This window comes from Enterococcus sp. AZ177, assembly GCF_050544585.1.
Classification (GTDB): domain Bacteria; phylum Bacillota; class Bacilli; order Lactobacillales; family Enterococcaceae; genus Enterococcus_L; species Enterococcus_L plantarum.
This window is the reverse complement of record NZ_CP172944.1, coordinates 2992939-3050609: the sequence shown is the minus strand read 5'-3', so window position 1 is coordinate 3050609 and position 57671 is coordinate 2992939. Positions and strand designations below refer to the sequence as shown.

Annotated in this window: 56 protein-coding genes and 1 pseudogene (2 of these 57 only partly in view); 43 read left to right on the top strand and 14 right to left on the bottom strand. The window is 35.6% G+C overall.

The genetic code is table 11. The annotated features are described in order from the left end of the window. Together IGJ34_RS14950 and IGJ34_RS14945 are read right to left on the bottom strand one after the other, a co-directional pair. On the bottom strand, nucleotides 1–75 hold the 5' portion of the coding sequence (locus tag IGJ34_RS14950; protein ID WP_430597779.1) for a hypothetical protein. The gene continues 1140 nt to the left of window position 1, outside the view; the window shows 75 of its 1215 coding nt (coding positions 1–75); the start codon lies at nucleotides 73–75; its stop codon lies beyond the left edge, outside the window. Beyond that, nucleotides 75–470, bottom strand: a complete 396-nt coding sequence (locus tag IGJ34_RS14945; RefSeq protein WP_430597778.1) for a hypothetical protein — start codon at nucleotides 468–470, stop codon at nucleotides 75–77. The genes IGJ34_RS14950 and IGJ34_RS14945 overlap by 1 nt, the downstream gene beginning before the upstream one ends. A 402-nt stretch (nucleotides 471–872) precedes the next feature. On the opposite strand from IGJ34_RS14945, the gene IGJ34_RS14940 reads away from it, so the two are divergent. Next, complete coding sequence (locus tag IGJ34_RS14940; RefSeq protein ID WP_430597777.1) at nucleotides 873–1262, top strand: reverse transcriptase domain-containing protein; 390 nt, start codon at nucleotides 873–875, stop codon at nucleotides 1260–1262. Nucleotides 1263–1306: 44 nt separating this feature from the next. Continuing rightward, a complete protein-coding gene (locus IGJ34_RS14935) occupies nucleotides 1307–2203 on the top strand; it encodes a reverse transcriptase domain-containing protein (RefSeq protein WP_430597776.1) in 897 nt (298 codons plus the stop codon). A gap of 697 nt (nucleotides 2204–2900) precedes the next feature. On the opposite strand, the gene IGJ34_RS14930 is transcribed toward IGJ34_RS14935, so the two are convergent. Continuing rightward, nucleotides 2901–3122, bottom strand: coding sequence for a helix-turn-helix domain-containing protein (locus IGJ34_RS14930; RefSeq protein WP_430597775.1), 222 nt, complete (start codon nucleotides 3120–3122; stop codon nucleotides 2901–2903). 89 nt (nucleotides 3123–3211) lie between these two features. Further along, nucleotides 3212–3430: a helix-turn-helix domain-containing protein gene (locus IGJ34_RS14925; protein WP_430597774.1), complete on the bottom strand. Its 219-nt coding sequence runs from the start codon at nucleotides 3428–3430 to the stop codon at nucleotides 3212–3214. 88 nt (nucleotides 3431–3518) lie between these two features. On the opposite strand from IGJ34_RS14925, the gene IGJ34_RS14920 reads away from it, so the two are divergent. Both IGJ34_RS14920 and IGJ34_RS14915 read left to right on the top strand, forming a co-directional pair. Continuing rightward, nucleotides 3519–3833 (top strand): hypothetical protein, encoded by a 315-nt coding sequence (locus IGJ34_RS14920; RefSeq protein ID WP_430597773.1) that lies wholly within the window; start codon nucleotides 3519–3521, stop codon nucleotides 3831–3833. Between the two features lie 179 nt (nucleotides 3834–4012). Then, nucleotides 4013–5110, top strand: a complete 1098-nt coding sequence (locus IGJ34_RS14915) for a hypothetical protein (RefSeq protein WP_430597772.1) — start codon at nucleotides 4013–4015, stop codon at nucleotides 5108–5110. Between the two features lie 145 nt (nucleotides 5111–5255). On the opposite strand, the gene IGJ34_RS14910 is transcribed toward IGJ34_RS14915, so the two are convergent. Further along, complete coding sequence (locus IGJ34_RS14910; protein WP_430597771.1) at nucleotides 5256–6239, bottom strand: tRNA dihydrouridine synthase; 984 nt, start codon at nucleotides 6237–6239, stop codon at nucleotides 5256–5258. Nucleotides 6240–6462: 223 nt separating this feature from the next. Here IGJ34_RS14910 and IGJ34_RS14905 point away from each other — a divergent pair, with 223 nt between their 5' ends. From IGJ34_RS14905 to IGJ34_RS14895, 3 genes are read left to right on the top strand one after another with little or no spacing between them, the layout of a single operon-like run. Beyond that, nucleotides 6463–6888 (top strand): MarR family winged helix-turn-helix transcriptional regulator, encoded by a 426-nt coding sequence (locus tag IGJ34_RS14905; RefSeq protein ID WP_111246815.1) that lies wholly within the window; start codon nucleotides 6463–6465, stop codon nucleotides 6886–6888. Nucleotides 6889–6922: 34 nt separating this feature from the next. After that, nucleotides 6923–8002 carry an LLM class flavin-dependent oxidoreductase gene (locus IGJ34_RS14900; protein ID WP_111246816.1) on the top strand — a complete coding sequence of 360 codons (1080 nt, stop codon included), beginning with the start codon at nucleotides 6923–6925 and terminating at the stop codon, nucleotides 8000–8002. Between the two features lie 11 nt (nucleotides 8003–8013). Further along, nucleotides 8014–8580 carry an NADPH-dependent FMN reductase gene (locus tag IGJ34_RS14895; protein ID WP_111246817.1) on the top strand — a complete coding sequence of 189 codons (567 nt, stop codon included), beginning with the start codon at nucleotides 8014–8016 and terminating at the stop codon, nucleotides 8578–8580. A gap of 237 nt (nucleotides 8581–8817) precedes the next feature. Here IGJ34_RS14895 and IGJ34_RS14890 read toward each other — a convergent pair whose 3' ends face one another. From IGJ34_RS14890 to IGJ34_RS14870, 5 genes are all read right to left on the bottom strand, one after another. Next, nucleotides 8818–9099 (bottom strand): LPXTG cell wall anchor domain-containing protein, encoded by a 282-nt coding sequence (locus IGJ34_RS14890; protein ID WP_069653447.1) that lies wholly within the window; start codon nucleotides 9097–9099, stop codon nucleotides 8818–8820. After that, nucleotides 9074–10072, bottom strand: coding sequence for a DUF916 and DUF3324 domain-containing protein (locus IGJ34_RS14885; RefSeq protein ID WP_111246818.1), 999 nt, complete (start codon nucleotides 10070–10072; stop codon nucleotides 9074–9076). The genes IGJ34_RS14890 and IGJ34_RS14885 overlap by 26 nt, the downstream gene beginning before the upstream one ends. An 84-nt stretch (nucleotides 10073–10156) precedes the next feature. Next, a complete protein-coding gene (locus IGJ34_RS14880) occupies nucleotides 10157–11617 on the bottom strand; it encodes a DUF4822 domain-containing protein (RefSeq protein WP_111246819.1) in 1461 nt (486 codons plus the stop codon). A gap of 203 nt (nucleotides 11618–11820) precedes the next feature. After that, nucleotides 11821–13593, bottom strand: coding sequence for an oleate hydratase (locus IGJ34_RS14875; protein WP_206837728.1), 1773 nt, complete (start codon nucleotides 13591–13593; stop codon nucleotides 11821–11823). A gap of 190 nt (nucleotides 13594–13783) precedes the next feature. Beyond that, the gene (locus IGJ34_RS14870; RefSeq protein ID WP_430597770.1) at nucleotides 13784–14590 is read right to left on the bottom strand and encodes a hypothetical protein; all 807 of its coding nucleotides are present in this window, start codon (nucleotides 14588–14590) and stop codon (nucleotides 13784–13786) included. A gap of 953 nt (nucleotides 14591–15543) precedes the next feature. Here IGJ34_RS14870 and IGJ34_RS14865 point away from each other — a divergent pair. From IGJ34_RS14865 to IGJ34_RS14760, 22 genes and pseudogenes are all read left to right on the top strand, one after another. Next, the gene (locus tag IGJ34_RS14865; protein ID WP_430597769.1) at nucleotides 15544–16644 is read left to right on the top strand and encodes a tyrosine-type recombinase/integrase; all 1101 of its coding nucleotides are present in this window, start codon (nucleotides 15544–15546) and stop codon (nucleotides 16642–16644) included. Nucleotides 16645–16965: 321 nt separating this feature from the next. After that, on the top strand, nucleotides 16966–17685 hold the full coding sequence (locus IGJ34_RS14860; protein WP_111246821.1) for a response regulator transcription factor: 720 nt from the start codon (nucleotides 16966–16968) through the stop codon (nucleotides 17683–17685). A gap of 99 nt (nucleotides 17686–17784) precedes the next feature. After that, complete coding sequence (locus IGJ34_RS14855) at nucleotides 17785–21591, top strand: WxL domain-containing protein (RefSeq protein WP_430597768.1); 3807 nt, start codon at nucleotides 17785–17787, stop codon at nucleotides 21589–21591. Between the two features lie 18 nt (nucleotides 21592–21609). Then, nucleotides 21610–21963: an LPXTG cell wall anchor domain-containing protein gene (locus tag IGJ34_RS14850; RefSeq protein WP_111246823.1), complete on the top strand. Its 354-nt coding sequence runs from the start codon at nucleotides 21610–21612 to the stop codon at nucleotides 21961–21963. A 4-nt stretch (nucleotides 21964–21967) separates the two neighbouring features. Next, on the top strand, nucleotides 21968–22768 hold the full coding sequence (locus IGJ34_RS14845; RefSeq protein ID WP_206837715.1) for a WxL domain-containing protein: 801 nt from the start codon (nucleotides 21968–21970) through the stop codon (nucleotides 22766–22768). Between the two features lie 29 nt (nucleotides 22769–22797). Next, the gene (locus tag IGJ34_RS14840) at nucleotides 22798–23556 is read left to right on the top strand and encodes a WxL domain-containing protein (protein WP_069653438.1); all 759 of its coding nucleotides are present in this window, start codon (nucleotides 22798–22800) and stop codon (nucleotides 23554–23556) included. A gap of 209 nt (nucleotides 23557–23765) precedes the next feature. Further along, a complete protein-coding gene (locus IGJ34_RS14835) occupies nucleotides 23766–24869 on the top strand; it encodes a DUF916 and DUF3324 domain-containing protein (protein ID WP_069653437.1) in 1104 nt (367 codons plus the stop codon). A gap of 25 nt (nucleotides 24870–24894) precedes the next feature. Beyond that, the gene (locus IGJ34_RS14830) at nucleotides 24895–25560 is read left to right on the top strand and encodes a hypothetical protein (RefSeq protein WP_069653436.1); all 666 of its coding nucleotides are present in this window, start codon (nucleotides 24895–24897) and stop codon (nucleotides 25558–25560) included. Nucleotides 25561–25591: 31 nt separating this feature from the next. Further along, nucleotides 25592–26290, top strand: coding sequence for a signal peptidase I (gene lepB / locus IGJ34_RS14825; RefSeq protein ID WP_083241726.1), 699 nt, complete (start codon nucleotides 25592–25594; stop codon nucleotides 26288–26290). A gap of 18 nt (nucleotides 26291–26308) precedes the next feature. Beyond that, on the top strand, nucleotides 26309–27028 hold the full coding sequence (gene lepB / locus IGJ34_RS14820; RefSeq protein WP_430597767.1) for a signal peptidase I: 720 nt from the start codon (nucleotides 26309–26311) through the stop codon (nucleotides 27026–27028). Nucleotides 27029–27047: 19 nt separating this feature from the next. Continuing rightward, nucleotides 27048–29672 (top strand): YfhO family protein, encoded by a 2625-nt coding sequence (locus IGJ34_RS14815; protein WP_430597766.1) that lies wholly within the window; start codon nucleotides 27048–27050, stop codon nucleotides 29670–29672. 218 nt (nucleotides 29673–29890) lie between these two features. Next, on the top strand, nucleotides 29891–30313 hold the full coding sequence (locus IGJ34_RS14810; RefSeq protein ID WP_069653433.1) for an Rrf2 family transcriptional regulator: 423 nt from the start codon (nucleotides 29891–29893) through the stop codon (nucleotides 30311–30313). Between the two features lie 67 nt (nucleotides 30314–30380). Continuing rightward, nucleotides 30381–31004, top strand: coding sequence for an NAD(P)-dependent oxidoreductase (locus IGJ34_RS14805; RefSeq protein ID WP_430597765.1), 624 nt, complete (start codon nucleotides 30381–30383; stop codon nucleotides 31002–31004). Nucleotides 31005–31402: 398 nt separating this feature from the next. Beyond that, complete coding sequence (locus IGJ34_RS14800) at nucleotides 31403–31690, top strand: TIGR04197 family type VII secretion effector (RefSeq protein WP_430597764.1); 288 nt, start codon at nucleotides 31403–31405, stop codon at nucleotides 31688–31690. Further along, entirely contained in the window at nucleotides 31690–32076 is a 387-nt protein-coding gene (locus IGJ34_RS14795; RefSeq protein ID WP_206837703.1) for a DUF3958 family protein, read from the top strand. The genes IGJ34_RS14800 and IGJ34_RS14795 overlap by 1 nt, the downstream gene beginning before the upstream one ends. Further along, nucleotides 32066–33490, top strand: coding sequence for a hypothetical protein (locus tag IGJ34_RS14790; RefSeq protein WP_206837700.1), 1425 nt, complete (start codon nucleotides 32066–32068; stop codon nucleotides 33488–33490). The genes IGJ34_RS14795 and IGJ34_RS14790 overlap by 11 nt, the downstream gene beginning before the upstream one ends. 25 nt (nucleotides 33491–33515) lie before the next feature. Next, nucleotides 33516–33941, top strand: a complete 426-nt coding sequence (locus IGJ34_RS14785; RefSeq protein ID WP_206837697.1) for a hypothetical protein — start codon at nucleotides 33516–33518, stop codon at nucleotides 33939–33941. Between the two features lie 435 nt (nucleotides 33942–34376). Beyond that, nucleotides 34377–34928: an alkaline shock response membrane anchor protein AmaP gene (amaP, locus tag IGJ34_RS14780; RefSeq protein WP_069653431.1), complete on the top strand. Its 552-nt coding sequence runs from the start codon at nucleotides 34377–34379 to the stop codon at nucleotides 34926–34928. A 10-nt stretch (nucleotides 34929–34938) separates the two neighbouring features. Beyond that, nucleotides 34939–35136 (top strand): DUF2273 domain-containing protein, encoded by a 198-nt coding sequence (locus tag IGJ34_RS14775; RefSeq protein ID WP_111246830.1) that lies wholly within the window; start codon nucleotides 34939–34941, stop codon nucleotides 35134–35136. A 39-nt stretch (nucleotides 35137–35175) separates the two neighbouring features. Further along, complete coding sequence (locus IGJ34_RS14770; RefSeq protein WP_069653429.1) at nucleotides 35176–35712, top strand: Asp23/Gls24 family envelope stress response protein; 537 nt, start codon at nucleotides 35176–35178, stop codon at nucleotides 35710–35712. Nucleotides 35713–35715: 3 nt separating this feature from the next. Further along, nucleotides 35716–35916 (top strand): annotated as a pseudogene (locus tag IGJ34_RS14765) (hypothetical protein). Nucleotides 35917–35976: 60 nt separating this feature from the next. Beyond that, the gene (locus IGJ34_RS14760) at nucleotides 35977–36618 is read left to right on the top strand and encodes a DUF421 domain-containing protein (RefSeq protein ID WP_430597763.1); all 642 of its coding nucleotides are present in this window, start codon (nucleotides 35977–35979) and stop codon (nucleotides 36616–36618) included. 386 nt (nucleotides 36619–37004) lie between these two features. Here IGJ34_RS14760 and IGJ34_RS14755 read toward each other — a convergent pair whose 3' ends face one another. Together IGJ34_RS14755 and IGJ34_RS14750 are read right to left on the bottom strand one after the other, a co-directional pair. Continuing rightward, entirely contained in the window at nucleotides 37005–37706 is a 702-nt protein-coding gene (locus IGJ34_RS14755) for a YoaK family protein (protein WP_430597762.1), read from the bottom strand. Nucleotides 37707–37955: 249 nt separating this feature from the next. Further along, entirely contained in the window at nucleotides 37956–38468 is a 513-nt protein-coding gene (locus IGJ34_RS14750) for a DUF6933 domain-containing protein (protein WP_069653426.1), read from the bottom strand. A gap of 355 nt (nucleotides 38469–38823) precedes the next feature. Here IGJ34_RS14750 and IGJ34_RS14745 point away from each other — a divergent pair, with 355 nt between their 5' ends. Both IGJ34_RS14745 and IGJ34_RS14740 read left to right on the top strand, forming a co-directional pair. Continuing rightward, nucleotides 38824–39534 carry a hypothetical protein gene (locus IGJ34_RS14745; protein WP_430597761.1) on the top strand — a complete coding sequence of 237 codons (711 nt, stop codon included), beginning with the start codon at nucleotides 38824–38826 and terminating at the stop codon, nucleotides 39532–39534. Between the two features lie 532 nt (nucleotides 39535–40066). Further along, complete coding sequence (locus IGJ34_RS14740) at nucleotides 40067–40855, top strand: TraX family protein (protein WP_206838502.1); 789 nt, start codon at nucleotides 40067–40069, stop codon at nucleotides 40853–40855. 58 nt (nucleotides 40856–40913) lie between these two features. On the opposite strand, the gene IGJ34_RS14735 is transcribed toward IGJ34_RS14740, so the two are convergent. Continuing rightward, nucleotides 40914–42083, bottom strand: coding sequence for a hypothetical protein (locus tag IGJ34_RS14735; RefSeq protein ID WP_430597760.1), 1170 nt, complete (start codon nucleotides 42081–42083; stop codon nucleotides 40914–40916). A gap of 179 nt (nucleotides 42084–42262) precedes the next feature. On the opposite strand from IGJ34_RS14735, the gene IGJ34_RS14730 reads away from it, so the two are divergent. From IGJ34_RS14730 to IGJ34_RS14715, 4 genes are all read left to right on the top strand, one after another. Further along, nucleotides 42263–43510 (top strand): competence/damage-inducible protein A, encoded by a 1248-nt coding sequence (locus IGJ34_RS14730; RefSeq protein ID WP_430597759.1) that lies wholly within the window; start codon nucleotides 42263–42265, stop codon nucleotides 43508–43510. Between the two features lie 107 nt (nucleotides 43511–43617). Further along, nucleotides 43618–44664 carry a recombinase RecA gene (recA, locus tag IGJ34_RS14725; protein WP_069653419.1) on the top strand — a complete coding sequence of 349 codons (1047 nt, stop codon included), beginning with the start codon at nucleotides 43618–43620 and terminating at the stop codon, nucleotides 44662–44664. A gap of 279 nt (nucleotides 44665–44943) precedes the next feature. Beyond that, nucleotides 44944–46500: a ribonuclease Y gene (rny, locus tag IGJ34_RS14720; protein ID WP_069653418.1), complete on the top strand. Its 1557-nt coding sequence runs from the start codon at nucleotides 44944–44946 to the stop codon at nucleotides 46498–46500. A gap of 168 nt (nucleotides 46501–46668) precedes the next feature. Next, complete coding sequence (locus tag IGJ34_RS14715) at nucleotides 46669–48321, top strand: peptide ABC transporter substrate-binding protein (RefSeq protein ID WP_206848926.1); 1653 nt, start codon at nucleotides 46669–46671, stop codon at nucleotides 48319–48321. Between the two features lie 538 nt (nucleotides 48322–48859). Here IGJ34_RS14715 and IGJ34_RS14710 read toward each other — a convergent pair. Beyond that, nucleotides 48860–49063 carry a helix-turn-helix transcriptional regulator gene (locus IGJ34_RS14710; RefSeq protein ID WP_276205046.1) on the bottom strand — a complete coding sequence of 68 codons (204 nt, stop codon included), beginning with the start codon at nucleotides 49061–49063 and terminating at the stop codon, nucleotides 48860–48862. A 556-nt stretch (nucleotides 49064–49619) separates the two neighbouring features. Between IGJ34_RS14710 and IGJ34_RS14705 the strand changes: the two genes are divergently transcribed. The 8 genes from IGJ34_RS14705 to IGJ34_RS14670 all read left to right on the top strand — a co-directional run. Continuing rightward, nucleotides 49620–50417, top strand: coding sequence for a TIGR00282 family metallophosphoesterase (locus IGJ34_RS14705; RefSeq protein ID WP_069653415.1), 798 nt, complete (start codon nucleotides 49620–49622; stop codon nucleotides 50415–50417). A 272-nt stretch (nucleotides 50418–50689) separates the two neighbouring features. Continuing rightward, the gene (locus IGJ34_RS14700) at nucleotides 50690–51058 is read left to right on the top strand and encodes a YlbF family regulator (RefSeq protein WP_111246843.1); all 369 of its coding nucleotides are present in this window, start codon (nucleotides 50690–50692) and stop codon (nucleotides 51056–51058) included. Nucleotides 51059–51060: 2 nt separating this feature from the next. Next, nucleotides 51061–53628 carry a DNA mismatch repair protein MutS gene (gene mutS / locus IGJ34_RS14695; protein ID WP_206848930.1) on the top strand — a complete coding sequence of 856 codons (2568 nt, stop codon included), beginning with the start codon at nucleotides 51061–51063 and terminating at the stop codon, nucleotides 53626–53628. A 33-nt stretch (nucleotides 53629–53661) separates the two neighbouring features. After that, nucleotides 53662–55746, top strand: a complete 2085-nt coding sequence (gene mutL, locus IGJ34_RS14690) for a DNA mismatch repair endonuclease MutL (RefSeq protein ID WP_430597758.1) — start codon at nucleotides 53662–53664, stop codon at nucleotides 55744–55746. A gap of 27 nt (nucleotides 55747–55773) precedes the next feature. Continuing rightward, on the top strand, nucleotides 55774–56331 hold the full coding sequence (locus IGJ34_RS14685) for a Maf family protein (RefSeq protein WP_430597757.1): 558 nt from the start codon (nucleotides 55774–55776) through the stop codon (nucleotides 56329–56331). A gap of 27 nt (nucleotides 56332–56358) precedes the next feature. After that, nucleotides 56359–56853: an acyl-CoA thioesterase gene (locus tag IGJ34_RS14680; protein ID WP_069653410.1), complete on the top strand. Its 495-nt coding sequence runs from the start codon at nucleotides 56359–56361 to the stop codon at nucleotides 56851–56853. Between the two features lie 98 nt (nucleotides 56854–56951). Then, on the top strand, nucleotides 56952–57389 hold the full coding sequence (gene msrB / locus IGJ34_RS14675) for a peptide-methionine (R)-S-oxide reductase MsrB (protein ID WP_069653409.1): 438 nt from the start codon (nucleotides 56952–56954) through the stop codon (nucleotides 57387–57389). A 155-nt stretch (nucleotides 57390–57544) separates the two neighbouring features. Then, a protein-coding gene (locus IGJ34_RS14670) for a peptide ABC transporter substrate-binding protein (protein WP_111246846.1) crosses the window boundary here: on the top strand, nucleotides 57545–57671 show its 5' end (the start). The gene runs 1541 nt beyond the window's last position; the window shows 127 of its 1668 coding nt (coding positions 1–127); the start codon lies at nucleotides 57545–57547; the stop codon falls past the right edge of the window.

Here is a 57671-nt window from a genome sequence, read left to right as displayed (position 1 = left end):
ATCACTGTCCTTATAGTTAGGATCAACTTGATAAACTCTATTGTTTAAATCCTTTAATTCTTCTTCTGTCGCCATTATAAGCTCCTTTCTGTATTATTAGAAAAAATAACTTTGACTTCATTTTTTGTTGTACCTTCTAAAAGGTTCGGATCTACACCATAAGAGCCTAATTTTTCAGATCTATCATTCATAGTCATACTGACATCTAGTAATGAGGTCACCCCGTAACTAGTAGTTACTGTAACATCTACTGTTGCATAGCCAGTTAATTTATTTTCACCATAGTTTTCTGAAAATTTAATTTCTGTTATATCTGCAAATGTATTTTTAATTTGTTTTGTAGTTACCGTTTCCATTTTTATAACTTGCTGTTCTTTTCTTTCCTTATCGTTTTGATTAAAAGTAAACAAACCAACGCCTCCAATTAGTATAAGTATAACTAAAATAATAAACCATTTTTCCTTTTTCAAAGCCTCACGCTCCTTTAATCATCAAGATGTTAGTGCAAGAAAAAACATATGAAAAAATGTTACTCTAAACTAATTATCCCAACTAAATTAAAAAGAGTCAATGGTTTAATTGTGAGAAATAGTTAAAAATAGATTTATAAGAAATCATCGCCATTATTTTAAGGTTGTATATAGAATTTACCTTTTTTAACTATATTAAGCATCTATTGATGTTGGTTGACAATTTCGTTCATGGTATAATAAATATTGCGTGTGGCTAGATTTTGTACTTGTGATTCGCAAGTTTTGATCAAATTGCTGGTAGCATAGCTACTTGGTAACTGTCTTCAGCATACTAATAATTTTCTACGCTGATATTCGCCTAATGAGTTGCCACACGCAATTTTTAAGGGAGAGATTACTATGAGTACTTTTTCAGATATTAAAAATCGAAATGATTTTTTTAGACTATTAAATATCCCAAAGAAAAATATGACTTATTTACTATATAACAAAGAAAAAAAAGGTACTGAAAATTCTTATAAAACGTTTGAGATTGAAAAAAAAAGTGGTGGTGTGAGAATAATACATGCCCCCAATGACGAACTAAAATTTGTACAAAAGAGGCTAGCAAATTTGTTGTGGGTGACTCAAAAAAAAGTATGGAAAGAAAATAATATAAAAGCAAATATTTCTCATGCTTTTGAAGAAAAAAAGAGCATTGTAACAAATGCGAAAATTCATAGAAATAAGAAATTTGTTTTGAATGTAGATCTGGAAGACTTTTTTTCTAGTTTTCATTTGGAAGAGTAAAGGGTTTTTTTGAAAAAGATAATAATTTTAAAGTTCCTAAAGAAGTGGCATTAATTATTGCTCATCTCACCTGCTATCAAGGCTCTTTACCACAAGGTTCTCCTAGTTCTCCGATAATTACAAATTTGATATGTAAAATAATGGATTTTAGAATTTTGAAACTTGCTAAAAAATATAAATTAGATTACTCAAGATACGCTGATGACTTGACATTTTCAACAAATAACACTTTGTTTTTAAGTCAAGAAAAAATATTTTTAAAGAAACTGACCAAAGAAATAGAGCGTGCAGGATTTAAATTAAACGCTAAGAAAACAAGATTACAATTTAATAGTTCTCGTCAAGAAGTCACTGGTCTAGTCGTAAATAAAAAAATTAGTGTACCTAGAGAATATTATAAAAATACTAGAGCAATGGCTCATAATCTTTATAAAAATGGAGAATTTATAATAAATGGTGTTTCAGGCAATATAAATCAATTAGAAGGGCGATTTGCATTTATAAACCAGTTGGACAAGTTTAATAATAAGTTAGAATACAATACCTCTCTTAATTTAAATAATATTGAATATCAAAAGTATCTATTATCAATAAAACGAAAAGAAAAAAATCATCATGTAATGTTACAAATGTTAAATGCAAGAGAAAAAGAGTACCAAAAATTTCTTTATTACAAATACTTTTATGGTAATAAAATCCCTACAATTGTTACTGAAGGAAAAACTGACGTAAGATATATAAAAGCAGCGTTGAAAAATTTATATAAAGACTATCCAAATCTTATAGAAAAAAAGAATAATGAATTTGTGTTTAAAGTGTTTTTCTTTAAAAAAAGCAAACGAATAAAAAATAAAGATATTTCTAGATATAAATATTTCTTTAATTTGCCAATAGATGGTGCAGATTCAATGAAAAAATATGTACAATTTTTTTTCGGATAAGGAAGATAAAGTTTATCCTAATTATTTGAAATATTTTAATTCTTTTGGAACTAAACCGCTTAATCCCACTATCTTTATTTTTGATAATGAAATATCAAGTAAGAGAGATAAATCAGTGAAAAAATTTATATATTACGTATATAAAGGAAATAGTCAATTGAGACAAAAAAATGAAATTATTAGAAGATAATCTGTCCTTAGAGATTGCTGAAAATTTATTCTTAAAAATTTTGAAGAAATAAATTTTGAGAATTTTCGACCGATTCTAGATAATCTAGATAAATTAGTTATGGGATATAAGGCTAAGGTGTGGGTTGAAAAAGAAACTAAATCATTAAACAAATAGTAAAGACTCAAAGATTTTTTTTTATAAGTAATTCACACAGAAATGTTTCTAAAGAAACGGTCATTTTTCCAATGTTATCAATATTTTAGAGACTGACAGATACATATGAAGCATTACTGAGAGATAAAAAATACAAAGGTATTCGCGTAACAGTTTTAGGAGACAAAACAATTATTACACAGCCATAAATTGAAGAAATAAAAGTTCAATTTGAAAATTTAGTTGTTAATCCTTATGTATCTAGTGGTTTTATCTCTCTATCATTTAAAGCCGAAAATATGAAAGTTTTAAAGCGATAGAAAAATGAATTAAAAAAGTAGAATGGTGTCTAAATGGATATCTTTCTACTTTTTATTTTCTTTTATCATAAGGTATTTTTATATCTGTAAGGTTTAAAAGATAGTCTACACTTGTTGAATAGTATTGTGCTAGTTTTATTAATGACTGACTGGGAATATCTATATTTCCAGTTTCATAACGAGAATAAGTTGTCTGGCTAACATTTAAAAACTTTGCTAGTTGTTCTTGACTTAAATCCTTATCCTCACGTAAATTACGAATACGATAATACATGAAATCACCTCATAATTATTTTACGATATGCGTTTTTTGCATATTGACTTTTATGCGTAAAACGCATAAAATGTAAATGAAGATAAATATTATTTTTTAGGATAAGCATTTTTTTGATTAGTCTGTCCTACCAAGTAATCGATACTTGTTGAATAGTACTGAGCTAGTTTTATCAGCGATTGGCTAGGAATATCTATTTTGCCAGATTCATAGCGAGAATAAGTTGTTTGGCTGACGTTTAAAAACTTTGCTAGTTGTTCTTGACTTAGATCTTTATCTTCACGTAAATTACGAATACGGTAGTACATAAAATCACCTCAAGGTTATTTTATAGTATGCAATTTACGCATAGAGTGTTTCATGCGTAAAACGCATAAAAAGGAAGGGGAGTCAAAAATGGAAGGGAAAGAAGTAAAGAGTGAAAGCTGTTTGTTGACGGAAAACAAACAGCCAATAAAATCAATTACTAAACAAGATATTGATGATTTAAAGAATTACTTGGAACAATTAGATTCTTGGAAAGAACCATTGAAACTAGTTAATGAATTTTTTGAGAATCAGACAATTCCTTTAAATAAAAAGAAAATAATTAGGGAGTTTCATGCACAGGCTAGAGTGTTTAATATATTTTATATGAATTTTGTATTAAGTATGGATGCCTTAGAGGAAAAAGTTACAAATTTAGAAAGAAAAGAAAAAATAAAAGCGTAAAAAAATCAGTACAGCAATACTGATTTTTTAGGAAAATTTGCTTTCACAAAAGAGCTGATTTTCTAATATATGGCTTATCTCAGGTAAATAATGAGGTAAGCTTTTTGTTGATTAGTTGTTTTTTTTTATTAAAATATGATAAAGTTGTGTATAGGGTGTTGCTAAAGGGGAGTTTTGGTGTGAGTACAAGAGAACAAGCAATTTTATACTGGCTTTTAATTTTAATTTTCCTAATTATCGTATTTGGAAGAAAGAATAATCTGTTGGATTCTTTAAGCGATATAATTAAATACACGATAAAATTTTTGCTAAATCCTATTGCTCTAGTAATGATTGTAATAAATTTAATTTACTTAGTTATAATATATTATTTTGCATATAAAGATAGCTTACAAATTTCTTTATGGTATATAAAAGACTATTTAATTGTTTTGTTTTTTTCAGTGTTTCCAATTGTTGAGTATTTAAAGAAATTGAAATTTAGTGAATTAATTCATGAGAAAAAAGCAGAATTATTTAGTTTAGCTGTAATTCCGATTTTTATAAATTCGACATATACTTTACCTGTGATTTGGGAAATGATATTAGTATTTATTATCACGATCCTTTCTATTTTTATAGCAATTGCAAATCAAAAAGAAGATATGAAAATTGTTGCTAAGTTTTTTAACTTTTTTTTGATAAGTATAGGATTGTTTATGCTAGTCACTGCGTTAAATCAATTTTTGAAAAATATTAATGATGTTTTTTCATTGGATTTTTGGCTGTCATTTGGAATAGAACCTTTGGTTTGGGCATTAAATATTCCTGTAATCTATTTAGCGAGAGAAATGGTTTTTATTGAAAAGAAAGTAATATTTAGTCAATATGAAAACAAAATATATTCTTATGTTAAATACTGCATGAAACTATTAGAGAGAAAACTAAAATTTAGGAAGTATGAACACCTTAATCATGATATATCAAAATATATTCAAGAAGCAAAAGAGCTGTCAACTGTTGGAGGGAATAGGATATATATTAAGTTGAATAAAAAAGATCTATCAAATGAAGTCTTAATAGCCATTGTTAGTGATGCGATTTTAGGAAAAAATAAGTTTACTAAAATAAATAATCAAAGGGAGAAATATCCTAATGTAGTAGAAATAATAAATGAAAATAATGATTTATGCGTATTTTGGCAAGATTCTTTTATATCTTCTGGCTATAGAGATACTAGAATAGATGAAATGAAGACTATTGAACTGATAGAAGGAATAAAGTTAGTTCAAAAATAAAAATCTATTGGTTGCAAAATGGTTGCACCAAATAAAAAAGAACCGTGAAATCCTTTATTATCAAAGGATTCACGGTTTTCTTAACTATTCCCACTCAATAGTAAAAAGAAAAAGCGCTCTATTTCTAGATGCGCTTAAAACAGTATCATTCTGACAAAGATTCATTTGGCTTTGTATTATAAAATTCCCCTAAAATCTCCCGAACCTCATCCGTTGATTTTGTCCCCATCAACTTCACCCGTAAATCACTCGCTCCAGGAAATCCCTTAACGTAAATCTTAAAGAAACGATGCAAACCAACGATCGAGCGGGGAACGATTTTAGAATATTGATCTTGCAAATCAAGCTGCATCTCCAATAACCCAAGCAGCTCTTGAGAGGAATGTTTTTTAGGTTCTTTCTCAAACGCATAAGGATTTTTAAAAATTCCGCGACCAATCATGATGCCATCTACACCGTATTGCTCTGCAAGTTTCAGACCTGTTTGACGATCAGGAATATCACCATTGATCGTAATCAGTGTTTGCGGTGCAATGCGATCTCGGATTTCCATGATTTGAGGTATAAGATCCCAATGGGCGTCGACTTTACTCATTTCATTTCGTGTTCTTAAATGAACAGACAAGTTGGCAATATCTTGTTTTAATAAGTGAGTGATCCAGTCTTCCAACTCAGCGATTTCCGCATAGCCGATACGTGTTTTAACACTAACGGGTAAACCACCAGCTTTGGCTGCTTCAATCAGTTCAGCCGCTACTTCTGGTCGTAAAATAAGGCCGCTCCCTTTGCCACGCCCCGCTACATTAGGGACAGGACAACCCATATTGATATCGACACCTTTGAAACCCATTTCGGCTAATCCAAGGCTCATCTCTCTAAAGAACTCAGGCTTATCGCCCCAAATATGAGCGACCATCGGCTGTTCATCTTCGGTAAAAACGAGACGTCCACGCACGCTATCCTTACCATCTGGGTGGCAATAACTATCCGAATTCGTAAATTCAGTAAAAAAGACATCCGGTGCGCCTGCTTCTTTGACAACATGGCGAAAGACAACATCGGTCACATCTTCCATCGGTGCTAAAATAAAAAAAGGCTTTGGTAGATCTGCCCAAAAATTATTCATCATTCTATACTCTCCACTCTATTGCTTTCGGTTAGATTCTGAAAAACATACTCATTATACTAATAATACTGGAAAGAATCAAAGAGAAGATTTGTATGTCAGCTAAGGTTAGTGTTAATCGTAATACAAGTTAGAGATAAAAAGTAAAAACAGTTTGCTTATTTTTAGTAAGTGTATTATACTAGCGTTATCAGTTTAGTTCTAAACTAAAAGGAGGTTCAGAAAAATGGAAAAACTATCACTTACAGAAAAAGTAAAATTAAGTTGTTGGATGTCCATCTTGCAGTTTGTTCAAAAAAGCAATCTCCAGTCCAATGAGTTTTTAAAACAATATGACCTAAATGCTTCAAAGTTTGATATGCTTCATCAGATTCAGGAAAACCAACCAATCACGCAAAAGGAACTAGGGGAGAAATTACTTATCTCCAAGGGCGGTGTTTCGCAAATGATCAAACAGTTTGAAACGGATGGCTGGATCACACGCCAACAAGAATGGAAGGAAAAATACATTTCCCTGACTGGTAAAGGACAACAGCAACTAGACAATTGCTTTATTGCCCAAAGTAAGCTGCAAGCATCCGCATTTGATAATTTAACGAAGCAAGAAGTCCTTCAACTAGCAAAAATCAGCAAAAAATTGATGAAATCATAATAATAGTTAGAGCATGAAAAAGGAGTGTAGGAAAATGAATAAAAAAATGAACGAAAAATTCGGAATCGATTCTTCAAAAGGCATGGAAATCGGGTTATATTCACTAGGAGATCACGTTAAAAATCCAATGACAGGAAAGCTGATCAGCGAGCAACAACGAATCAATGATATTATCGAAGCAGCAAAGTTTGCTGACGAAGCAGGCATCGACGTGTTTGGTGTTGGTGAAAGCCATCAAAGTCATTTTATCGGGCAAGCAAACCAAGTGATTCTATCAGCAATCGCAGCGCAAACAAAAGACATTAAGATTTCTAGTTCAGTGACAGTTTTAAGTACCAACGATCCAGTCCGAGTGTATGAAGAATATGCCACATTAGATTTAATTTCAAATGGTCGCGCTGAAATAGTGGCGGGTCGAGGTTCACGTGTTGGTGTTTACGAACTTCTTGGATTTGATTTAAAAGATTATGAAGAACTGTTTGAAGAAAAAATGCACTTGTTAAAATTATTGAATGAAGCGACACCAAATAAACGAATGAACTGGGAAGGCGCATTTCGTGCACCGTTACATAATGCAGAAATTTTACCTCAACCGCTTCGTGGACATTTACCTGTTTGGCGTGCAGTGGGTGGTCCAGCAGATAGTGCGATCAAGGCTGGATTAGACGGTATTCCAATGATGTTGACGACATTAGCAGGACCTGCACCGATTTTCAAACGAGCAGTGGATGCGTATCGTTTGTCATTGAAAGAAGCAGGCTATGATGAAACAGAATTTCCTCTTGCGACAACAAGTTTATTTTATGTTGCAGAGACTGGTAGCCAAGCGCGTAAAGAAATGTATCCATTTTTAAATGCCGGTTGGTCAGCGATTCGTGGTGGAACATATCCCAAACAACATTTTGCTCAATCACAAGATACTAGAGATACGCTAATGGTCGGCGGCGTCAATGAAATCATCGAGAAGATGCTTTATCAATACGAGTTATACGGACATCAACGTTTTATGGCACAAATCGATTTTGGCGGTGTACCGCTGGATCTAGTGAAGAAAAATATTGAATTGATTGCGACCAAAGTGATGCCAGAAGTTAAAAAGTATACTAAAGAATAGGATGAATAGTGATGAAAATAGTTGCAATAATCGGCTCCGCTTTTGGTAGTAAATCAAGAGTGGCTGTCAATTATACGATCAATAACATAAAAGAAGTGCGTAAAGATGTGGAAATAGACGTGATTGATTTTTCTGAAATCCAATTTCCATTCGCTGATGGACGGGAATATCTTCAGCATGAAGGCGAAGTTGGGGCAGCATTAAAAAAAATCATCGAGGCAGATGGCTTGATTATTGGCACGCCGATTTTCCAAGCATCGATGCCTGGAACGTTGAAGAATTTGTTTGATATGTTGCCAGTCAATGCTTTCCGCAATAAAGTAGCAGGAATGATCGTCACTGCGGGGTCAGAGAAACACTTTTTGATTCCGGAGCAACAAATCCGCCCAGTACTAAGCTATATGAAAGCTAATTTAGTGCCGAATTATGTGTTTATTATAGATCAAGATATCATTCGCCAAGAAATTAAAAATCCTGATATTGAATTTCGATTGGATCGATTCGTGGATGACTTTTTCTTATTACTGGATACGTATCAAACAATGATTCAGCAAAAAGAAGCGGAATATGATTTTTAGCAATCGCTGGTTGAGTGTGTGGGTGTGGACAAAAGTAAAAATCACTTTTGTTTCACACCCTAAATGCGAATAAAAAGTGGATATAAAGTTATATAAAGAAGAATTGGAGCTTCCCATGAGTATTCATCAAGAATTTCAAAGAAAATTGTGTTAAATAAACACAATATGATTGCTACGTCAATTCTATATGACATTGAATTTCACAGGATGCTAAATAAGGAGTAATCTGATTTATATTTAGCTGTATTTATTGTGTACAAAATAAAACGAGATCAAAACAACAAATCCTATGAGTAGGAATCCACCGATCCAACTTAAAAAAAGTCCTAGCTCTTCATTTGTTTTTGGAAGAATACCCTGGACAACTTGTTCTAGAGTTGAAGTATCTCTATGAACTTCGACAGTCACTTCGCTTACAATGGTTTCGCTATTTGCAGTGTTAGGATAATAAAATAAACTGATTATCGAGGTTAGAAAGATGGTTATCAAAGCTTTACTTTTTTCTTTTGTAAAACACATACCCAAATCCTCCTAAAATGAGTAAGGCAACAATGCTAGCAAGTATGAGCCAAGCTCTATTGTCTTCATTCAATACGTCCAAACCTTCATTAATCGTACGTGAATCGGATTGTGAAATTGTAAAGTCACTTTCCCAAACTTCATTGATCCCCTCAGATTTTCCAGTGGTTTTTAATACATAATTACCTGCTTTTAGCTTGGAATTTGTAAGGGATAATTCGGGGGAAAACAGACTATTTGGCGCTATTTCGATACCAGTCATACTGTTTTTAAAAAGAATCTTCGTAGGTTGCCCCTTTTTATAAATTTCAAATGAAAGAGTTAGATCCCGGATGATAGTTGGTATGGGGTTTTGGAAAGACACGTCTATAAATCGTTCAGGTTTGTTATTTACTAAATTTATACCTTTATAGTTCATTTGACTGTTCTTAGTTTCTTTATTTACTCGAATTTTAATGGGGATGTTATAGGCAAAAGTATTATTTATGCCTTCGTTAGGCTGTTCTGTGGTCTTTTCGCTCACATTGACTGCGCCTAAGATTGTCCCGTCAAAGTTCTTCAATTCAGCTTTTAAAACGACGCTTACTAGTTGTGTGCTATTTGCTTCAACGGTTATTTCTTGTTGTTCCACTTTAGCAATTTGTGAGAGTTTATATTGTTGGGCTGGATCGTATTTATGATCTACAGCATAGCTGATTGCACCATCTTTTGTGGTCATTCCATCCAAAATGGTTACGTTCATCTCTTTTTCCTCAGCTGATTCGTTTACAATCAATAATTCAAGGGTTTGATCAATTGCGGAGGATGTGGCGATATTAAAATAATCCTCCGTATTTTCTATCTGATTTTCTGGAATCAATGGCTTTAGGTAGTAAGCAGTTTCCTGTGCTGAAGCTGTATTAGGAAACATAAGTAGGATAAATAGACTGGCTAATAAAAATAGTAGGGAATGGGATAGGCTTTTGGCGTTCATTTTCTAGACTCCTTTATAAAAAAATTTGATAAGAGACCAAGGTTCTAACTCAAGGAGTTATGCCTTAGTCTCTAAGTGTTTAGTTTATACTTTTGGTGTCAATGTCCAAGTAATGTTAGCGCCATATACGCCTGATTGTAATAAACTACTTTGTCCAATTATTAATTGAGGATTTAGTGTCAGTGTTTTTCTTTCATTATTGCCTTCTTGATAACCGATTGTAAAGGCTTGATGTTCCTCACTATCATTCATTGTCACCTTAGCATTTGGTGTTAATGTGCTATCTTGTGTTGAAGGTTCTAAACTAACGCCTAGTTTATTTAATAGAAAGCCTTTATTTCCAAAAGGGCCATCTGTTAACTTTGTTTTGACTGTCCATTCATCTTTTTCGCCAGCCCCTTTTCGTGTATCAAGGACACTGACTGTAGCTTTTCCAGCTTCTTTTTCGTTCAAAGTAGATGGATTATCTTTTGTGTTTAGCTTTTCAAAAATAATACTTGCTTCGGTCGCCGCATTTTCACTAAATTTAACGGTACCCGCTGTGGTAAGGTTTTCTACTTCGACAATCGCATTACTTTTCGCAGAACCTTCTGCATCTTCTTCTGTTTTAACCGGAGGCATCACGATCAACTCGTTAGCTGGGTTAAAAGTAAAGTCTAAAGGTAGTGCTCCTGTGTATGGTTCATGCTCAACCGTAATCGTAATATCTTGACCAGTTGCATCTTTTCCATTTCTAGCATAGGTGAATCGTCCGCTGTTTAATTCTGTTAATTCTAATGTTGCGGCATAGTTACTGCCTACAGAAATATGTGTTCTTTCTTTATTATCAAGAATAACATCGTAATAACCGAAATCACCTCTTGATTTACCTTCTGTATCAAAGAATTCGTATCTTCCTGATTTGTTATCGTAACGGGCTAAGCCTAGATACCCTCTATTGTATTCAGAGACATCATTGCCATTCTCATCAAGTGCTTTTGTTCCTTGCCAAAAAGTGGAACTAAGAATATCTATCCCTGGTTGATCTTTGATGATTGTACCTGTTTCTTTAGAGCGGACAGGTGGTTGGGATGTAAAGGTTAATTCCCCACTATAAGGAACATGTTCTACAAAAACGAAGCCATTTGAGCCATCCTTTTGCACACCTTCTCTACGATAAGTAAACATATCTTTGTCTAATCTGACCATATCAACAACTGCTCGATAACCAAGTTCTGAGAGTAAGATTCTTTTTTTACCGTCTGGTGTAACGAAGAATACCCCTTTATCCCCTCTAGAAACATTGGTTTGCTTGTCAAAAAACTCATAGCGATTCGTAGTTGCGTCATATTTTGCTCGTCCGATAAAATTACTATTTTGACTGGTTACGTCATTTCCTTGTGCATCGTAAACGAATGTTCCTTCCCAATTAGTTGAACCGAGAACTTGGTTTGGTTCAAACTCTGATGCAAAGACCTTTGAGCCGTTCGTTACAGCAAGCAATGTAAACAATACTGTAAATAAAACATAAACATAGCTGTCCTTAAATTTTACGTGATTAGCCATTTGTAAAACCTCCATTTTTTATTGTGTAATTGGTATTTCTACTAATTAATCTTACTTCAAGTGAGTAAACGGAGAGTAAATAAACTATAAACAAACTATAAATTTTTTCATAAATCAAAAATAGACTACTCGTATTCTAAAAGTACTAGAAACAAGTAGTCTAACCATTTGTATTCAACTATTTTGTAACAAGAGCTGATGATCTAAATCAAATCAGCATCTTTCAAAATATCCCCAATATACGTATCTTTCGTTTTATCAACAAACTTTTCAACAATTTTGCGTTCTACAAAAGGTAATTCCATTTCAGTTAATTTTTTCTTATCAGATAAATAGTAAACAGAATTTGCCAAAGTCCGTAAATCGTAAGCTGATGCAAAAACTTCTGGGACGCCACGTTCAACGTCTAATAATTGATAGACAGCTTCCATCGCAGTTCTAACAGAGTATTCAGTAGTGAAGACGGTATCTCGCTCTGTTTCTGCGAAGTTTCCGATAAACGCTAAGTTTTTAGAACCGTTAGGAATGACTAACGGCCGGTCTCCTGGTTCACGTAGCATAAAGTAAGAGGTGATAAATGGCATATAAACTGGAATTGCCGTACATGAATGTTGCGCAAATTTGATGATATCTTCCTCCGGAACGCCTAAATGATACATCAACTCTTGTGCAATTTCTTCACCAGAACATTGTTCGATTGGTTTTTTAATATAATTTCCTGGAGTATTTGATAGTAAACCATATACCCAAGTGATCGATTGTTGTTCAGTTTGTTCTTTAAAGTGAGGTTGGCGATGCATCGCAAAACTCATTAACCAGTTGGAGTCTTTGATCGTAATGATCCCACCAGTCACGATTTTTCCTGTTCGCAATTTACGGTGTGTCAGTCTAGAAATGTAAGGCTCGATATCAAAGTTTTCCCATGTTACAGTAGCAGAAACGAACCAGCTTTCTGCTGGTAAATTCTCACAAAAGACATCGGGATTTCCAAATTCTGGAGATTGTTTCGCTAAATTTTTCCAAAGGTTCCAACTACCGCCTAAATCATGTGTAATCGGTGCGGGTGTATGGTGGTCGCCCTCTGTTGAACTTTCAGTGATTGAACCATTTGTTACGAAAACCAAGTCATTTTCGGTTAAGTGAATTTCTTCTGTTTTGCCAGCTCTGGTTAGTAAGATACTTTTTGCAACTTTTGTTTCTTCGGTGATATCCACTTTGATATCATTGATTTTTGTTTCATATTGGAAATCTACACCATTTTCGTCTAAAAAGGCTAATAATGGTTTGACTAACGATTCAAATTGATTGTAGCGTGTAAATTTTAAAGCAGTGAAATCTGGTAATCCTTTAATATGATGAATAAAACGCATCACGTAGCGTCTCATTTCAATAGCAGAGTGCCATTTTTCAAAAGCGAACATCGTACACCAATATAACCAGAAATTGGAATCAAAAAATTCTTCGGTAAAGACATCTTCGATTCGTTTCCCAATTAGGTTATCTTCTGAGGTCATAAATAAATCAACGAGTTCTTTTTGCGCTTTTTTAGAGAGAGTAAATTCACCATCATCTGAGGCACGTTCGCCTCGATTGTAAATGATACGACAGTTTGAAGAGTTAGGGTCGTCATGATCCAGCCAGTAAAATTCGTCTAATACTGAAGCATCCTCTACTTCTAAAGAAGGAACGGAACGGAAAAGATCCCACAAACATTCAAAATGATTCTCCATTTCACGTCCACCTCGTGTAACAAAACCATCATGGGGAATAAATTTTCCGTCCAACGATCCGCCTGATAAGGATAGTTCCTCAAAAATATGGATATGTTCACCTTTCATGTGTCCGTCACGAATCAAAAAGACTGCTGCTGCTAAACCAGCTAAGCCCGCGCCAACGATATAGGCATTTTTACCATCCACACCGTCAGGTTTTCTGCTTCTTGCAAATGCTTCATAGTTCCCACTTACGTACTTCATAAAGATCCCTCCTGGTTTTTGATTTGTTACACTGTTATTGTAGCAAGGAACTTTTTTACCCACAAAGGATAGCTGTACGAAATAAGACAGTTGCGTAATTTTGTCTGAAAAATGCTAAAAAAACTCTTTTGATGTATAAATCACCAAAAGAGTTTTTGTGCTATATCAATCTTAAAAGATAGAACTATACTTACTCAACAGCTGTCCACTCGTTCAATGTTTTCCCAGAAGCATCAACCAGTTCAAGCCAACTATTTGTTCCACCAAAATATAAAAACAACCCTACTTCATTGACACTTTTTAAAATGATATCTTCTGTCGTCACATTGTTTTTAACTTTGTCTTTATGGTCTTCTCGAATTCTTTGCCCCATTTTTGCAGAAAAGCCTAGCGACCCGTCTTTGTTAAGTGGTGGATTTGCCATCATAGTAGCCCCAGATTTTAGAAGCATTTCATTTCTCTTGTGCCAAAGAACGGTTGCTTTACTCTCTCTTGTATCAACAAAAAAGTCGATTTGACTAACCTCTTTGGTCCATTTGTGACGTGCTTTAGTAGGTTTGGCGTTGGCTTTTTTAGGTTTTTCATTGTGTTTTAAAAGATAGCCGAATCTTTTTAAGATGAATAAAACTTCGTCTTTATAAGTAGAGACTGTCTTTTGATAACTTGTAGGGATCTTTGTTTCTAGTTGTGAAGGGATAGTCAACTGGATGCCATTATCTTTGGCTTCTAGAATGAACTGCTGCGCTAAATAATCCAATTCGATATCCCACGACGGAGCGATAGTGATTATTGTGTTATAATCTACCTCGTTTTGGAAAGTGCCAGCTTCTGATTTTCCTATTGAAGTGATTGTATCATCTTTAAATAAAATATAGATAGCTGGTTGATCGAGTACAATTTTATCGCTGTTTTCAATAATCGTAATAATTCCTTGGTTGTTGCTCAGTTCAATGCTTGTTTTGGTTTCTGTGATAAGCACATTTAATTGAATTTCCATAGTTATCTCCTTCAGGGAATAATTCGATTCGTCATGTATCATAATGCTTGTATATCCGCACTTAGAGTCTATCATGAAACTTTAGATAAGTCCTTCAATTAAAATCAATTTTCGTTTCGAATAGTTATTTTGAAATAGGAAAGAGACTGAGAAATAACTCTACGAGTCATATCTTAGTCTCGAGGAATCTGATTAAATGGTTGGAGCAGAAGCAACCATTTATTCGGAAAAAAGCTGATATTTACAAAAGTTTGAGGGTAAATTTCGTGAATTCTTTCTTATTTCTCGGGGTTAAATACTTCTGTCCAATCTTATTGGTTTGTTATATGAGTAGCGTTAAAATCTTAATGTTTAAAAAACTATAAAATAAAAAAATCGAGTGATCCATTATTTATCATATTTTATATAATGTGATTATCTGTTATTTTTATGTGAAATAAAATGTGTTGTTTTATAATTAGAAATAATGTAGAGTAGGCTAAAGTTGGGATTTTATAAAAATACAAAGGTTATATAAAGTGTAATAGAGAGAGTTTAAATAATATATATATGTTTTATAAGATGAAAATAAGTAATAAGAAGTTATTTCTCTAAAAATAAATAACTATAGAAAAGTTTTGTTGCTGTCATGAGTTATCAGAAAGTGGAAAAGGGTCCATTTTAATCAAAAAAACATTTCTTATTTTACGCTAAAACAAGAAATGTTTTTGATATTTATTTGAAATTATTTGTATAACAAATTCATTGTATTGGTTTTTTGAAAGAAAATCAATGGGGGGTGACGAAAAAATATACTATTATTTTTTCAATTTTTTAAGGAATAATATAAAAAAATGAGAATAATAGGATGGTTATTTTTTATTTATGTGATATAAGCGAAATGATGAGTTGAATGATCGGTTGTTTTTTTCCGCCGTCAATTCCGCCGTCAGGAAAGAAAGGATTTGATTTTTTTGAGTAAAGGCGAAAATATATATAAAAGAAAAGATGGTCGTTGGGAGGGGAGATATCCGAAAGGTAGAAAAGCAGACGGCTCTATTTACTACGGGTACATTTATGCGCGTTCATACCGAGCAGTCAAGGACCAGATGCTAGACAAAAAAATTCAGTTAAGATTATTTTACACAAAGAATACTAGAGAATTTCAAGGGACATTTGGAGAGTGGACGCAATTTTGGTTATCGGACATCATGGCTCCAACTATCAAAGAAAGTACTTATGCAAGTTACAGCAATAAGCTACAATTACATATTTTACCAATTTTAGCAAAACGTCCATTAAAGAAAATAACAGCAATAGATATCGATCGTTTAGTAAAGAGTTTATCTAAAAATTTGGCGGCAAGTTCTGTACATATTGTTTTTCGTATTGTAAAAAGCTGCTTTGAGGCCGCTAAGGAACGAGGATATCTTATTTTGAACCCTTGTGAACGAACAGTACTGCCTAAAATAGGGAAACAAAAAGTTCGAGCTCTAACACGACAACAGCAAAAAGAGGTAGAAACGGAGAGTTTGAAATCGACAAAAGGATTGCCTATTTTGTTAGCATTAGAAACGGGTATGCGAATTGGTGAAATCTGTGCGCTGAAATGGGAAGATATAGATTTTGAAGCGTCTATCTTAAGAGTTCACCGAACCAAACAACGGATTGCTTTGCCTAGCGGTTCAGGACACCTGACAAAAATCGTAGAAACGGCGCCAAAAACAACGAATGCAGATCGAATAATCCCGCTCTCTAAAAAAATCAAAAGAATCTTATTAAAATGGAAGAACCAGTCAGCTTCTACTTATGTTGTCGCCAATGGTTCAAATTCTATCGAGCCTAGAACTGTTAGTTATCGCTTTGAGCGCATAAAACAGAAGCTAGGTTTATTAAATGTACCTTTTCACGCACTTCGTCATACCTTTGCGACTCGGTGTGTAGAGTTGGGTGCGAATATCGCAGCAATTAGTTCATTACTGGGTCATTCGTCTATAAAGCTAACATTGGATACGTATACAAGTTCTTTTCTTGAAGAACAACGTACGACTATTGATAGATTAGCTTCTATATAATGTACATTCAATTTCTGTCTGCTTCATAAACAAATAGTAATGCCATTATTTATTTTATTAAAAAGTTAGTCCTTTTTCTGTAGGCTGGCTTTTTTTTGTTTTTTCGCGCCGTCATTTTTACCGTCATAAAGTTCTATAATTCCCATAAATAAAGGCCGAATTCATTTATTTCTTGTTTTAGCGTAAAACAAGAATCTTTTCCTAAGTTTTTAATATCTAGATAAACAGTATAGAAACTATTCTAGATTACTGCAAACATAATGACTAACTTTTGAAAGAATGGACAAAAAAATACATAGAATCAAAGAGGGGCGACAGTGAATGTATAATGTAGGAATTATTTCGGCAGATAATAAAGTAGAAGACTGTACCTATGTAGATGCATTGGAAGAATCAGAATGTACGGTTCATTATCTACAGGACAAACAAAAATGGTTAGTCAGTGTAGAACAGTTAGATGCTCTCATAATTGAAGAGACGGAAATGGATAATCAGATAGGGAAGATTTGCGAATCCATTATAACAATACGGGAACAAAGTTCTGCTTTGATTTGGGTAATGTCGAAAAATGCGGACAAATCTACCAGGATTGTCTATATGAAGTTAGGTGCGGACGGTATTATCAACAAGACGATCGATTCGGATGAACTTTCCTTATTTATTCAGAATAACCTAAATAGATATGTTAAAAGCGCAGCGGAGAACAGTTTTTCTCCTGATCGTTCATTTAAGGGGAAAAATGTAGGGAAAAAGAAAAAAATTGAATTGATTCCATCTAATTTTAGCGTTCTATTATCTGGAAAAATTGAAGTGAGCTTAACACAGTTAGAATTTCGAACGATTGAATTGTTAAGCAATCATCCGAGCCAGGCATTGACTTATGAAGAAATTTATCAATACGTCTGGAATGGGTCGGCCAGAGATAAGAGATACCGAGTTGCTAACATTATTTACCATTTAAGACAAAAAATAGCGAATGGTGATTCTTCTACTCAATATATCAAAACAATTCGTTCGAAAGGGTACATGCTGCTAACATGATTAAACTAGTTTTCAATTTTTTATTATTGAAGAGGATTATATTCAATAATAGAGAATTTGAAATAAATTGCTTTAAATTTACGGGGAAGGAGGAAAAAAATGAAAAGAAAATGGATCATAACAACTGCTTGTATGGTGAGCATTTTAGCTGGGTATCTTTACTTTGAAAAAGCTGAAATAAAAGCGGAAGAAAGCATTTCTACTTACGCAGATGGACCAACTACTCGCGCTAGTGGGTCATTGATCACTTATCCCAACGTCAATTTGGTGGACAGTGCCAATCCAGGAGCTGCTACGCCAATACCAGGAGAATATGCAACATTATTTCGTATTACACCTAGATTGACCTATACAGTTTCAGGAGCGACAAGCGAAGGAGCGAACTACGCGCGCTTTGATAAACGGGATATTACAGGAAATAACTTTGTGCAATTGAATAAAGTAGCGATTTATAAAGGTGGATTTGTAGATTTGCGCGCCACGATCGAATCGTATACATCTTCTACAGCGAATCCAACTGCGTATATCTACTACCCAACTTCCACAAGTAGTAATGCGCAAAAAGAAAACTTTCTAAGAATCGATACACGTGGTACTAATGCGCAAATGAGGATAAGATATGATTTCTTCAAAAGTGGCACTACAACAAAAATTCCCATGAAAGCAATGTGGAATGTGAAACGATTGAATTATCTTAAGGGATTAACGATTGATTCTGACAGTACCTTTTTACAAGGATTATACACGTATTCAAATAGTGAGATTATTTACAGTGATGTGGGTGCCGGAACGACTAGGTTTGTTGGGACTTCTGGTGGAGAAAAAGCAACGCAGGAGTTTACGTATCTATTTAATTCAGATGGTTCTATGCAACAAACAATTGATTTACCGTCAGGAGCAGTGGGTTATTTGAAATATGAAACGTCAGCTATGACGAGGATTATTCTTCCACCGCCTCAAATTCTGGGAGAAACCAACGAAGATCAAAATACAATTGATTACACTGTTGTTCAAGATATGCCAGAACAATCAGATGCCTCTTTTTATCCTAAGCAATATACGATGTATATGAATGCTGATGAGATTTTTGATTTGTCTCAGGCGACCGTGAAAGTTACAGATATGAACGGAGCTAATACTACTTCGAAATTTACGATTACAAAAGACATTCCTAATAATCGTTTTGTCGTAACTGTTCCAGCGAGTACGCTAAGTAGCGCATCATTTGTTAATAATTCATATGAATTTCAGATTACGTCTAAACTCACTGCAGGTGTTGATAAGGAAAAATATTATCAAAGTGATGGGTACTTACACATTCCAATGACTGTTTACAATGTTACTGGAGATGGACAAAGTGAGATCAATGAAGGAATAGCTAAGACAAAATTAGGCGGTTCCCCAACAGCTGATCCAGTACCGCAAGAAGTAATGGTCGGATCAAGTACACAAGATTTGGATCCAGCGGATTTGGTATCGAATTTAAAAGGTGTTTTTGCTTCAGAAACAGTTAGCGTAATTGGCTTTGATTCCGAAAAGACATTTTCAACAGTTGGCAACGAGACAGTCATTGTCGTCATTAAAGGAGACAAAAGTGGTTTGACTGAGAAGATTAGTGTACCGATTACAGTAAAGCAATTTAGTAATCCTGAATTTATGACGAAGGTTGTTTCAGAGGTGAAACAGTCAGATGGTTCGTGGAAAAAAAGTGAACAAGCAAAACCGTTGGATGAAGTTCGCTTTACTATAACATCAGAATTAACGAATGATTTAAGTCGATGGCAGCAAGCAAAACTGTATGCGGAATTAGATGCGTTATATAAAAATGTAACGCCCGTTTCAGCAGAGACGATTGATTCAACCGGTAATTCTAAGAATTTAGGGTTACCAGTAGTATCACAAAAAACACCATTTGCTGTTGTTCAAACGGCAGATGATGATTTATTGATAGGAAGCAAAGGCAGTATTTTAAAGCTAGTCTATACAGCTCAAGTTGATGCCTCTGCTAGTTCTAAACTATTAAAAACAAAGGTTACTCCAAAAGGACTGAATCCTGATAATTCAGTAATCGCTGAGTCAAATACTGAACATTTACTGAATGTTTTGGATGTTGAACCCCCAATTGCTACAGCCAAGTTGACGAAGGCCACACTAAATGATGCAGAGGCCATCATTGGATCAAGTGTTGATTTGAAAGGATTTTTCACGACAGTATCCGATAACGTTTCTCCAAAAGAAAAGATTACTGCAAAACTTTTAACAACGGATATTCCGTCGCTTGTTTCAACTGTGGGCAAAAAAACAATCAAGATTCGTTTGACTGATGAAGCCGGGAATTCAGCAGATTACGATACGTTTGTTTATGTAGTTGATGATTCTTACAACTGGGGAGAAGACGGTATTATCAAGGGTACTGACTTTAGAATGGATTACAGTGATTGGCCTAGCAAAGATCAACGTCCTTTAGTTGTTACTAAAGGGAAAGTTGAAGCATGGCAGTTCGTCAAAGATGAAGCCGGGAATATCCTCGATGTGACGGATGTAACAGCAGATGAAACATTATTTAACATCGATATATCTAAAGTAACAACTGCTGAAGAAGTTGCGCATGACATAACATTAAAGTTGAAAGACACAACGAAAGTGATCACTGTTACGTTTAATGATCGAACCAAACCAACTGGGACAGGTAAGCTAACATTTGTTGATTTAGGGGATAATGCGTCTATTGAAAATGCATCCGACTATACAGCTTATTTAACAGACTGGTCGGATAATGTTTCAGCTAAAGATAAAATTGCTGTAACGCTAAAACCAGGTCAAAACCTAGTGAATACTGTTTCAAAAGTAGGACCAGCTAGTTTTGTAGTGATCTTAACTGATGAGGCTGGAAATGCAGAAGAAGTGACTGTTCCAATTTTTGTCAAAAATGATGAGATGGTAACAAGCAATAAGTATGTAGTAGATGGTCGAGATTTCAGTATAGCTGCGAAAGATTATCCGACTTCAGAAGAAGCGATTTTGACTATGATTCGTGAAAAAGGGAAGCTAGCGCTTTGGGAAATCGATGATGCAACTGTTGCTTCGTTGGATGCGTCCAAAATTTCTATTGATAAAGGTACTTTACCGGGACCGGCAGCACCTGGAACTCCAGTTGCTAGTGGAGATTATCAAGTAACGCTAAGTTATGGTGAAGGACCTGCTAAGGTAGAGAAAAACATCAAAGTAACAATCATTAAAAGTGTTTCGACAGTTAATGTAGAATTTGTCGATGATACCGGTAAAAAAATTCACGAAACCGTTCCGGTCAGTGGAAACATTGGTGGGACAGTCGATTTGACAAAGAACTCAGATGTCAAGGCGGTATTGGATACTTTGATTGGTCAAAATTATCAAATTCAAAAAACTCCAATACCAGAGGATGCTATTCCTGTGAACGAAACAGAATATGCAGTTCAATACGTTTTTTCAGGTACCTTGTTTATCTATTCTGCCCCTCAATCTATTGATTTTGGTTTGCAGGATGCCGGTATTTTTGGTGTTCGTGTAGAGAAACCTGCGTATGATAAAGAGTTGATCATCTGGGATAATCGAACAAAATTAACGAATTGGACTTTAGATGCGAAATTGGAATCTTACTTGACAAGTAATGATGGTGAGGGAGCAAAAATCTTACCGGAAGCCATTCGCTATCGAACGGGTGAAGGAAAAGAAAGTGAGATTATTTTGAATAATGAGAATCAGCCAATTGTTGAAGATGCGCATACGACAACAGGTCAATACGATGTCAGTGACAAATGGAAGACTGGTGAGCGAGGATTTAAATTAGATGTTCCAGCTGGTGCGGTTCGTGAATTAGGGAAATATAAGGCGACGATTGTTTGGACTGTTGGAGCAACACCATAACAGATGGAGGAAAGAATAATGAATCAAAAACATTTATTTTCAGCTTTCTTTGTCTCTGTAGTTGCGGTTGTCCTATTTTTCAGCTATCCATTGTTTGGAATGGCTGAAGAAAACGGCGGAGCGGTTCAGACAAATGGCGGAATTACCTTTTACGAAGAAAGTATATCTAATAGCTCAACCGAACAAAGTACGACACCTTCAACTACGTCAAAACCAACGAGTCAAAAACCTGTAGGGAGATATCCGTCAACAGGAGAATTGGTGAAAGCCAGCCTTGGAATCAGCGGGGCTGTGTTAGTTGCAATCGTTTTGATTCTGTTCTATCTGAAACGTAAGAAAGAGCGCGAAAACACTGAGGAAAAGGGGGCTTAACAGAATGAAAAGAGTAAAAATGGGTCCTCTGTTGATGTTGCCGTTTTTCTTAGTTGTGCTCTTGAAAGGATCAGTGCCTGTATATGCAGAAACAACTGGGCACGGAACAGGAAAAATTCAGTTTGAAGGGGAATACGATCAAATACTCAAAGATCCAGAACACCCAGAAAATGAAGTAGATCCAGGAGACAGTCCGTCTACAAAAGGTGATCTGAGAATTGATTTTGTTCCTCAGTTTGAATTTTGGCAAAACGAGAAAACCACAACGGATGCTGTGTATTTAGGAAATGCGCAACTGTTCCATGGAAAACTTGGAGCCAGAGGCAATTTTGTACAAGTGTCTGATTATCGTGGGACTGGTAAAGGGTGGAGTTTACAGGTTCGTCAAGAAACACAATTCAAAAATGACAATACTGAAAACAAAGAATTAAACGGTGCCGTGATTTCCTTAGATCAGTCTTGGGCAAATTCAACCAGAAGTAAAGAAGAAGCACCAATTGTGCAAAAAGATGTGATTCGAATTGACAATATCGGGCAAACATATAATTTAGCTGAAGCTAAGCCTGGTTCTGGAGAAGGTACTTGGTCTATTATATTTGGTGCTTCTGCCGAAAATGATCAGGGGAAAAAGGAGTCACTAACACCACGTTTAGACAAAGAAGGGAATCCAATCATGGACCCGAACTTTGATAATAAACCAATGTATAAAAATGACGCATTAAAGTTGTCCATACCGGGGGCAACGAAAAAAGATCCGGTAACTTATCAAACGGTGATAACTTGGATTTTATCCGAGCTACCATAAATAGTCCAAAATATTAGGAGGAAATACAAATGAAAACTACACACAAATTAGCAAGTGCTGCATTATTAGCAGCAGTCGGCGTAGGTCTTGCAATGCCATCAGCAACAAAAGCAGCACCTGAACAAAAAGGAAAAGGAAATATTGAATTCCAAACAGATTTAACAACAAATCCAACGAACCTACCACCAGGTGAATCATCAGGTGATGAATTAACAGAGCCAACTCAAAATCCTGATCCATCTGCATTGAAAATTGTTTCAGTAACAGATATGGATTTTGATAAGCACGATATTATTGCGAATGACTCTGAAAAGACATACAAAGCGTTACCGTTCACAGATGGTACTCAAACAACAGCTCACTTTGTCCGTTTTAGAGATGTACGTGCCAACGTTGCTGAGAACTTCTACAGCATTTCCGTTGCACTGACAAAACAATTTACAAGTACAGGAGCAGTTGCTTCTGAATTGACTGGTTCAAAATTAACGTACAACAATGTTTCTTTAGTAACAGGTACAAATAAAGCTACTTTGCCTACTTCAGCAGCTGTAAAAGCAGTTTCCGATTTAGAATTTGCTGAAGATGGTTCAAAAGCACAAACAATTTTGACAAATGATCAAAAAGGTAAAGGGTTTGGTGTGTTTGAATTAATGTTTGACACAAACGAAAAAGCCAAAGCTGGTAAAGATGCTTATGATGGTGTGACATTGAAAGTTCCTGGAGACAACGTTTTGAAAGAAGCTAAATACGAAGCTGAAATCACTTGGGCCATCACTGCTGCACCGTAGAGAACTGTTTTAAAAAAGAGACTAGAGAGGATAATGTGAAAAATGAGACTGATGTATAATGCTACGAGTCATAGCTTGGTCTCAAGGTTAAACACTTCTGTCTGATCCTCGCTTCACTAGTCTTTTATCAATAGTTAGAGGGTGAAACAAAACGAATCCATCGTTTTGTCCCACCCTCTTATTTTCAAGAATAGAAAGAGGGATTTTTAATGCTAAAAAAAGTAGCGATTAAACTGCTAGGTTTACTATACATAGTTGCAATCATCGTTGTTTCTGCAGAGTCGGTTCAGGCAGAAGCATCGAAAGGAAGTCAAAATTCTGGCGGTTTCTCTTATGAAGTCATACTTCCAGAAAACCAACATAATCCCGAAGCAGGGTACTTTGATTTAAGAGTAACACCAGGACAAAAACAAAAGCTTCAAATTAAAATGAGAAATACAGCAGATAAGGAAACAACTGTTTTAGTTAGCTTAAATGGCGCCAAAACCAATAGTAATGGCGTTATTGAGTATGGAGAAAATAAAATGAAAAACGATGCCTCTTTAAAATATGATTTTAAAGACATCGTAACAGGACCAAAAGAAGTAGTTTTAGCACCGAAAAGTGAAAAAATATTGGATTTAGATCTGAAAGTACCTGACGCTTCTTTTGAAGGGTATATTACAGGAGCGGTCAGTCTGTCAGAAAAAGATCAAGATGGATTAGACTCTAAATCTGATGAAGGAATGATCAAAAATAAATTCGTTTATCAAACGGGTATTCAATTGAGTGAAGGGGATACAGATCAAATAAAACCAGATTTAAAACTGAATAAAGTTTATCCTGAGCTAAATAACTATCGTAATTCCGTATTCATTAATTTTTCAAATATTCAACCAATTTATATTAATGATATGACCGTAGAGGTTCAAATCATGGGGAAGGGCTCAGATGAAGTTTTATACGATACCAAAAAAGCCAAAATGCGGATGGCACCAAATACATTGATCGATTTCCCAGTATCAATGAACGGTGAAAAAATGGTACCAGGAGATTACCGGGCAAAAATCTTAGTAACGACAAAGGCTGGTGATCGTTGGCAGTGGGAGCAAGGATTTAAAATTACTGATGAAGATGCGGATAAATTTAATGAGCAGGATTTGACCTTAGTCCAAGAATCGGGTATTGATTGGGTACTGATCGCAATCGTTGTGGGTGGTATTTTAGTTTTAGTGTTCATTATTTTCATTTTGATCCGTCTGATGAAAAAAAATACTAAAAAGAAAAAAGGCAAAAGAAAAACTTCATCACCAAAGAAGAAAAAGAAGAATTAATGAGTACTAGAGGAGGCCTAGAAGAATGGAAATACTAGATTGGTTATTTATAGGATTACTTTCCTTAGCTATCCTCTGTTTTGTATTTATGCTTATCTTTTCGGTGGTGACAATGCAAACGGGTAAAAAAATTCGTCGACTGAAAGTCAAGAAGCCAAAACGAAAGCCTAAACTGAAAAAATGGAAGAGAGCCTGCCGTGCTTTGATGAAAAAACGCAAACAACAAATTCGTTGGGTGATAACGTTTTTATTGATAGGAATCATCGGACTAAGTGGAGCGTTTTACAGTCGTTATTATCAAGCAACCAATCTAGGAAAAAAAGATTCAGATGCGTTGGTCCAAGGCTACTTTTTAATTTCAGGTATCGAGGAGCAACTGAATCAAGTACAGGGGACAGATAACCCTAAAAAAGTTCAAGGAACGCTATATGATTTATCGGCGCGACTCGCTAGTTACGGGGCACATTCTGCAAATGGACGATTATCTGAAGAAGGGCAAAAACAATTGAATCGCCTATATTCAAACATGAAAGAATTAGGAGTGAATATGGGAAGTCAAACGGTAGAGTCATTAAGCGACCAAGAAACATTAGACGGGTACAAAGCAGACTTGAAGAAAACCCAAGACAATCAGAAAAAAGTATTAAAGTATTTCCGAATCAATGAAGCATCTTTAAAAGGAAATAAATAGCTATTTTCTCGCACGTTAAGGAGGTTCTTTAATGAGTAGAAATAAGCCAAAAGTTCTTCAACAAAAAAAAGGTAGAAATAGGAAAAGGGGCCAGCCACCTCATTCTGCTTCTAAAAAATCTGTGAAACAAAAACACTTTAGAAAGCAATCATTGAAACAAAGAAAAAAAAGGCAGCGAAAAAGAATTAAGAAGCTACTTGTAGAATTGATTTCCAGTCTCACAATAGCTGTGTTGCTCATTTACCTAGTGTCTTTATTGACCTTTGTGATTCCACAAATAGAAGGTTTTGGAATGGCTCCGAATTTGAAAGAACCGAATCGTATTTTCGTTAATCGTTTAGGAGAAATCAAAAGATTTTCCCTTGTTTATTTTCATGTGCCAAAACGTTCAAAAGAAGTTTCTACTCGTAGGGTGATTGGTCTACCAGGAGAAAAAATAACATACAAAGAGGATACTTTGTTGATTAATGGGCAAGAACAAGTGGAGCGTTTTTTAACTGAAGAGTTGCAAAAAGCTAAAAAAGAAGGGTACCAATTAACAGAAGACTTTAGTACAGAAGATATACCAGGAACAGTTCTAGGAAGGATACCCCAAGGGAAATATTTAGTTTTAGGGGATAATCGCACTTTCGCAACTGATAGTCGATATTACGGGCTCGTTGACGAGAAGGATATCATAGGTGTTGCTACAATGAAATTACTCCCACTTCATGAAATGATGAAATTGTAGAAAAGATAGGTAGATGATATGGGTCCGAAAAGATTAAGAAAAAAACAGCAGGAAGAAGCATATAAGGTAAACCGAAAAAGTCCATATCCCCCCAAAAAAAGAAAGAGACGGTCATCTGAGAAGAAAAACCAAATTCAGAGTTCTAAAAAGCAAAAAATAAAAAAAACAATGGGGAAAAATAAACGAGCGAAACGCTCCAATTATTTAGAGACACTCGTATTTCTGATTTTTGCTATTAGTTGTATCAATTTTCTTTTAAACTATCGCGCTCATTTTGTGGATGGTCATTCAATGGATCCTACATTCCAAAATGGAGACCGCTTGCTTGTTCACAAAAGTAAAAAATTTGAGCGCTATGATATTGTGACTTTTGAACCTAAAGATGAGCTGGGTGAGTCGTATGTCAAACGCGTGATTGGATTACCTGGGGATCGTATCTTTGTCAAGAATGACCAATTGTATCTAGTTGAGCATCTAGATAACGATGTGGATCTTTCCCAATGGATCGATGCCGGAGTTTTACCAGATAGCACTGTAGTAGTGAGGATTACACAGGAACCTACTTTGAATCTATTACGTAATGTAGAAGAAATTCCGAAGGATCACTATTTTGTTTTAGGGGATAACCGTTCCAATTCTAAAGATAGTCGTTCGATTGGATTTGTTAGCAGTGATCAAATTGAAGGGGTGGTTAACTTTAGATTTTATCCATTCAATCGATTTGGATTTGTTCATTAAACTGTAAAGTGAGGTTAGTATGAGAAAGAAAATTCATTTATTTATTAAAGATAATGGCCTTTATATACTATTGAGTCTAGCGTTGCCGATGTTGATCATGGTCGTTGTATATGCAAAAATCGGTATTTATCCAGGAAGTGAGCATCGAACTATTTTAGCGAGTGATGCTTTTTCTCAATATGTTAATTTTTATGCTAGTTTAAACAACGTATTTAAAGGCGATCAAAGTATTTTTTATACGTGGAATAGTTCGATGGGGTTGAATTATTGGACCTTTATTGCTTATTATTTAGGCGGAATATTTAGTCCGTTGGTTCTATTCTTTTCAAGTCTTCAGCTTCCAGATTTTCTTTATTATCTGACCCTGTTGAAAATCGGTAGTTTGGGCGGAGCATTTTGGATTTTTTCTTATCAGACGTTTCGTTTGCCTAAGTGGAATCATGTTGTATTGAGTGTTTCATATGCGTTGATGTCGTTTGTTATTGCTTATTCTGAAATTCTTATGTGGTTGGATGCTATGCTTTACTTACCTTTGATTGTTTTGGGAATTCACCGTTTAATGGACAAAAAAAAGCCAGTTCTTTTGTTTGTTAGCTACTTTCTTTTATTTGTGTCAAACTTTTATATGGCATTTATGGTGGGGTTGTTTACTTTTGGCTATTTTCTCGCACGCTTGTTGACGAACCGTTCCCAATATTTGCCTCGTTTTCCAATGTATTTGATCACATCACTCTTGGCAGGTGGGGCATCAATGGTCATGATTTTACCGACTTTACTAGATTTGAGAAACAATGGTGAAGCACTTAGTAAAATTGTTAGATTGAAAACAAAAAACACTGGTCCCTGGGATTTAGTGATCAAAAATATGGTAGGGATCTATGATAGTACGAAGGTTAAGTCAACTCCTTTTATTTATATTGGTTTGTTGGCAGTTGTTTTTTGTCTATTCTTTTTTGTGACGAAGAAAGTAGCATTACGCCAAAAAATTTGCTATGGCAGTCTACTGCTTGTCTTAGTGGCGAGTTTCTATTTAGAACCGCTAAATCTCTTTTGGCAAGGGATGCATACGCCAAACATGTTTAATTTTCGATTTAGTTTTTTGTTCTCTTTCTTCGTTTTAGTCCTAGCAGGTTACGGTTTTGAAAAATTTAAGCCTGATGATTTTGATCAGTTGGTAACCATTGTTTTGGGCTTGATAGGCACGTATATGGCGGTAAAATTTATGACGGGTCAAGGTGATTATACCTATATTCAATCAATCAATTTTATTTGGACACTCGTTTTTTTAATTAGTTACTTGTTCCTTTTTGCTTTAGTAAAAAGAAAAAACGGTTTTAGAAAGGGCATTGGGGTCTTTTTTATTCTATTGGTTTGTGTAGAGGCGGGACTTAATAGTTATGGTATCGTTGAGGGAATCCAAACGGAGTGGCATTATCCAGCTCGAAAATACTATGCAGATCCCTATCAACCAATCAAAGAACTAGTGGATCAAACGAAAGATGATAATGACACGTTCTATCGTTTAGAAAATTTGAATCCTGTTTCACCTAATGATGCGTTTAATTATGGATATAGCGGTGTCAGTATGTTCTCCTCCATTCGAAATCGTCATTCGTCGTACTATTTGAACGGATTAGGGTATCGATCGTTAGGAACGAACTTGAATATTCGTTATGCCAACAATACTCTTTTGATGGATTCATTAGTAGGGATAAAATACAATTTAGCGAAAGAGGATGTTCTGAAATTTGGTTATAGTAAAATCTCTGAAAAAGAAGAGTATGCACTTTATGAAAATAAGTATGCATTGCCTTTAGGGATGTGGACAGATGATGCAATCTATGAACCTGGTGCAGTCGAATCTCAAGCAACACTCTTGAATCATTTAGCGAAAACGAACGAAGATTTCTTTACGTTTAGTGACTTAGAGCAAGTGGATATGGTGAACATGCGTGAAGAAAAGGGACGAATCAATCAAACGGATGTTGTGACCTATATTCCTAAAAAACAAAATGAACCGATGGTTTTGGAATGGACAGTAGAGGTGCCAGCTAATAAACAGGCATATGTCAGTATTTTTCCAGTAGATTATAGAACCTTTGGGAGCCCGACGTTGAAGTTAGAAGTAGATGGTGTGGTATATGACAGTTCCGTTAGTGAGACTGGGCAGTATTACTCGTTAGGTTACCATAAAGAAGCCAAAAAAGTTACATTTAAAATGACTATTTCCAATGTTAAAAAGCAAAATGTTTTTCAAATCGTTCAACCTGATGTTGCGTTATTAGATGTTGATAAATTCAGTCAATCTATTGAAGCAATCAAGGATAACGGGGTTGAATTTAAAGTGGAAGGACGTAGAGCGAAGGCGGAAGTATCATTGGATCAAGATCAAGTCCTCTTTACAAGTATCCCATATGATAAGGGATGGAAGGCATATATTGATGGGAAAAAAGTGCCTATTCCTACTTTTAAGCAGGCCCTTTTGACCTTACCAGTAAGTGCTGGAGAACATGAAATTGAATTTGTCTTTTTACCGCAAGGATTTTTGACAGGCGTTGCGTTACTGCTTATATGTATGGGTAGTTTTATTGTATATGTTTGGATAGTGCGTAAGAAAGAGACAGATCCTTTTTATATGGATTAGATCACTGCTTGAAACGATTTTCAACTTAGTACCTTCTGGAATTGAGGTGTGAGGAAGTTGGAAGTCGTTTTTTGCGATCATTCGTTTAGAAATGGGGATTTCGTTGCTAACTATGTGAATAACTTAAAATAATCGAATACTTTTCATTGACAATTACAAGAAAACGCAGTAAGATTTAAATGTAACTTATTTTGTTACTAAGAGTTGGAGTGATAGACATGGCCATGTCGACAAAATTAAGTGTAGCGATCCATATCCTCAGTTTGATCGAAATCGGACCACCCGATCGTGTCAATTCTGAATTGATTGCTGCAAGTGTCAATACAAATCCAGTTGTTGTTAGAAGACTGATGAGTAAGCTAAAAAAAGCTGGACTCATTCATACAAGCAGAGGTGCCACGCAAACGTATTTATTGAAAAAACCGGAAGATATTTCTCTCTACGATATCTATGAAGCAGTTGAATTAGATCATGAAGTATTCAATATTCACCAAAATCCTAATCCAAACTGTCTAGTCGGAGCAACTATCCAAACGGCTTTGGAAGTGCAATATGCAAAGGTTCAGCAAAGCATGGAAGCAGAACTAAAAGAGATTAATTTGTCGGATGTAATCCATCAAATCAAGCAACAAGAGACTTGAACGGTCTCTTCTCTTTTTAAAATAAAATGTAACAAAAAAAGTTTCATTAAAAGGAAGGAAGATCATCATGAAAGTAGCAATTTTAGGAGCAAATGGAAAAGCAGGTTCAGAAATTTTGAAAGTAGCAAAAAAACGAGGATTAGATGTGACAGCTATTGTTCGTGATGCAGCTAAAATCACAGATGGTACTCCTGTAATTGAAAGAGATGTATATGCCTTAACAACAGAGGATGTCAAAGACTTTGATGTCTTAGTCAGTGCCTTGGGGTTCTGGGGTGATGTGAGCGAATTTACAGGGTCAACACAACACTTGATCGATATTTTAACAAATCAAAAAACGCGTTTATTCATTGTTGGTGGAGCTGGAAGCTTATTTGTAAATCCAGAACATACGGTTCGTTTAAGCGAAACACCAGATTTTCCTGAAGCATTTAAACCATTAGCGACTGCAATGGGCAAAGGCTTAGACTTATTGGAAGCATCCAGAGGATTGAATTGGACCTACATTAGCCCAGCAGCAGAATTTGATGCAGAAGGCCCAATTACAGGCAAATATGTGATAGCAGGAGAAGAACTAGAAGTAGATAAAGACGGCAAGAGCTATATCTCATACGCTGATTATGCAATTGCGATGGTAGATGAAATCGAAAAGAATACACATCCTAACCAACGTTTTAGTGTTCATCAATAGAAAGCCATTCGAGGTGTTCAAACAAAGCTGTGAAAAGTTTTGTTTGAACGCTTTTTTTAGTTTCTAATTGCTGGTTTTAGGTAAAGGATAGAATGTTACTCTCAGTATCAAATCAGTAAGTAATCAAAAGTGATTTTGTGTGCTTGTAGCGAGCTCATTTTTTTGTTTTAGTTATATGTGTAAAGGATCAGGATTTGATCTAAGCATGTTGAATCGGATTTGCTTAGTTAGATGATTCCCTAAAACAGTCGTTATCAGTAATAGATATTTTTACAAATAATTAGAGTTTTCGCGGAGGTGCCTATTTTCATTCTATAATGTCATAGAGTCTTCCCTTTTTAGATGTAATCCTTTAAACTAATGATAGCAAACTGTATTTTACAAAAGGAGGGCTATAGATGTCTATTAATAGCACAATCAGTATAGCAGGGGGCGTGTCAGCTTCATTCAGCCAATCTGCAAGCGCCTTAAACAGTATTTCTGTCTCTGTTAGTTCAGGACAAACCAATGTTACAGGAAATAGTGCGGCAATACAGAGTTTTTCAACCTTTCAATCTAGTCTAAAAGGGATCTCTAACAGTGTTGTACAAGCAGGGAACAACATTCATTCTGTCGCCAAAGAGTTTGAACGGATTGATCAAAGGATTGCTCAGTTACCAACTCTTTTTTATAGAGAGTTGAGATAATGGAATTAACAGCACAACAACTCTTTGAAGATAAAAATTATCGTTTCAATAATCAATTGGAGGAACTTCAAGAAGCACAACGAGAGAACAAAAAAGAGCAAGGATTTATTGAACAACTACAAGAACACTTTTATAGGGTGCAACAACAAGAACACAAACTTTATGAACACTCGTTGAATGAAGTAGATCCAGAAGAAAGACCTTTTTTTGAAGAGCGACAAGACGAGGGTTTTCATTTGTCACGAAAAGCATTACAAGCGTTTGAGGAAGAACAAGAGCAATTGGCACACGATCGTAAAAACTTGTTAAAGCAAGAAGATTCTGTCCGTTCCGAACAACGCACTTTTTTGAAATCGGAAGGAAAGGAGAATCTTAGTGGGACTTAGATTTAGTGTATCAGAAGCACAATCGAGAAGCTCGCAGGCTGCACAAGTAAGTACACAAGCCCAACAAGCGGCCGCTTCTTTACAACAAAGCGTTAGCTCATTTCTATCTGCCCCTTTATCAAGTAAGGCATATGATTCTGCAAAGAGTTACTTTATGGTTGCCTATACGCCAATTTGCCAGTCTATTGTTATGACTGGTGAAGCATTAGTCAATGCCCACAAGAAATTTCTAAGTGAGTATCAATCAACGGTTAGTGGTATGGATATGGATGAAGATAAAATTTTAGCTGAAATTGACGACTACAGAGAGTTATTACACACGATTGACGAACTAATACGTGATGCGAAAACACCTAGACCAGATTTGGAAAAGCGATCGATGAATGCCTACGAAGCAATGCAAAAGAGACAAGAGAAGCTAGAAAAGTTTCGTGCATACAGTGCGCAATCAGCAAGCTACTTTGAGGAATACAATGCGTCACAACAGGAATTAGACAAAGGTCTTGCCCAAGTAAAGGACTGTAAAGCATGGAATGCTGCTTCAGGAACGTTTGATATCAAGAAGTTAGACATGAATTGGGCAAAGTCAATCACGACTCGTTGGAAAGACCGCCAGAAAAAAATTGATGCTAAAGTAAAAGCATATACTCTTGCTAATCAAGAGATTACGACAAAATTTGATGAATATGGAAATGTCTTGGGTGTGTATGTTGATGGCAAATTTGATGCAGAATTGACGAATACATTGCAAGAATCTATTAGGACGCAAAATTTTGATATGATTAAAGGCTTCGGGTCTGGATTTATTAATCAGTTGGCTAATAATAATGGTAAATCTTTATTAAATGAATGGTTTGGGGAAAGAAAATTTGGCGCAGAATTTTCAGGAACAAAAAATTATGCTGTAGGTCAATTTGTAGCAGACTTAGCTTCTTTAGTACAAGGTGGAGCAGAGTTTATCGGCGGTGGATTATGGGCATTCGGTGGTTCAGCAGCGTCCACAGTCTTTTCAGGTGGGGCAGGAGCAATTACTGTTCCTGCAATTAATGCCAGTGGATTAGTCATATCTGGTCATGGAGCTGGTGTATTTACTAGCGCATGGGGTAGTTTAGGTGATGGCTATTCTTATGAAGATAATAGCTACACTAACAAAAATGGTGAATGGGGTGCAGGAGGGACAGATTCTTCGGAATTGAATGTTCAAAAACATTTCAAAAAACATGGAGACGAAGTTGGAGCAAGCACCATAGATGAATATAAGAGAAAAGCAGAAGAATTTGCTCGAACTGTTAAAAAAGGAGTTAAACCATCAAATGTGGGTGGAGCTACTCCGGGGGTTCGAAGATACAGAAAAAATGGAAAATATATTGACTTAGCTCCAGATGGTTCAATTATTTCATTTGGAAAAACATAATTTTTTTAAAGGAGATAGATTTTTTATGGCATTAGTACATGAATTTACAATTTTTGAAAACGAAGAAACTATTGATTATAATAATGAGACAAAAAAGCACATGATAAAAATAGATGATTATCTTATTCTTTATCTATCCGATTCTTTAAATTGGGTTCCGTCACATTGGGAAAACATGTCAAATCAAAAAGAAGGGTTAAATTATTATGGTACTACTATATTTGACGAATTAGGAATAAAAAAATTTTTAAATATCATAAAATCCTGGAAAAATCTTTTTGAAAATGCTCCTGACATTATTGAGCTTTCAACGGAGGTATTAGTAGAAGGCGGTGCTTATTTAAAAGAAAAGGTCGAAACAAGAAAAATATTGAAGCAATTGGATGCTCTTATTTCATTATCCGAAAATACTTTGATCGATAATGTATTATTAGTTCATTTTGGTATTTAGGATAGAGACTTTCTCTATCTTGTTTTTATTCTTTAATAATTTCTTATTCACCTATGCCAAAAACATTGGTTTTAGATGAAGGAAAGAAGAAAATCCATTTATATCAAATTAGTAAATAGCTAAAAGTGATTTTGCGCAGATGAAGCGAGATCACTTTTTTTAATTTCTACGTATGTGACTAATCAGTATTTGCAATAGCATGTTGAATCAGATTTGCTTAGTTAGATGATTCCCTAAAACAGTCGTTTTAGGCATAAAAATATAATCTTAAAGGTAGAAAGCACTTTTATAGTTCTATCATTAAGCGCTGTTTTTGCTTGTTATGTTCATTAATCAACTAGCTACTCCGAAGCATACCTTTTGACAGAAATAGCAAATTATTGTTATTTTTATATATAGATATAAATAAAGACAATAATTGACAGGAGGTTCACTTTGAGTAAACTAAAAAAAACAATTGTTGCTATTTTTCTTTTGTTATTTATGTATTTGTGTTTTTCAGTAATAGTATCTAATCAAACATACGTATCTATACCATTTTACTTCTTAAATCTGGATGAGTATCCATTAGTTGGGGAATGGCTCCCTACAATCACATTCTATCTCGCAGGTAGTGTCTTCATTGTTTTATTTGTTCTAATGTTGGTTACGATATTTTATCCAAAGAAATTGAGCCAATTTAAATTTAGAAAAACAGATGGCGTTTTACGAATTAGCAAAAAGGCGGTTGAAGGAGTTGTTGCTGAGGCATTAGCAGCAGAGAAATTGATGAAAAATCCAAATGTGAAAGCAACAATGAGTCAAAAAAAGATAAAGATAAAAGTTAAAGGTGATTTTCAAATAGTTTCAGATCTATATGGAAAAACTGATAAATGGAGTGAACAATTAGAAACTCAACTACACGATTTGATTGGACCTGATGTAAAAATTTCAATCAAAATTAAATTCGAAAAACCTCAACCAGAAAATAATAATCGGGTGAAATAGGAGGAAACATATGAATGAAATATGGGAAACATATCGAGGTCCTATTATTGGTGCACTAGCAGGTTTGTTGATTGCACTATTGATATTGACGTTAGGTTTTTTCAAAACGGTTCTAATTATCGTATTTGTTATTGTTGGTGGTTTTGTGGGATGGTATGCGAGTACACAGAGATGGATAGATATCTTTCTTTCTAACAAAAGAAAGTAAAACTATAAATAAATTAGCTAAAAGAAGGGATTTGAGCATATGGATAACAAAAATGTACAAAAAAAAGAAGAAGTAAATGTAAATGAAATCAAGGGTGAACTTACTTATGATGATAAAGTGATCCAAAAGATAATCGGGATTGCGTTAGAGTCAGTAGATGGATTACTAACAGTAGAAGGCGGTTTTTTCTCAAACGTTGCTAATAAGCTTGTTAATCGGGAAGATGTTACTACTGGAATCGATGTTGAAGTAGGGAAAAAACAAGTTGCAGTTGATTTAGATGTTGTAACCGAATACGGCAGAGATATCGCAGCGTTATATGAAAAAATCAAAGAGGTTATTTCTAGAGAAGTAGAAAAAATGACTTCTCTTAAAGTAGTGGAAGTGAATGTAACTGTAACAGACGTAAAATCAAAAGAGCAATATGAAGAAGATTCAACGACCGTTCAAGACCGTTTAAGTGATGCAACCGAATCAGTAAGCAATTTCACAAGTGAACAAACAGAAAAAGCAAAAAAAATGGCAAGTAACGGTGTAGCGAAAGCAAAAGATGCTACAGAGTCAAGAGTTCAATAAACTATTAAATTTAAGAGGTTGGGACAGAAATGTTTAACTCCGAGAAATAAGAAGGAATTTACGAAAATTGATCTTCAAATTTTTGTGACCAAGTAGGTACTGTGCAACATCAACTTGTTCCTTGTTGTGTTTTACAGCAATTTCGGCTTATTTCCGAAGGAGTTGCTTCTGCGCCCACCGTTTATTCGGTTACTAAGAGCCTGAAACATAACGTTTTTAGTTATGTCCCAGGCTCTTTATAATACAGTAAAAAGGAGAAATAACATGTTTTATCTAGAAACATTTATAAAATTATTATTAGGTTTGCTAATGGCTACAGCTATTATTAAAGTAACTGGTAAAACGACATTAGCACCTCAATCGCCTATCGATCAAATTCAAAACTATATTTTGGGAGGAATAATAGGGGGAACTATCTATTCTCAAGATATCACAATTGGAATGTTTATCATTGTAATGTTTATATGGGCATTAATATCTATATCATTTTATTATGTAAGAAAACAGTTTCCAAAGATTTCAGAATTGCTCGATGGCAGAACTATTCGAGTTTTGGAAAAGGGGACGATTGTTAAAAATTCCTTAACAGAAGCCAGTTTAACCATCGATCAATTATATTCAATGTTGAGAACTCAAGGAGTAGGATCTATAACACAAGTTGAAGTAGGGACCATTGAGAAAAATGGAAGCTTGTCAGTTATTTTGAAGGAAGCCGCAGAAAAAAACTATTTAATCATTTCTGATGGTAAAGTAAATGAAGATGAGACGAATAGATCGAAACTGACAGAGAATGAGCTAACTAAAATATTGGCAGATAATGGTACTCCGAATATAGAAGACATAATAATATTAGAGTTGGATGAAGAACTTAACGTAAATTTCATTCAATTGGAATCGGACGAGTAATACTAAAGTATAAAAAAATTAGTCGTAATGACTTTGAAGATGAGAAAATGTAGTTACTCCTATTTTCTCAAGCGTTGACTATGAGAACTTAAAAGGATCGAGCAAATAAAATCGATCAGTCTGAATCAGGAAAATTGACTGTCAAAAGTTACGGTCATAAGTAATAAAACTCGAATAGGGTATAACCGACATAAAAATGTTATGTCAGTTTCTCGTAAAAGTACCCATATCGCCAATGATTGCAATCTGAACGACAGCTTGAATAGAATCAATTAATCTTTATAAAGCCATAATCTCTCTTATTAACCGAATAATATGCAGGTATTTTCTGTAACGAATATCTAATACTAAACGTTTGTTCGACATGTTTTAATAAATTATAACAATCAGTTATTATTAATTTGTTTCTGATGTTTTTTTGCATGAAGGATTTCAATAAAAAAAGAAAACAAGAATGTGAATGTAGCCAAAAAAATAGAATACTTTCCTATAAAAACATTGGTGAATGCTAGTAAAAAAGCTCCAATTAGAAATGCCAAGACCACAATTGTATAATTTTGCGCACTACGCTTTATTTTATATGATTTGTCTTTTGACTTAAAATGGAGATACCACTGGTTGAGCATTTTACGATAATTTCCTGATGTCATCATGATGGTGTAAGGATTATCTTCAATTTTACTTCCATTGAAAGTTAACATAATTAACCCAGATCCGAAAGCAAGAAACCCTATTTTGATCAAATCAAATTGTTCTGAAAAGAATGGCACTAAGGAGCTAGTCAATATAACAGGGAGCATCGTATAACTACGCCAATAAATATTAGAATTACTATGTTTAATCCAAATACACATTAAAAAACCTATTGTAAATGTCAAGATAGAAAGAATTTTTGGCATAGCTTGATACCATTCTTTTTGAGAGACATTTGATGCCAATAAGACGACATTTCCTGTTTGAGTTGCGACTAAACCATGAAAATAAATATGGGAATAAACGTCAATAGCTCCACCAGAAAAAGCCATTAAACTTGCAAATAATCTACTATCATTAGTAATAAGAGGTATGTTGCGCTTAAATTTGAACATGCAAAAGCTCCTTTATAAAAGTCAATAATACTTATTATAGTTTGGAGGGTATAAAATATCCACATCTATCACCTTTTTAATATAGAGATTTTATCTGTCTTTATATAGTAATCTTCTAATTGAAATTTTGTCATGTTCGTTGGAGTAAATAGTCCATTATTTTTCATAGCAGCATGCTAAAAAGTTAGGAAGTCTGTAGTGATCCCAAGAAATTAGATTTGTGGTCTAACTTTTTTGCGCCTGTTCAGTCTACAACTTTTCTAACTCTTTTTTAACTACTTCAGTACTGAAAGAATATTCAGGGGTCATACTACGGTAAGGAATGTTTGCAAGAAATTCCATTTCAGAAATTTGTAAACGTAAACGTTGGTCAATGTTTTCAGGATAAGATTTTAACAGTTGAATCATATTATTGTTGATACTCATAACAGAGCGATTGTAAGCATAAGAAATTTCCATTCTACCAGCTCTCAGAAAATATTTTTTTATTTGATACGATTTGTCTGTACTATAACTAAAGACATGTTCAATACCTTCTTTTATATAGAGAGAAAGCTGTGGACTATTTTTAGCGTTAATGTCAGCTAAAACGATTGGAGAAAAAGAAAGATCATTAACCAACACTAAAATTTTCTTTCTATCTAAAGTAAAATAATTAGCATGCCAAGAGAAAAAGGATCGTTCAGTTGAACTTAAGGTATTAGTAGAGACTGGAAATTCATTGAAAAGTGGTAATGATTTTTTTGTAGGGACAATAATCATAAGCAAACTCCTTTGGTGTTTATAATGAGTACAGTATAACATACACAGAGAAAATGATTTAAAGGACAAGGTGTGCTTGTACCAAAAATAGTTATTTTTAGCACGTTATTCTGATTTTGATCCTTTTTTGCATGGTCCAGTCTATATTTCTTATCAAATTTTTATGATTAATGTTTGATCCCGGCATAAAGAAGTAGTAACGAACGCTTCATGAAAGTTCCTTACCCTCTACATTCATTATGGTTCACTATCTAAGTTATAACTCATTAAGTTGTTTATTATTTTCTATTTGTTTATAATTTGTTTATATTTATATGCTATTGTAAATTTAACTTATAAATAGGAGGTACAAATGATGAAAAAATTAGTTTTAGTTTCAGTAATTGCTTTAGGTTTGTTTTCAAGTCTATTCATAGGAAAAACAAGCTATGCTACAGAGGTTTCCGAACAGGATAGAGAGACGAGTATTCAAGATCAGATAACTATCGATTCTGTAAAGTCAGGTTTACAACATGTTAGTGGCACAGCGATATCTACGCCGTGGATATCCTATTCCGTGTATGTTAACGGTCGATATGTTTCACAAGCGGGAACCCGATATATTGATGGAAAGTTAAAGTATTCTACTAGTTACGTAAATATATCTGGAAAGAATGGTCCAATTGCCTTGTCTGTTGGAGACAAAGTTACAGTTGAAGCTTATTCAGGTGATGGATTCTATGTTGAAAAAAATATTTATTCAACAGTTGAAACAATTGTAGAACAAGGAGTCATTCAGCCAGATAAAATTCCTTCTGAAACATTTAGTGTGAATCCTGTAGCAGCAGATAGCGCTGTTCATATTTCTGGTACAAAACATCCTAATGCTTCTTATTATAGAATATTGGTGAACGGTAAATACGTTGGTCGGGCATCGAATAGAGCAAGTGACTATTCAACAAATTCTCAATTCAATGGTCCAATTAGCTTGAAAATTGGAGATAGAATAACTGTAGAAGCCGTTTCAGGCGATGGATTCCATATACCAATTAAAATTTATAGTACGGTTGAAACCATAGCTCAATAAAATCATCATATGAAATCAGATAATTTAGCATTTGAGGTTGGGACAGAAGTGTTTATTTCCGAAGGAGTTGCTTCTGCGCCCACCGTTTATTCGGTTACTAAGAGCCTGAAACATAACCTTTTTAGTTATGTCCAGGCTCATTTTTTGTTTCTCTTTATACTTTTTACCTAACCGGACAAAAATATCCTATACACTCATCAATATATACATGAAGGTTTCCGGCGTGGATATAATATCTGCTCAACCTATATGAAACTCAATCTCAAAGATAGACTGTTGTTAGGTCTAAAAGAAAAAAATTCCTCAATTGATTCTCACTCGCACATGAATTAAGTGTGTTAGGCAACGCTGTTAACATAGTATTTAGTCCTGTAACTATCATGTAAATCCTCTTAATTTGGATCATCAAATATTACCCTTTCTACTCGTTTTCGAATGACAAAATTGAAAGATTCTTGAAAGGTGATTCTAAGGTAGAAAAGAACTATCTAGTTTATAATATGTTAGGTGAATAAGTGAGGAGCGTATCAAAATGAATAGTTTAACAACGAGTAAGTTTAAGGGATTTACGACATTTGATTTAAAAATAATGGGCATTGTTCTGATGTTTATCGATCATATTCATCAAATGTTTGTTCCAATGGGAGCGCCGAATTGGCTTGATTGGTTTGGACGACCTGTTGCGACGCTTTTCTTCTTTGTGAGTGTAGTGGGTTTTAGTCATACAAGAAGCAAAGAAAAATATATAATTCGGTTGTATTTAGGCATGGTACTTATGGCATTAGGCAGTTTTGTAATTCAGAATATTGTTGGATACGAAGAAGTTCAGTTGATAAATAATATTTTTCGTGATCTTTTGGTTGGAACATTAATGATGTATGGAATCGATAAAATTTCTGAAGGTCGTTCAAGTAAAAAAATCGGGAAAATTTTATTAGGCGTTGCTATTATACTATTTCCAGTCATCTCATCGGGTATTTTATTTTCACTCTTGTCAAATCCGAATACGATCATGGTTGCAGTCTGGGGTGTGAATTTTATTCCAGCATTGCTGTTTACAGAAAATAGTTTTATGGTATTGCTGATCCCATTGATGTATTTAGCAAGAAATCAACGTTGGTTGCAATGTCTGTTGATCGCGATAGCAGCTCTATTTTTCTTTTCTCAAGGATCAACACAATGGATGATGATTTTTGCTGTGATTCCGATTTTATTGTTTAATGGTGAAAAAGGAAGAGGGATGAAGAACTTCTTTTATTTCTTCTATCCATTGCATATTTGGATTTTGTATTTGGTTTCTGCTTATCTGTTTACACATTGATTTAACGTTAAAAATAGGCCTTCCTTAGATGGGAAGTGCCTATTTTTTATGATTAGTTTTAAAAACATTTAGAGCAAGGGGTAAGACCTCTTGCTTGTGCCTCTTCTAGCGTTGCTGGAGTATAGGTACCATTGCCGCATTTGCGATTATGATATTTAGAACCAGTTGGTGTAACTAAGACAGTTTGCCCAATCCCTTGTGTATCTGGAGCAGGAGTTTCTGGTGTTTGAGCGGCAGCGGCAGCTTGCGCTTGTTCAGCTGTTTTTTGGGCTTCTTGTTCAGCTCTCCTCTGTGCTTCGGCAACTCTTTTTGCTTCTTCTCTTTGATTTGTAAGTGTTTGTTTTACATTGTTTGCTCGATTAGTTAACTCGGCATTGCCATTTGGCAGTTCTTTGATTCTAGCAATTGCTTGATTGTAATGATCATCTGTCGGTTCCTGCTCTGCTTTTTCTACGGCTTCACGAGCAGTGGCAATTTGTTTTTCTGCCTTTTCTTTTTCAGTAATTTTTTGTTGAACAGTTGTCAAACGTTTTAGCAAAGAGTCTTTATTTAAGGTTGCTTTTGCAACTAAGGCAGTTGCAGAATCGACATGTTCTTTTGTTTGGTTTGTTTCTGCTAGTTCAACAGCTTCGTAAATCGGGACATTGTCTTTTACGATGGCTAACCGTCGGGTAAAATCTTTTTGTTCATTAGTTAATGAAGTAATACGTGTTGCGGCTTCATTATAATTTTTTTGCGTAGGTTTATTTTCAGCTAAAACTAGGGCAGTTTCAGCTTTTTTTACTGTTTCCTGATCTTGTTTTGTTTCATTTAAAAAAGCAACAAATGCTTTGGAAGGTTTGACTTCGATAGTTTCAGCTTTGTCTTTATCGCCGATTGAAGCAACAAAGGTTAGCTTTTGTGATTGATCATCTTTTAATGTAATTTTATAAGAGAAAGTACCGTTTTTTGTTTCGACTTTTTCGCCACCAAGAGTGATCTCGCTTTCATCATTCGTTTTTCCTTCAATTGTCGCGGTTCCTTGATCGTTTGTTTCTATTGATTTGCCCGCAATATCAATGCTTGGAGATGCGGGTAGTGCAAATCCAGCGCCGATCATTACGATAAAACTAGCACCCGTTAAAAGTAATGCCTTCTGTTTTGGTTGTTTTTTGAAAAGTGCTTTTAATGAAAGAAAGCCTCCAATTAGTATTCCTAAAAAGCTTATAAGTGCAATAAATACTGCCATATTCTCCTTTTCCTCCTTTAACTCACTATACAAATTGTACCATAATATTATACAAATGATAGTGATACCATTGTTTTAGATTATAAAGCAGATAAAGGCGTTTGGTAGTAATAAAAAAAATTCCTGTGATAAAATGAAATAAGAATCATTTACGTATCTTATCAGAGAAGAGGAGAAAAATGAAAGCAGAGATCATTGCAGTTGGTACAGAGTTATTATTAGGACAAGTTGTCAATACAAATGCGACGTTTCTATCAGAAGAATTAGCAGATTTGGGAATTGAGGTGTACTATCATACCGTTGTAGGAGATAATCCGAAGCGACTAGAACAATTATTGGTTGAAGCTGATGGCCGCAGTGAACTAATCGTTCTATGTGGTGGATTAGGACCGACAGACGATGATTTGACTAAAGATACTGTAGCCGAACATATTCATCGTACTTTAGTTCAAGATGAGCAGGCACTTACTCGTCTTCATGAATTTTTCAAGTTTTCAAAGAATAAAATGACCGAAAACAATTTGAGACAGACCTTGATGATTGAGGGTGGGATTGCGGTTCAAAATCCTACAGGACTAGCAGTAGGAACATTGATCACGGAAAACGAGACGACCTATCTGTTATTGCCAGGGCCACCGAATGAGTTAAACCCGATGTTTAAACAAAATGCCCGGCCGCTATTGGAAGACCTATTTCCGCAAGCAGAACAGCTAATATCAAGAGTGTTAAGGTTTTACGGTATTGGCGAATCACAACTAGTGACAGAATTAAAAGAGTTGATCGACAGCCAAACCAACCCGACGATTGCCCCCTATGCCAAACCAAATGAAGTGACATTACGCTTAACAGCTAAAATTGCTGATGAATTAACTGGTCAGCAGTTGTTAGATGATTTAGAAGCAAAAGTGATGAATAAAGTTGGCGAGTATTTCTATGGATATGGTGATGACAATAGCCTAGTAAAAGTCACAGTAGACGAATTAAAAAAATCTGGAAAAACGATCACAGCTGCGGAGAGTCTAACGGCAGGTCTGTTCCAGAGTACCTTAGGAGATATACCAGGTGTTTCAGAAATTTTCCAAGGTGGTTTTGTTACGTATTCTATAGGGACAAAAGAACGTTTTCTAGGGATTGATCCGGAATTACTTGAAAAAGAAGGAACCGTTAGCGAAGCTTGTGCAATCGCTATGGCAGAACAAGCAAGAAAGGGTGCAGAGGCAGATTTAGCTGTCTCATTTACAGGTGTAGCAGGTCCAGATGAATTAGAAGGCCAGCCAGCAGGAACTGTTTGGATTGGTTTAGCCCAAAAAGGTCAACCGACAATAGCTGTACTTCAACAGTTTAATCGTGATCGAAAGTATATTCGTCAAAGTGCCGTGATGAAAGGCTTAGACCTGGTTCGAAGAGCGGTAGTTAAGAAAAATTAAAAAGGCGAATGTTTGTTCGTTTTTCTCTTGCTTTTTTTAAGTAAACCAGTTATGATATATGTATTGAAAAGGAACTTAAATCGTTTATATATAAGGAGGATTATCGATTGGCAGATGATCGTAAAGTGGCCTTAGATGCCGCATTAAAAAAAATCGAAAAGAATTTTGGTAAAGGCTCAGTAATGAAATTAGGGGAAAAGATCGATCAACAAATTTCGACTATTCCTAGTGGCTCACTAGCATTAGATGTTGCATTAGGTGTTGGCGGTTATCCTCGTGGACGAATCGTTGAAGTCTATGGACCAGAAAGTTCTGGTAAAACGACTGTTGCATTACATGCGATCGCATCTGTACAACAGCAAGGCGGAACAGCTGCATTTATCGATGCAGAGCACGCGTTAGATCCTCAATATGCGCAGGCATTGGGTGTGAATATTGATGAGTTACTTCTTTCACAACCAGATACTGGTGAACAAGGTCTAGAAATCGCAGATGCATTGGTTTCCAGTGGCGCAATCGACATCGTTGTAATTGACTCTGTAGCGGCTTTAGTACCGCGTGCAGAGATCGATGGAGAGATGGGAGCAAGTCATGTTGGTTTGCAAGCACGTTTGATGTCACAGGCTTTACGTAAGCTTTCAGGTTCAATTAACAAGACAAAAACAATCGCCATTTTCATTAACCAAATTCGTGAAAAAGTTGGTGTCATGTTTGGTAATCCTGAAACGACACCTGGTGGTCGTGCTTTGAAATTCTACGCAACTGTTCGATTAGAAGTAAGACGTGCAGAACAATTGAAGCAAGGGACAGATATTATCGGTAACCGCACAAAAATCAAAGTTGTTAAAAATAAAGTAGCACCGCCATTTAAAGTAGCTGAAGTAGATATCATGTACGGCCAAGGGATTTCTCAAGAAGGAGAATTACTTGATATGGCGGTCGAAAAAGATATTGTTGATAAGAGTGGTGCGTGGTACAGTTATAAAGAAGAACGAATCGGTCAAGGACGTGAAAACGTCAAAGTTTACATGACTGAACATCCAGAAATGGTAGAAGAAGTCTCTAAACGTGTCCGTGATGCATTCGGCATCGGTGATGGTACAGCTTTTGTTGAAGAAGAACAAGCGCAAGAAGAACTTCCTCTTGATGAATAATAATACAGATTTAGAAACAAACCACTAAAGGCTATCAAAAGCTTTTTGTTGGTTTGTTTTTTTTTGTAGTAGAAATTCTTTTCACTACCAGAGCTCTTTCGATAGGAAAGGGCTTTTTTAAGTTGACACACTGGTGCACAAACATTAGAATAAAGTTGTATACAAATATTAGTATATAACTTTTACCTGTATGCAAGTAGACATATTGATAATTGATTATAGTTTATCAGAAAACTACATGAATATTGAAAATTTGAAGATAGTACGGAGGTGGAAACAATGGGTTTAGAAATTCTCCTCGCTATCATCGGTGTAATTGTCGGTCTTGGTTTAGGGTTAGTCGTTGCAAAATCACGTCATGAAAAGGCTATAGATGGTGCAAAGTCCTCTGCAGAAGGCATAATCGAAAGTGCTACGAAAGAAGCAGAGACTCTGAAAAAAGAAGCTTTATTAAAAGCTATGGAAGAAAACCAGAAGTATCGATCAGAAATTGAAAGTGAGTTGAAAGAAAGCAAAGTAGAACTTAAATCTCAAGAAAATCGTTTATTACAAAGAGAACAAACGTTAGATCGTAAAGATGATTCTCTTGAAAAACGTGAAAACTCACTGGAAGAAAAAGAAGAGAAACTTGGTGCTAGACAGCAATTAATTGATGAGCGAGAAAAAGATGTAGAAGAACTAGTTGAAAAGCAACATCAAGAAATAGAACGTATTGCTTCACTATCTAAAGACGAAGCAAAAGATATCATCATGAAATCGACAGAAGAAGAATTAAGTCACGAGTTAACTGTAATGGTCAAAGAATCTGAGCAACGTGCAAAAGAAGAATCGGATCGTAAAGCTAAAAATTTACTTTCACTAGCGATTCAACGTTGTGCAGCTGATTCAGTTTCTGAAACAACTGTCTCTGTTGTTAGTTTACCAAACGACGAGATGAAAGGAAGAATCATTGGCCGTGAAGGACGTAACATTCGTACGCTAGAAACCTTAACAGGAATCGATTTGATTATTGATGATACGCCGGAAGCTGTTGTACTTTCTGGATTCGATCCAATTCGCAGAGAAATCGCACGTATGACGCTTGAAAAATTGATACAAGATGGTCGAATTCATCCAGCGCGTATTGAAGAAATGGTTGAAAAATCTCGTAAAGAAATGGATGAACGCATTCGTGAATATGGTGAACAAGCTGCCTTTGAAGTTGGCGCTCACACATTACATCCAGATTTGATTAAGATTTTGGGTCGCTTACGTTTCCGTACAAGTTATGGTCAAAACGTATTGAATCACTCAATCGAAGTGGCGAAATTAACAGGTGTCCTAGCCGCAGAAATTGGTGAAGACATCCAATTAGCAAAACGTGCTGGTCTATTACATGATATTGGTAAAGCGCTAGATCATGAAATCGAAGGCTCCCATGTTGAAATTGGTGCCGAATTAGCCGCGAAATACAAAGAAAATTCAACAGTGATTAATGCAATAGCATCACATCATGGAGATGTAGAAGCAACTTCTGTTATTTCAGTATTAGTTGCAGCAGCAGATGCTTTATCAGCTGCTAGACCGGGTGCCCGTAGCGAGTCAATGGAGAATTACATTCGTCGCTTAGAAAATTTAGAAAATATTTCTAATGGATTTGAAGGCGTTGAATCTAGTTTTGCAGTACAAGCTGGTCGTGAGGTTCGTGTAATGGTCAAACCAGATGAGATCACAGATTTAGAAGCTGTTCGTTTAGTTAGAGATATTCGTAAGAAAATCGAAGACGACCTAGATTATCCAGGACACATCAAAGTGACTGTTATCCGGGAAACACGTGCAGTAGATTACGCTAAATAAGTAAAGTCAAAAGAAGCAACTCCCTTGGAGAGGTTGCTTCTTTTTTATCATAAAAATTAGAAAAAATTCAGAATATTTTTACTAAACTCATCGTAGTGTTTTAATTGTGACGAGCCTAAAACTTTGATATATTCTTGATAGCTTTTATTAAAATTGGGGGTTTTTTAGATGAAATTAAAGAAAAGTGCCTTACTAGGTTTAATTACAGTATCGAGCATCGCCCTAGTTGCATGCGGGGGAAACGCTAAAAATGCCGATAGCGGTTCAGGTAGTGATGAAAAAGTATTTAGATTTATTGAAAGACAAGAAATGCCAAGTGCAGACCCTTCACTTGCAACGGATGAAGTAAGTTTTGTTGCATTGAATAATGTGTACGAAGGGATTTACCGCTTAGACAAAGAAAGTAAACCTCAACCAGCTGGCGCAGCTGAAATGGCAGAAGTTAGTGAAGATGGTCTGACGTATAAAATCAAATTAAGAGAAGATGCGAAATGGACAGATGACAAGCCTGTAACTGCAGCAGATTATGTTTATGGCTGGCAAAGAACGGTTGATCCTGCAACCGGATCAGAATATGCTTATATGTTTAATTCTGTAAAAAATGCTGAAAAGATCTCTAAAGGTGAAATGAAAAAAGAAGAGCTTGGAATCAAAGCAATTGGGGATTATGAACTAGAAATCAATTTAGAAAAAGCAACGCCATACTTTGATTATCTATTAGCGTTCCCTTCATTTTTACCACAAAGACAAGATATTGCTGAAAAATATGGTAAAGACTATACAACAGCAAGCGATAAAGCAGTTTATAATGGTCCATTTACATTAACTGATTTTGATGGTCCTGGGACAGATACAAGCTGGTCTTACACAAAAAATGACAAATATTGGGACAAAGACACTGTTAAATTAGACAAAGTCGCAATCGATGTAGTAAAAGAAGCACCAACTTCATTAAACTTATTCCAAGATGGTCAAGCAGATGAAGTGCCGCTATCTGGCGAACTAGCACAACAAATGAAAAACGAACCGGATTATATCGTTTTAAAAGGTGCCTCAACTTTCTATCTTGAACCAAACCAAAGAGAAGAAAGCTCACCTTACCGCAATGTGAATTTGCGTAAAGCAATCTCATATGCGATCGATCGCAAAGCGTTAGTGGATCAAATCTTGGCAAATGGTTCTGCTGTTCCGATTGGTCTTGTTCCAGAAGGTTTAGCTGTTAATCCAAAAACAGATGAAGACTTCGCGAAAGAATCAGGTGACGAAGTTGTATATGATGTTGATAAAGCAAAAGAGTCATGGAAGAAAGCCAAAGATGAATTAGGTATTTCTACGTTATCAGTTGATTTATTGATTGATGACACTGACAATGCTAAGAAGATGGCTGAATATCTTCAAGGCTCATTGTCTGACACACTAGATGGATTAAAAGTATCCGTTAGTCCAGTACCATTCTCTGTTCGTTTAGATCGCTCAAATAAAGGTGACTTCCAAATCGCAGTTAGTGCTTGGGGAGCAGATTACGCTGATCCAAGTAGTTTCCTAGATTTATTTACGACAAACAATTCTTATAACAGAGGACACTATTCAAATCCAGAATATGACAAATTAGTAGATGCTGCTTCAACAACAAATGCAAATAATCCAGAAGCACGCTGGCAAGATATGTTAGATGCAGAAAAAGTGATTATGGGCGATATGGGCGTTATCCCATTGTATCAAAAAGCTGAAGCACATCTTCGTTCTGAAAAAGTCAAAGACGTTGTTTACCACTCAACAGGCGCAAAATATGACTTTAAATGGACATATATCGAAGATTAAGAAACAAGACAAAAGACTTTTCCAGTCAACTAGCTGGAAGAGTCTTTTTGTCTAGCGAAACGATTCAAAACTATGTATCAGAAATTTTAACTAAATATGGATCATAGATACGCAAAGCTAGAAAATTTGGTATTGAGGGATCCTTGAAAATGAAAGGATATCCGCTAACTTTGACTAAGAAAAATGTGAATATAAAAGAAACCGTAAGCGAAGAAACACCTGAAGAACGTAATTGCATCAAAGAGCCCAAAAAAGATGAGCGGACCATCCACAGCCTCCGATAAATTTATGGATGTATGAAAAAGAAATTAAACGGGGAAAGTCCTATCCAATGTCGAAAATTAGTACAACAAGTAGTTTCATATATAATTTCATCGCAGAAAAAAACGGAGTAGATTTTTCTACTCCGAAAAAGTTAAACTTTTTGGATTCACTTGATTATGAGCGTAGTCTGTATTTTTGATGATTCACATATTTTAAGAATAAGTTAGACAAGGTATCAAGCTAATGTACCATTATTTTCTTGATCCTTAAAGACCTAAGAAAAAATATCTGATACTTCTTTATTTAATGAATTGGCGATATTTAACGCTAAAGAATCAGAAGGTTTGTATTTTCCTTTTTCTATACTTTGGATTGTTTGGATAGAGACATCTACTTTCTGTGCTAACTCTTCTTGTGTGATATTCGTGCTACTTCGTATTTCATGTAAATTGTTTTTGATCAATTTTTTCATGGTCATAAGGCCTTCTTTCTTTTATTTTTATGCTAGTAAAAAAATCGGATAATGAAGTCTTTACTAACAATTTTAACTAAAAAATGGTTTGATTTTCCTTTTTGGTTCTATTCAATACAGAACGCTAAACTACTGGTAAAAAAACGTATTACAGTTACCGATGATTGCTAGCGTGACTAACTTTCACACAGGTTCTGAATGCTAGAAGTTCATTTATTTGCCTATTAAAAATGGGTATTGATAATAAGCGCATATGTCTGATTTTTTTCGAAATATATTAAATATATACTCTCTAATCATAATGATACCAAATAATAAATGATTTATATACATAATATTAAACTAATTGTTAGATTTTTTAAATCAATAAGTTTTGGTATTAGAAAATGGATGAGTATTGAATAACTGATTCCTTGCATGAGGGAAAATAAAGGTGGCGAACCTTTTGAACTGTGTTTACTAAAAATAAAGCCATGACAACTGTCACAAACTAACAGCCCTTTCTTTCCGCTCAAAAAACCTCTATAATAATAGTAGAAATTAAAAGAGAAGAGGAAGTTTTTTGCGTATATTATTTATAGGAGACGTAGTAGGATCATTAGGTCGAGAGACAATCACGACCTATTTACCAAAATTAAAGAAAAAATACCGTCCACAAGTCACGATTCTTAATGGTGAAAATGCGGCGGCAGGTCGTGGAATCACAGGTAAGATCTATAAGAAGTTCTTGCAAGATGGTGCAGATGTTGTCACATTAGGAAACCATACTTGGGATAACAAAGAGATTTTCGAATTTATCGACGATGCTAAAAAAATGATTCGTCCGGCTAACTTTCCTCAAGGGACACCTGGACAAGGGATGGTTTTTGTCAAAGTCAATCAACTTGAATTAGCAGTTATCAACATGCAGGCGCGTGTTTTTATGGCGGATATTGATGATCCGTTTCGTAAAGCAGAAGAATTAATCACAGAAGCTCGCAAGCGGACACCATTGATCTTTGTTGATTTTCATGGTGAAACGACGAGCGAGAAGCAAGCAATGGGCTGGTTTTTAGATGGACATGTAAGTGCCGTTGTAGGGACACATACCCATGTGCAGACCAATGATGCTAGGATTTTACCAGCTGGGACAGCATTTTTAAGCGATGTCGGCATGACAGGCCCTTATGATGGGATCTTAGGCATGAAGCGCGGACCGATTATTGAAAAATTTAGGACAGCATTACCAAAACGTTTTGAAGTCATCGAAGAAGGACGGAGTTTATTATCGGCTTGTGTCATTGATATCGACGATCAGACAGGACAAGCGAAGAAAATCGAACCGATTCAGATCAGTGAAGATCGTCCGTTTGTAGAATAGAGTTAGTGGGGATTATCCAAACATAGGATAAGATGAATTTTACGTAGTAGCATGTCATGTTCTCAAAACATTCTTAAAGGGCAGAGTAACCAAAATAAAAGGGTGCTCTGTTCTTTTTATCGACCATTTCAGCTTTTGACGCTATCTTATAAAATAACTTTTACTGCTTAGGTGCTATTTTTTTTCGCAAACTGTTGATTCTGCTGGAATTATGTTAAAATAAGTAGACCTATTTTACAATAAAATCTTACCCAGAATAAAGGTGTGAAATCATGGAGCCATCCATTACAGATAAAGAAATAAATGAAGAATTAACCAAATTATTGACCTTGCTTGGCGAGGACGAATTGATTCAGCGTTATAAAGAATTAGAAGAAAAAGTCCAAAATAACGAGAAACTGACCGGCTTAGTAGAACAAATCAAAGCCGCTCAAAAAGATGCTGTTCAATTTGCTCATTATGATAAACCAGAAGCAGAAAAAGACGCAATCAAGCGTGCGGACGAATTAACGAAAGAATTCGATGAACATCCCTTAGTTGTGGCCTATCGCGAGCAATTGATGGAAGCCAACGACCTCTTGCAGCACGTCACAGATATGATCCAATATAGAATCAATGAAGAACTAGAGAAGGAAGGGTAACAATGCCACAAAAAACAAAACACACACCCATGATGGAACAATATTTAGCAATCAAAGACCAATATCAAGACGCTTTTCTGTTTTACCGTTTAGGTGACTTTTACGAAATGTTTTACGAAGATGCGGTTAATGCTTCACAGTTATTGGAATTAACTTTGACTAGTCGGAATCGCAATGCAGATGACCCAATCCCAATGTGTGGAATTCCTCATCACGCTGCACAAGGCTATATCGATACATTGATTGAAAAAGGGTATAAAGTAGCAATCTGCGAACAAGTAGAAGACCCTAAAACCACCAAAGGCATGGTCAAACGAGAAGTTGTTCAGCTCATTACGCCAGGCACTGTGATGACGAGTAAAGGCTTAGGAGCGAAAGACAATAACTATTTAACAGCTATCGTCGAAAAGGAGGGTACATTTGGTTTAGCGTATGTTGATTTAAGTACTGGAGAACTAAAAACAGCTGTTTTAAGTGATGAAGATGCGGTGATTAATGAAGCATCGGCGTTGCAAACGAAAGAAATCGTATTAGGTAGCGAATTATCAGAAACATTGCAACAAACATTAAAAGATCGCTTAAACATTATTTTTTCTGAACAAAACCAAGCAGAAGAAAATGCTGAATTCAGTTTTTTAACAAGTGAACTGACACATCCGCTAGAAGTTGATGTAACAGGCAAATTATTAACATATTTAACTGTGACGCAAAAACGTGGATTGTCTCATATTCAAAAAGCAGTAGAATATCAGCCAGATCATTTCTTGAAAATGGATCACTATTCTAAATTCAACTTAGAATTGACCCAATCGATTCGAACTGGACTGAAAAAAGGCACCCTATTATGGCTGCTGGACGAGACAAAAACTGCAATGGGCGGCCGTTTATTAAAACAATGGCTAGATCGTCCCTTAATCCAAGAAAAACAAATTCAAACAAGACAAGAAATGGTTCAATCCTTACTAAATGCTTATTTCGAACGTGTTGATTTACAATCTACATTGACCAAAGTCTATGATTTGGAGCGTTTAGCTGGTCGTGTAGCATTTGGGAATGTGAATGGTCGTGACTTGATCCAACTGAAAACCTCGTTAGAACAAGTACCATTGGTTCGTGAATTGATTGTAGGAATCAATCAAGGGGAATGGAATGATTTATTATTAGAGTTAAATCCTGCTGAAGACATCGTTGAACTGATCAGTAATGCGATTAACGAAGAAGCACCGCTTGCCATTACAGAAGGAAATATCATCAAAGATCATTACAACGAAAAACTAGATGAATACCGTGATGCGATGCGCCATGGCAAACAATGGTTAGCTGAACTAGAAGCCAAAGAACGACAAGAAACGGGCATCAAAACCTTAAAAGTCGGGTTTAATCGCGTTTTTGGGTATTACATCGAAGTCACAAAATCCAACTTAGCAAATCTAGCAGAAGGAAAATACGAACGCAAACAAACTCTGGCGAACGCGGAGCGTTTTATTACGCCAGAACTCAAAGAGATGGAAACCTTGATTTTAGAAGCGGAAGAAAAATCGGTCGATTTAGAGTATCAATTATTCTTAGAAGTTCGCGAACAAGTTAAAGCCAACATCGAGCGTCTGCAAAAACTAGCAAAAACAATTAGTGCAGTGGATGTCTTACAAGCTTTTGCAACAGTCAGTGAACGATACCAATATGTTCGCCCGACCCTAAAAAGCAATAGTAAAGAGCTACATATTGTTGAAGGACGTCATCCAGTTGTGGAAAAAGTGTTAGGGCATCAAGAATATATCCCAAATAGTGTTCATATGAGTAAAGAAAACATTATTTTGTTGATTACAGGACCAAATATGTCGGGTAAAAGTACCTACATGCGCCAGCTAGCACTAACGGTAGTTATGGCTCAAATCGGCTGTTTTGTCCCAGCTGAATCGGCTGAATTACCGATTTTTGATCAGATTTTCACACGAATCGGTGCATCAGATGATCTGATTGCAGGTCAAAGTACGTTTATGGTGGAAATGATGGAAGCCAATCAAGCCTTACGTCATGCCACACCAAACAGTTTGATTTTATTCGATGAACTTGGTAGAGGAACTGCTACTTATGATGGGATGGCGTTAGCACAAGCAATTATCGAATATATCCACAGAGAAGTTAAAGCGAAAACATTGTTCTCAACTCATTATCATGAATTGACCGTCTTAGATGAAAAGTTGAGTGGAGTGAAAAATATTCACGTCGGTGCAGTAGAAAAAAATGGCGAAGTTGTCTTTTTGCATAAAATGATGGATGGTCCAGCAGATAAAAGTTATGGGATCCATGTAGCTAAAATCGCTGGATTACCAAGTGCATTACTAGAGCGCGCTGCGACGATTCTTTCGGCTTTAGAATCAGATGAGCAACCGCTTAAAACAGTTGAATACAAAGATGAGATTAAAGAAGATACGGAACAATTATCATTATTTAAAGAAGTATCGACGGATGAGTTAGGTGTGATCGATACCTTGAAGAAAATCAATTTATTAGAAATAACACCAATGGATGCTTTGAATAAATTGCATGAACTGCAAAAAAGAATTTAAACTAAAAAACTGAGCAAGGAAAGGATCGTATAGATGGGAAAAATCCAAGAATTATCAGAACAACTTGCCAATCAGATCGCTGCTGGTGAAGTAGTAGAACGTCCTGCATCAGTTGTCAAAGAACTTGTAGAAAATGCGATCGATGCTGGAAGTACACAAATCGATATTTTTATTGAAGAAGCAGGACTGAAAACGATCCAAATTATCGACAATGGTGAAGGAATCGCAAAAGATGATATTCTTAGTGCATTTAAACGCCATGCGACAAGTAAAATCCATACAAGAGATGATTTATTTCGTATCCGCAGTTTGGGATTCCGTGGAGAAGCTTTGCCCAGTATCGCGTCCGTTTCAGAAATTGTTATAGAAACAGCTGTGTCTGAAGAAGAGGAAGGTAGTTATGTTCAAATGAAAGGCGGTAAGGTCGAAGAACATCGCCCAGCCGCTTTAAGAAAAGGAACAAAAATCACCGTCTCAAACTTATTTTTCAATACACCAGCTCGCTTAAAATATGTTAAAACGATCCAAACTGAACTTGCCAATGTCGGGGATATCGTCAACCGCTTAGCTTTAAGTCATCCTAATATTGCGTTTCGTTTAGTTCATGATGGCAATAAAATGATGAATACTGCGGGAAATGGCGATTTGAAGCAAACGATTGCTGGAATATACGGTATTAGTACGGCGAAAAAAATGCTAAAGATCGAAGCAGAAGATTTGGATTTTGAATTAACAGGCTATGTTTCATTACCAGAAGTTACTAGGGCTAGTCGTAATTATTTGTCAACGATCATTAATGGTCGTTATATCAAGAACTTTGCGTTGAACAAAGCAGTCGTCGACGGTTATGGCTCCAAATTGATGGTTGGCCGTTTTCCTTTGGCTGTATTAGAAATTGAGATGGATCCGTTGTTAGTTGACGTCAATGTTCATCCCACCAAGCAAGAAGTCCGTTTAAGTAAGGAAAAAGAATTGATGGTCTTGATTAGTGATGCGATTCGTGAAGTGTTAAGCCAAGAGCAATTGATCCCAAATGCTGCAGATAACCTTCGCTTTAAAAAGAAAGTCGAACCACAGCCGAAAGTGGAGCAAATGGAAATTCCTTTAACAGAACAAGAGGAAGTAACAAAACCTATTCGCACATCGGGTAGCCTAGGCTATGATCCAACGAGTGGCAACTTTTTTGTTAAAGAAACGACAGCAGAATATGTCCCCCAATCGTCTACGGACAGTGGGGCAAAAGAATCGGAATCTCTGAGTAAAGAGGAGCTTGAAAAAGAAGCGTTGATGGCCCATGCTTTCAGTTCACCTTATGAACCTGAGGCACATCAGCCATCTGATAATAGCCAAACGGCAGAACCAACTAAACTTGCGGAAATACCTCCGCAAAATGAAGAACCCTCGGTTGACGAACAAGTCTATGAAGAAGAATTAAGTCATCATCCAGAATTTGATTTTTCCGCAACTGGAGCTCAAAATGACTTAAATAAAGTGTTGAATAAGTTGTCGGATGAACGTCCGAAAGAACGGTTTCCAGAACTAGAATATTTTGGTCAGATGCATGGCACTTATCTGTTTGCTCAAAGTAAAGATGGTTTATATATCATCGATCAACACGCAGCTCAAGAACGTATCAAATATGAGTATTTTAGAGAAAAAATCGGTGAAGTCACGAACGATCTACAGGAGCTATTAGTGCCGATCGTGATCGATTATCCAAATAGTGACGCGCTAAAAATCAAAGAACAAAAAGAAACTTTAGCAGAAGTTGGCATTCATTTAGAAGATTTTGGTCAAAATAGTTTTATTGTTCGGGCTCATCCAACGTGGTATCCAGCGGGTGAAGAAGAAACGATCATCCGTGAGATGATCGATATGCTTTTGACAACAGGGTCTGTTAGTGTAAAAAAATTCCGTGAAGCCACAGCGATCATGATGAGTTGTAAACGGTCGATCAAAGCGAATCATTATTTAAATGAACAACAAGCGCGTGTCTTATTGAAGGATCTTGAGACTTGTGAGAATCCATTTAATTGTCCTCATGGTCGTCCTGTTTTGATTCATTTTACAAATTCAGACATGGAAAAAATGTTTAAACGTATTCAAGACCCACACTAAAAAACATAGGAAGAAGGTTTTATCCTAATGGCAGTTATTTTAGCCTCTCAATCGCCTCGCAGACGTGAGTTGTTGAGCCGAATTATCCCTAATTTTGATATTGTGCCAGCTGATATCAATGAAGAAGTCAAAGGGTATTTCACCCCAATGGACTACGTTTTAACGATGGCGGCGCAAAAAGCAGCACATATTGCCAAACAATATCCAAATGATTTAGTGATCGGTTCCGATACGATCGTCACAATCGACAATGAAATATTAGGAAAACCCACTTCCAGAGAGGATGCTTTTCGGATGCTGCGTCAACTAAGTGGCAGAACACATAAAGTTTATACAAGTGTCGTATTAATGAAAAATGATCAAGAATCTTCGGCTACAGTTCCTGCTACAGTAGAATTTTACGATTTGACGGACGAAGAAATCAATCGCTACCTAGATACAAAAGAATACACAGATAAAGCTGGAGCCTACGGGATTCAAGAGCAAGGTGCTTTATTGGTTAAAAATATTCAAGGTGACTACTATTCGATCATGGGCTTGCCTATTGCGACTCTGTACCGAATGCTACCAGCCTTTGACGTGTAACTGAACGATGAAAGAAGGAAACAACAAATGAAATGTTCACAAACAAGAGCCATTCAGACACATATGATCACGTATCCTCATTTAAATTTTCATAAAACCTTATTTGGTGGTCAACTAATGGCATGGCTGGATGAAACGGCTGGGATCTCAGCTGTTCGAATATCTAGAGCGGCAATCGTAACGGCATCTGTCGATCATTTAGACTTTTTAGCCCCTTTAAAAGCAGACCATTCAGTCTGTATTGATGCATACGTATCAGGAGTAGGTACGCGCTCGATGGAGATATTCGCCAAAGTGATCGGGGAAGATTTATTCACGGGAGAACGCTATCTAGCTGGAACTTGTTTTATGACCTTTGTCGTACCTAAAGGAGCGAGCTTGCCAAAAACAATCGAGCCAGAGACCAAAGAAGAACGTTTTATCTGTCAAGGATATGAAGCCAGAAAACAATTCAGACAAGCCAAGCGACAAGAAAGTATTGATTTAGCCGAAAATGTCGATCTGGATATTCCTTGGAACTAAAAGTCGACTTGAACACTTATTTTCTAAACAGAAAATGAGTGTTTTTTTCTTAATAATGCTATGATAGGACTAACTAAAAAGTAAGGGTGTGATTTGTCATGGAAAAACCATCAAAAGAAGAGTTGAAAGAAAAGCTATCCGATATCGAATATGCCGTAACGCAGGAAAATGCAACTGAACGACCTTTTACTGGTAAATATGATGACTTTTACCAAGAGGGGATTTATGTTGATGTGGTCAGTGGCGAACCACTTTTCAGTTCAACAGATAAATATGATGCAGGCTGCGGTTGGCCAGCTTTTACTAAGCCAATTGAAAAACAAGGTGTCAAAGAAAATTCAGATTTTTCTTTAGGAATGCGTCGTGTTGAAGTACGGAGTAAAGAAGCCGATTCCCATTTAGGCCATGTTTTTACAGATGGGCCACAAGAGCAAGGTGGTTTACGCTATTGTATCAATGCAGCAGCTTTACGGTTTATTCCGGTAGACGAGCTAGAAAAGGCAGGCTACGGGGACTATCAAACCTTATTTAAATAATAGGAAAGCCTATCTAAGCAGATTAAAATTGCTTAAATAGGCTTTTTTTATTTCCTTCATAAAACAATTGCTATTTGCCTTAATTTCTAGTATTATGAAAACATTCCAAAAATTAAAATTAGGAAAGAATATAATTATTTATTGAGGAGAATAAAATGAAAAAAGTAAATATGAGGAAATTAATCAGTGTGATGATGCTGTCTACTCTAGTTTTGGCAGCTTGCGGTGGTAAGACTGATTCTGCAGATAGTAGTAACGATAGTAAAAAAGCGAGTGGGGAAC

What these genes read in the sequence shown, in the direction of transcription:
- IGJ34_RS14940 (WP_430597777.1), top strand. Translation starts at nt 873, where the DNA reads ATGAGTACTTTTTCAGATATTAAAAATCGAAATGATTTTTTTAGACTA.
- IGJ34_RS14930 (WP_430597775.1), bottom strand. Translation starts at nt 3,122, where the DNA reads ATGTATTATCGTATTCGTAATTTACGTGAGGATAAGGATTTAAGTCAA.
- IGJ34_RS14925 (WP_430597774.1), bottom strand. Translation starts at nt 3,430, where the DNA reads ATGTACTACCGTATTCGTAATTTACGTGAAGATAAAGATCTAAGTCAA.
- IGJ34_RS14920 (WP_430597773.1), top strand. Translation starts at nt 3,519, where the DNA reads ATGGAAGGGAAAGAAGTAAAGAGTGAAAGCTGTTTGTTGACGGAAAAC.
- IGJ34_RS14910 (WP_430597771.1), bottom strand. Translation starts at nt 6,239, where the DNA reads ATGATGAATAATTTTTGGGCAGATCTACCAAAGCCTTTTTTTATTTTA.
- IGJ34_RS14905 (WP_111246815.1), top strand. Translation starts at nt 6,463, where the DNA reads ATGGAAAAACTATCACTTACAGAAAAAGTAAAATTAAGTTGTTGGATG.
- IGJ34_RS14900 (WP_111246816.1), top strand. Translation starts at nt 6,923, where the DNA reads ATGAATAAAAAAATGAACGAAAAATTCGGAATCGATTCTTCAAAAGGC.
- IGJ34_RS14895 (WP_111246817.1), top strand. Translation starts at nt 8,014, where the DNA reads ATGAAAATAGTTGCAATAATCGGCTCCGCTTTTGGTAGTAAATCAAGA.
- IGJ34_RS14890 (WP_069653447.1), bottom strand. Translation starts at nt 9,099, where the DNA reads ATGTGTTTTACAAAAGAAAAAAGTAAAGCTTTGATAACCATCTTTCTA.
- IGJ34_RS14885 (WP_111246818.1), bottom strand. Translation starts at nt 10,072, where the DNA reads ATGAACGCCAAAAGCCTATCCCATTCCCTACTATTTTTATTAGCCAGT.
- IGJ34_RS14880 (WP_111246819.1), bottom strand. Translation starts at nt 11,617, where the DNA reads ATGGCTAATCACGTAAAATTTAAGGACAGCTATGTTTATGTTTTATTT.
- IGJ34_RS14875 (WP_206837728.1), bottom strand. Translation starts at nt 13,593, where the DNA reads ATGAAGTACGTAAGTGGGAACTATGAAGCATTTGCAAGAAGCAGAAAA.
- IGJ34_RS14870 (WP_430597770.1), bottom strand. Translation starts at nt 14,590, where the DNA reads ATGGAAATTCAATTAAATGTGCTTATCACAGAAACCAAAACAAGCATT.
- IGJ34_RS14860 (WP_111246821.1), top strand. Translation starts at nt 16,966, where the DNA reads ATGTATAATGTAGGAATTATTTCGGCAGATAATAAAGTAGAAGACTGT.
- IGJ34_RS14855 (WP_430597768.1), top strand. Translation starts at nt 17,785, where the DNA reads ATGAAAAGAAAATGGATCATAACAACTGCTTGTATGGTGAGCATTTTA.
- IGJ34_RS14850 (WP_111246823.1), top strand. Translation starts at nt 21,610, where the DNA reads ATGAATCAAAAACATTTATTTTCAGCTTTCTTTGTCTCTGTAGTTGCG.
- IGJ34_RS14845 (WP_206837715.1), top strand. Translation starts at nt 21,968, where the DNA reads ATGAAAAGAGTAAAAATGGGTCCTCTGTTGATGTTGCCGTTTTTCTTA.
- IGJ34_RS14840 (WP_069653438.1), top strand. Translation starts at nt 22,798, where the DNA reads ATGAAAACTACACACAAATTAGCAAGTGCTGCATTATTAGCAGCAGTC.
- IGJ34_RS14835 (WP_069653437.1), top strand. Translation starts at nt 23,766, where the DNA reads ATGCTAAAAAAAGTAGCGATTAAACTGCTAGGTTTACTATACATAGTT.
- IGJ34_RS14830 (WP_069653436.1), top strand. Translation starts at nt 24,895, where the DNA reads ATGGAAATACTAGATTGGTTATTTATAGGATTACTTTCCTTAGCTATC.
- lepB (WP_083241726.1), top strand. Translation starts at nt 25,592, where the DNA reads ATGAGTAGAAATAAGCCAAAAGTTCTTCAACAAAAAAAAGGTAGAAAT.
- lepB (WP_430597767.1), top strand. Translation starts at nt 26,309, where the DNA reads ATGGGTCCGAAAAGATTAAGAAAAAAACAGCAGGAAGAAGCATATAAG.
- IGJ34_RS14815 (WP_430597766.1), top strand. Translation starts at nt 27,048, where the DNA reads ATGAGAAAGAAAATTCATTTATTTATTAAAGATAATGGCCTTTATATA.
- IGJ34_RS14810 (WP_069653433.1), top strand. Translation starts at nt 29,891, where the DNA reads ATGGCCATGTCGACAAAATTAAGTGTAGCGATCCATATCCTCAGTTTG.
- IGJ34_RS14805 (WP_430597765.1), top strand. Translation starts at nt 30,381, where the DNA reads ATGAAAGTAGCAATTTTAGGAGCAAATGGAAAAGCAGGTTCAGAAATT.
- IGJ34_RS14800 (WP_430597764.1), top strand. Translation starts at nt 31,403, where the DNA reads ATGTCTATTAATAGCACAATCAGTATAGCAGGGGGCGTGTCAGCTTCA.
- IGJ34_RS14795 (WP_206837703.1), top strand. Translation starts at nt 31,690, where the DNA reads ATGGAATTAACAGCACAACAACTCTTTGAAGATAAAAATTATCGTTTC.
- IGJ34_RS14785 (WP_206837697.1), top strand. Translation starts at nt 33,516, where the DNA reads ATGGCATTAGTACATGAATTTACAATTTTTGAAAACGAAGAAACTATT.
- IGJ34_RS14775 (WP_111246830.1), top strand. Translation starts at nt 34,939, where the DNA reads ATGAATGAAATATGGGAAACATATCGAGGTCCTATTATTGGTGCACTA.
- IGJ34_RS14770 (WP_069653429.1), top strand. Translation starts at nt 35,176, where the DNA reads ATGGATAACAAAAATGTACAAAAAAAAGAAGAAGTAAATGTAAATGAA.
- IGJ34_RS14760 (WP_430597763.1), top strand. Translation starts at nt 35,977, where the DNA reads ATGTTTTATCTAGAAACATTTATAAAATTATTATTAGGTTTGCTAATG.
- IGJ34_RS14755 (WP_430597762.1), bottom strand. Translation starts at nt 37,706, where the DNA reads ATGTTCAAATTTAAGCGCAACATACCTCTTATTACTAATGATAGTAGA.
- IGJ34_RS14750 (WP_069653426.1), bottom strand. Translation starts at nt 38,468, where the DNA reads ATGATTATTGTCCCTACAAAAAAATCATTACCACTTTTCAATGAATTT.
- IGJ34_RS14745 (WP_430597761.1), top strand. Translation starts at nt 38,824, where the DNA reads ATGAAAAAATTAGTTTTAGTTTCAGTAATTGCTTTAGGTTTGTTTTCA.
- IGJ34_RS14740 (WP_206838502.1), top strand. Translation starts at nt 40,067, where the DNA reads ATGAATAGTTTAACAACGAGTAAGTTTAAGGGATTTACGACATTTGAT.
- IGJ34_RS14735 (WP_430597760.1), bottom strand. Translation starts at nt 42,083, where the DNA reads ATGGCAGTATTTATTGCACTTATAAGCTTTTTAGGAATACTAATTGGA.
- IGJ34_RS14730 (WP_430597759.1), top strand. Translation starts at nt 42,263, where the DNA reads ATGAAAGCAGAGATCATTGCAGTTGGTACAGAGTTATTATTAGGACAA.
- rny (WP_069653418.1), top strand. Translation starts at nt 44,944, where the DNA reads ATGGGTTTAGAAATTCTCCTCGCTATCATCGGTGTAATTGTCGGTCTT.
- IGJ34_RS14715 (WP_206848926.1), top strand. Translation starts at nt 46,669, where the DNA reads ATGAAATTAAAGAAAAGTGCCTTACTAGGTTTAATTACAGTATCGAGC.
- IGJ34_RS14710 (WP_276205046.1), bottom strand. Translation starts at nt 49,063, where the DNA reads ATGACCATGAAAAAATTGATCAAAAACAATTTACATGAAATACGAAGT.
- IGJ34_RS14700 (WP_111246843.1), top strand. Translation starts at nt 50,690, where the DNA reads ATGGAGCCATCCATTACAGATAAAGAAATAAATGAAGAATTAACCAAA.
- mutS (WP_206848930.1), top strand. Translation starts at nt 51,061, where the DNA reads ATGCCACAAAAAACAAAACACACACCCATGATGGAACAATATTTAGCA.
- mutL (WP_430597758.1), top strand. Translation starts at nt 53,662, where the DNA reads ATGGGAAAAATCCAAGAATTATCAGAACAACTTGCCAATCAGATCGCT.
- IGJ34_RS14685 (WP_430597757.1), top strand. Translation starts at nt 55,774, where the DNA reads ATGGCAGTTATTTTAGCCTCTCAATCGCCTCGCAGACGTGAGTTGTTG.
- IGJ34_RS14680 (WP_069653410.1), top strand. Translation starts at nt 56,359, where the DNA reads ATGAAATGTTCACAAACAAGAGCCATTCAGACACATATGATCACGTAT.
- msrB (WP_069653409.1), top strand. Translation starts at nt 56,952, where the DNA reads ATGGAAAAACCATCAAAAGAAGAGTTGAAAGAAAAGCTATCCGATATC.